At 65.7% G+C, this 46,088-nt stretch carries 44 protein-coding genes and 2 pseudogenes; 30 read left to right on the top strand and 16 right to left on the bottom strand.

Annotated elements, in window-relative coordinates; all coding sequences use genetic code 11:
• Positions 1-49: 49 nt before the first annotated feature.
• From TNMX_RS02375 to TNMX_RS02355, 6 genes and pseudogenes are all read left to right on the top strand, one after another.
• Positions 50-415: a hypothetical protein gene (locus TNMX_RS02375; RefSeq protein WP_038029089.1), complete on the top strand. Its 366-nt coding sequence runs from the start codon at positions 50-52 to the stop codon at positions 413-415.
• Positions 375-2,123, top strand: a complete 1,749-nt coding sequence (locus TNMX_RS02370; protein ID WP_038029087.1) for a DUF294 nucleotidyltransferase-like domain-containing protein — start codon at positions 375-377, stop codon at positions 2,121-2,123. The genes TNMX_RS02375 and TNMX_RS02370 overlap by 41 nt, the downstream gene beginning before the upstream one ends.
• Positions 2,120-2,296, top strand: coding sequence for a hypothetical protein (locus tag TNMX_RS12975; protein ID WP_019549990.1), 177 nt, complete (start codon positions 2,120-2,122; stop codon positions 2,294-2,296). The genes TNMX_RS02370 and TNMX_RS12975 overlap by 4 nt, the downstream gene beginning before the upstream one ends.
• Positions 2,293-4,801, top strand: a pseudogene (locus tag TNMX_RS02365) (ATP-binding protein). Before TNMX_RS12975 ends, TNMX_RS02365 begins: the two are co-directional and overlap by 4 nt.
• Complete coding sequence (locus TNMX_RS02360) at positions 4,776-5,135, top strand: response regulator transcription factor (protein ID WP_015716643.1); 360 nt, start codon at positions 4,776-4,778, stop codon at positions 5,133-5,135. Before TNMX_RS02365 ends, TNMX_RS02360 begins: the two are co-directional and overlap by 26 nt.
• A complete protein-coding gene (locus TNMX_RS02355; RefSeq protein WP_015716642.1) occupies positions 5,132-7,045 on the top strand; it encodes an exonuclease domain-containing protein in 1,914 nt (637 codons plus the stop codon). Before TNMX_RS02360 ends, TNMX_RS02355 begins: the two co-directional genes overlap by 4 nt.
• Before the next feature lie 12 nt (positions 7,046-7,057).
• On the opposite strand, the gene purD is transcribed toward TNMX_RS02355, so the two are convergent.
• The 5 genes and pseudogenes from purD to TNMX_RS02330 form a co-directional block, all read right to left on the bottom strand.
• On the bottom strand, positions 7,058-8,305 hold the full coding sequence (gene purD / locus TNMX_RS02350) for a phosphoribosylamine--glycine ligase (protein ID WP_038029085.1): 1,248 nt from the start codon (positions 8,303-8,305) through the stop codon (positions 7,058-7,060).
• Positions 8,302-9,202, bottom strand: a pseudogene (gene purN / locus TNMX_RS02345) (phosphoribosylglycinamide formyltransferase). Before purN ends, purD begins: the two are co-directional and overlap by 4 nt.
• Before the next feature lie 4 nt (positions 9,203-9,206).
• Complete coding sequence (locus tag TNMX_RS02340) at positions 9,207-10,103, bottom strand: MBL fold metallo-hydrolase (RefSeq protein ID WP_038029083.1); 897 nt, start codon at positions 10,101-10,103, stop codon at positions 9,207-9,209.
• A complete protein-coding gene (locus TNMX_RS02335; protein ID WP_038029080.1) occupies positions 10,097-10,891 on the bottom strand; it encodes a fumarylacetoacetate hydrolase family protein in 795 nt (264 codons plus the stop codon). Before TNMX_RS02335 ends, TNMX_RS02340 begins: the two co-directional genes overlap by 7 nt.
• A 9-nt stretch (positions 10,892-10,900) precedes the next feature.
• Complete coding sequence (locus TNMX_RS02330) at positions 10,901-11,434, bottom strand: glycerol-3-phosphate acyltransferase (RefSeq protein ID WP_038029078.1); 534 nt, start codon at positions 11,432-11,434, stop codon at positions 10,901-10,903.
• 90 nt (positions 11,435-11,524) lie between these two features.
• Here TNMX_RS02330 and TNMX_RS02325 point away from each other — a divergent pair, with 90 nt between their 5' ends.
• The 9 genes from TNMX_RS02325 (at position 11,525) to TNMX_RS02285 (ending at position 19,084) form a co-directional block, all read left to right on the top strand.
• Positions 11,525-12,559, top strand: a complete 1,035-nt coding sequence (locus tag TNMX_RS02325) for a substrate-binding domain-containing protein (RefSeq protein ID WP_038029076.1) — start codon at positions 11,525-11,527, stop codon at positions 12,557-12,559.
• Positions 12,560-12,568: 9 nt separating this feature from the next.
• Positions 12,569-13,012 carry a YqhA family protein gene (locus TNMX_RS02320; protein WP_038029075.1) on the top strand — a complete coding sequence of 148 codons (444 nt, stop codon included), beginning with the start codon at positions 12,569-12,571 and terminating at the stop codon, positions 13,010-13,012.
• A gap of 4 nt (positions 13,013-13,016) precedes the next feature.
• Positions 13,017-13,433: a hypothetical protein gene (locus TNMX_RS02315; RefSeq protein WP_253269356.1), complete on the top strand. Its 417-nt coding sequence runs from the start codon at positions 13,017-13,019 to the stop codon at positions 13,431-13,433.
• Positions 13,434-13,467: 34 nt separating this feature from the next.
• Entirely contained in the window at positions 13,468-14,586 is a 1,119-nt protein-coding gene (gene mqnE / locus TNMX_RS02310; RefSeq protein WP_038029073.1) for an aminofutalosine synthase MqnE, read from the top strand.
• Positions 14,586-15,398: a menaquinone biosynthetic enzyme MqnA/MqnD family protein gene (locus TNMX_RS02305; RefSeq protein ID WP_019549978.1), complete on the top strand. Its 813-nt coding sequence runs from the start codon at positions 14,586-14,588 to the stop codon at positions 15,396-15,398. The genes mqnE and TNMX_RS02305 overlap by 1 nt, the downstream gene beginning before the upstream one ends.
• Before the next feature lie 66 nt (positions 15,399-15,464).
• Entirely contained in the window at positions 15,465-16,001 is a 537-nt protein-coding gene (locus tag TNMX_RS02300) for a YceI family protein (protein WP_038029070.1), read from the top strand.
• A complete protein-coding gene (locus TNMX_RS02295) occupies positions 16,001-16,759 on the top strand; it encodes a VOC family protein (protein ID WP_038029068.1) in 759 nt (252 codons plus the stop codon). Before TNMX_RS02300 ends, TNMX_RS02295 begins: the two co-directional genes overlap by 1 nt.
• A gap of 214 nt (positions 16,760-16,973) precedes the next feature.
• A complete protein-coding gene (aroF, locus tag TNMX_RS02290; protein ID WP_038029066.1) occupies positions 16,974-18,008 on the top strand; it encodes a 3-deoxy-7-phosphoheptulonate synthase in 1,035 nt (344 codons plus the stop codon).
• Positions 18,005-19,084, top strand: a complete 1,080-nt coding sequence (locus TNMX_RS02285) for a prephenate dehydrogenase (RefSeq protein WP_038029064.1) — start codon at positions 18,005-18,007, stop codon at positions 19,082-19,084. The genes aroF and TNMX_RS02285 overlap by 4 nt, the downstream gene beginning before the upstream one ends.
• Here the strand turns inward: TNMX_RS02285 and TNMX_RS02280 are convergent.
• Both TNMX_RS02280 and TNMX_RS02275 read right to left on the bottom strand, forming a co-directional pair.
• On the bottom strand, positions 19,081-20,016 hold the full coding sequence (locus tag TNMX_RS02280) for a diguanylate cyclase (RefSeq protein ID WP_038029062.1): 936 nt from the start codon (positions 20,014-20,016) through the stop codon (positions 19,081-19,083). The genes TNMX_RS02285 and TNMX_RS02280 overlap by 4 nt on opposite strands.
• Before the next feature lie 46 nt (positions 20,017-20,062).
• Positions 20,063-21,403, bottom strand: a complete 1,341-nt coding sequence (locus TNMX_RS02275; RefSeq protein WP_156919394.1) for an FAD-binding oxidoreductase — start codon at positions 21,401-21,403, stop codon at positions 20,063-20,065.
• Between the two features lie 130 nt (positions 21,404-21,533).
• Between TNMX_RS02275 and TNMX_RS02270 the strand changes: the two genes are divergently transcribed.
• Positions 21,534-21,986: an EVE domain-containing protein gene (locus TNMX_RS02270; protein WP_038029061.1), complete on the top strand. Its 453-nt coding sequence runs from the start codon at positions 21,534-21,536 to the stop codon at positions 21,984-21,986.
• On the opposite strand, the gene TNMX_RS02265 is transcribed toward TNMX_RS02270, so the two are convergent.
• A complete protein-coding gene (locus tag TNMX_RS02265) occupies positions 21,961-23,181 on the bottom strand; it encodes a type II secretion system F family protein (protein WP_038029060.1) in 1,221 nt (406 codons plus the stop codon). The genes TNMX_RS02270 and TNMX_RS02265 overlap by 26 nt on opposite strands.
• Here TNMX_RS02265 and TNMX_RS02260 point away from each other — a divergent pair.
• Both TNMX_RS02260 and scpB read left to right on the top strand, forming a co-directional pair.
• Complete coding sequence (locus TNMX_RS02260; RefSeq protein ID WP_038029059.1) at positions 23,180-23,773, top strand: L-threonylcarbamoyladenylate synthase; 594 nt, start codon at positions 23,180-23,182, stop codon at positions 23,771-23,773. The two genes, TNMX_RS02265 and TNMX_RS02260, sit on opposite strands and share 2 nt — an antisense overlap.
• On the top strand, positions 23,766-24,287 hold the full coding sequence (gene scpB / locus TNMX_RS02255; RefSeq protein ID WP_038029057.1) for an SMC-Scp complex subunit ScpB: 522 nt from the start codon (positions 23,766-23,768) through the stop codon (positions 24,285-24,287). The genes TNMX_RS02260 and scpB overlap by 8 nt, the downstream gene beginning before the upstream one ends.
• On the opposite strand, the gene TNMX_RS02250 is transcribed toward scpB, so the two are convergent.
• Complete coding sequence (locus tag TNMX_RS02250) at positions 24,234-25,313, bottom strand: PIG-L deacetylase family protein (protein WP_038029095.1); 1,080 nt, start codon at positions 25,311-25,313, stop codon at positions 24,234-24,236. The genes scpB and TNMX_RS02250 overlap by 54 nt on opposite strands.
• 30 nt (positions 25,314-25,343) lie before the next feature.
• Between TNMX_RS02250 and TNMX_RS02245 the strand changes: the two genes are divergently transcribed.
• The 6 genes from TNMX_RS02245 to TNMX_RS02220 are packed head-to-tail and all read left to right on the top strand — an operon-like array spanning position 25,344 to position 34,068.
• The gene (locus tag TNMX_RS02245; RefSeq protein WP_038029055.1) at positions 25,344-25,964 is read left to right on the top strand and encodes a GNAT family N-acetyltransferase; all 621 of its coding nucleotides are present in this window, start codon (positions 25,344-25,346) and stop codon (positions 25,962-25,964) included.
• A gap of 19 nt (positions 25,965-25,983) precedes the next feature.
• The gene (locus TNMX_RS02240) at positions 25,984-28,221 is read left to right on the top strand and encodes a DEAD/DEAH box helicase (RefSeq protein ID WP_038029053.1); all 2,238 of its coding nucleotides are present in this window, start codon (positions 25,984-25,986) and stop codon (positions 28,219-28,221) included.
• A gap of 9 nt (positions 28,222-28,230) precedes the next feature.
• On the top strand, positions 28,231-28,683 hold the full coding sequence (locus TNMX_RS02235) for a hypothetical protein (RefSeq protein ID WP_038029051.1): 453 nt from the start codon (positions 28,231-28,233) through the stop codon (positions 28,681-28,683).
• A gap of 1 nt (position 28,684) precedes the next feature.
• Positions 28,685-31,336, top strand: a complete 2,652-nt coding sequence (locus TNMX_RS02230) for an AAA family ATPase (protein WP_038029049.1) — start codon at positions 28,685-28,687, stop codon at positions 31,334-31,336.
• A complete protein-coding gene (gene dnaG, locus TNMX_RS02225) occupies positions 31,315-33,045 on the top strand; it encodes a DNA primase (RefSeq protein ID WP_015716616.1) in 1,731 nt (576 codons plus the stop codon). Before TNMX_RS02230 ends, dnaG begins: the two co-directional genes overlap by 22 nt.
• Positions 33,046-33,084: 39 nt before the next feature.
• Complete coding sequence (locus TNMX_RS02220) at positions 33,085-34,068, top strand: malate dehydrogenase (protein WP_015716615.1); 984 nt, start codon at positions 33,085-33,087, stop codon at positions 34,066-34,068.
• 42 nt (positions 34,069-34,110) lie between these two features.
• Here TNMX_RS02220 and TNMX_RS02215 read toward each other — a convergent pair whose 3' ends face one another.
• On the bottom strand, positions 34,111-34,575 hold the full coding sequence (locus tag TNMX_RS02215; protein ID WP_015716614.1) for a phosphoribosyltransferase: 465 nt from the start codon (positions 34,573-34,575) through the stop codon (positions 34,111-34,113).
• Positions 34,575-35,792, bottom strand: coding sequence for an aspartate kinase (locus TNMX_RS02210; RefSeq protein ID WP_038029046.1), 1,218 nt, complete (start codon positions 35,790-35,792; stop codon positions 34,575-34,577). The genes TNMX_RS02215 and TNMX_RS02210 overlap by 1 nt, the downstream gene beginning before the upstream one ends.
• An 88-nt stretch (positions 35,793-35,880) precedes the next feature.
• Between TNMX_RS02210 and TNMX_RS02205 the strand changes: the two genes are divergently transcribed.
• Together TNMX_RS02205 and rpoD are read left to right on the top strand one after the other, a co-directional pair.
• Positions 35,881-37,011, top strand: a complete 1,131-nt coding sequence (locus TNMX_RS02205; RefSeq protein WP_038029044.1) for a class I SAM-dependent methyltransferase — start codon at positions 35,881-35,883, stop codon at positions 37,009-37,011.
• Between the two features lie 219 nt (positions 37,012-37,230).
• The gene (gene rpoD / locus TNMX_RS02200) at positions 37,231-38,520 is read left to right on the top strand and encodes an RNA polymerase sigma factor RpoD (protein ID WP_052037890.1); all 1,290 of its coding nucleotides are present in this window, start codon (positions 37,231-37,233) and stop codon (positions 38,518-38,520) included.
• A gap of 3 nt (positions 38,521-38,523) precedes the next feature.
• Here rpoD and TNMX_RS02195 read toward each other — a convergent pair whose 3' ends face one another.
• Positions 38,524-39,024 carry a 2'-5' RNA ligase family protein gene (locus TNMX_RS02195; protein ID WP_038029042.1) on the bottom strand — a complete coding sequence of 167 codons (501 nt, stop codon included), beginning with the start codon at positions 39,022-39,024 and terminating at the stop codon, positions 38,524-38,526.
• A 143-nt stretch (positions 39,025-39,167) separates the two neighbouring features.
• Here TNMX_RS02195 and TNMX_RS13465 point away from each other — a divergent pair, with 143 nt between their 5' ends.
• The 4 genes from TNMX_RS13465 to ribF are packed head-to-tail and all read left to right on the top strand — an operon-like array spanning position 39,168 to position 41,691.
• Positions 39,168-39,293: a hypothetical protein gene (locus TNMX_RS13465; protein ID WP_256378166.1), complete on the top strand. Its 126-nt coding sequence runs from the start codon at positions 39,168-39,170 to the stop codon at positions 39,291-39,293.
• Positions 39,294-39,304: 11 nt separating this feature from the next.
• Positions 39,305-40,282 (top strand): hypothetical protein, encoded by a 978-nt coding sequence (locus TNMX_RS02190; RefSeq protein ID WP_253269355.1) that lies wholly within the window; start codon positions 39,305-39,307, stop codon positions 40,280-40,282.
• Positions 40,283-40,340: 58 nt separating this feature from the next.
• On the top strand, positions 40,341-40,829 hold the full coding sequence (locus tag TNMX_RS02185; protein WP_038029040.1) for an NUDIX domain-containing protein: 489 nt from the start codon (positions 40,341-40,343) through the stop codon (positions 40,827-40,829).
• Positions 40,807-41,691, top strand: a complete 885-nt coding sequence (gene ribF, locus TNMX_RS02180; RefSeq protein WP_038029038.1) for a riboflavin biosynthesis protein RibF — start codon at positions 40,807-40,809, stop codon at positions 41,689-41,691. Before TNMX_RS02185 ends, ribF begins: the two co-directional genes overlap by 23 nt.
• Positions 41,692-41,763: 72 nt before the next feature.
• Here the strand turns inward: ribF and gcvPB are convergent, their stop codons facing one another.
• From gcvPB to gcvT, 4 genes are all read right to left on the bottom strand, one after another.
• Positions 41,764-43,188: an aminomethyl-transferring glycine dehydrogenase subunit GcvPB gene (gene gcvPB, locus TNMX_RS02175; RefSeq protein ID WP_038029036.1), complete on the bottom strand. Its 1,425-nt coding sequence runs from the start codon at positions 43,186-43,188 to the stop codon at positions 41,764-41,766.
• Complete coding sequence (gene gcvPA, locus TNMX_RS02170) at positions 43,185-44,501, bottom strand: aminomethyl-transferring glycine dehydrogenase subunit GcvPA (RefSeq protein ID WP_038029034.1); 1,317 nt, start codon at positions 44,499-44,501, stop codon at positions 43,185-43,187. Before gcvPA ends, gcvPB begins: the two co-directional genes overlap by 4 nt.
• Before the next feature lie 117 nt (positions 44,502-44,618).
• On the bottom strand, positions 44,619-45,005 hold the full coding sequence (gene gcvH / locus TNMX_RS02165) for a glycine cleavage system protein GcvH (RefSeq protein ID WP_015716597.1): 387 nt from the start codon (positions 45,003-45,005) through the stop codon (positions 44,619-44,621).
• Between the two features lie 18 nt (positions 45,006-45,023).
• The gene (gene gcvT, locus TNMX_RS02160) at positions 45,024-46,073 is read right to left on the bottom strand and encodes a glycine cleavage system aminomethyltransferase GcvT (RefSeq protein ID WP_038029091.1); all 1,050 of its coding nucleotides are present in this window, start codon (positions 46,071-46,073) and stop codon (positions 45,024-45,026) included.
• Positions 46,074-46,088 lie beyond the last annotated feature (15 nt).

The raw sequence follows: 46,088 nt of genomic DNA, 5'->3' as shown, positions 1-46,088 counted from the left end.
GGCACTAAACCCAGCACAAGGGGGGCGAAAGCCCCCCTAAAATATCCTTATGCCCCTTCTTTACCTGAGGTTCTACCTGGGAAGCCTTGCGGTCCTTTTTAGCTTCCACCTCGGTGGCCACTACTTCTTGGGTTTTCCCTTCCCTACTCCCGGTACCCTCCTCCAAATCGCCTTAGGAACCGCTTTTGGAATGGGGCTCGGCATCTTGTACCACCGGCTTTGGCCCCTCCCTCCCCCGGGGATGGGCCGGGTGGTACGGCTCTTCGTCCTCCTACCCCCCGCCTTCATGTTTGGGATAGGCCTTCTGATCCTCTTACAGGCCCAGGTAGCCCTGCCCTACCTCATCCCCTTGATGGCCTGGCTGACCCCCGCCTATGGATCCCAAGAACCTACACCCCCTAAGCACCCTTCCTGAGGCCGAGCTGGAGGTCCTCCTCCGCAAAGCCTTGGAGGAAACCCATCCCCCCGGGACCACGTTTCTGGAACAAGGCGGGCAGCCAGCCAAGGCCTTGTACCTGCTCCTCGAGGGCCAGGTGGCCCTCCTGGATGGGGAGCAGGAGGTGGAAACCCTCGAGGCAGGAGAGTTTTTCGGCTTCCCTTCCCTTCTCTCCGGAGAACCCCCTGCCTTGAGCGTGGTGGCCAAGACCCCCGTGAAGGTCCTCTCCTTTCCGCAAGAGGCCTTCCAAAGGCTACTGATGTATCCGGAGGTCGCCCGCTTTTTCGGGCAAGGCCTGGTCCAAAGGGTACAGCTCAGGAGGGTGCCGGAGCCCTCTTTGTTCGCACCGGTAGGCAGCCTGGTGCGGAGGCCACCCGCCCTCATCCCCGCCTCGGCCACGGTGGAGGAAGCAGCCAGGCGGATGCGCGAGGAAGGGATCTCTAGCCTTCTCGTGGAGGCAAGCCCCTTGGGTATCCTCACGGACCGGGACCTGAGAAACCGGGTGTTGGCCGAGGGCCGCCCACCCACCACGCCGGTGGCGGAAGTGATGACTGCTCCCCTTTTTACCCTCCCGGTGGAAACCCCCATTTACGAGGCCTTGGCCGCCATGGTGGAACGGGGTATTCACCACCTGCCCCTCACCGAGGGGGAAAAGGTGGTGGGCGTGGTCACCCACACGGACATACTCCTAAACCAGGCACAAAGCCCCTTGCTCCTTCTTAGGCGCATAGAAAGGCTGGAGCTGGAGCGGTATAGCCCTGAAGTAGCCTCCCTAGTGGAAAGCCTTTTCCATAGGGGACTAGGGGGCGTAGAGATCGGACGCGTGGTGGCTTCCCTCAACGACGCCCTTATCCGCCGCCTGGTGAAGGAGGCGGAAGCTGCCCTCGGCCCTCCCCCGGTAGTCTACGCCTTCATGGTCTTCGGCTCGGAGGGAAGGCGGGAACAGGCCCTCCTCACCGATCAGGACAACGCCTTGGCGGTAGCAGAGGAAGGGCATGAGGCCTACTTCCAAACCCTGGCGGAGCACGTGGTGGGAGGGTTGATCCGAGCAGGCATCCCCGAGTGCAAGGGGGGGTACATGGCCACCCGTTGGCGGAAAACCCTGAGGGCTTGGCAGGATACCTTCCGCCATTGGATGGAGGCTCCTGAGCCCCAGGCCCTCCTGGATACCCAGATCTTTTTCGATTTCCGCTCCGCCGCAGGAAGCCTTTCCCTGAGGCCCTTGGAGGAAGCGGTTCTGGAAGGAAGCCAAAAAGGTGTGTTCCGCTACCACCTGGCCCAGGCCAGCCTGGCCTTCCGCCCCCCCTTGGGCCTTTTCGGCAGGGTGCGTACCGAGGAGGGCTTTATAGACCTGAAGCGCCACGCCCTCGCCCCCATCGTGGCCCTGGCCCGGCTTTACGCCCTCATGGCGGGGAGCCTGGCCAAGGGCACGGTGGAAAGGCTCAAGGCAGCGGCGGAAGGAGGCACCCTAAGCCAAGAGGGAGCGGAGCGCTTCGAGGAGGCCTTCCGCTTCTTCTTCGCCCTGCGCCTAAAACACCAGCTTGCCGCCCTGCGCCAGGGGAAGGAGGTGGAGAACCGGGTGCTCTGGTCCGCCTTAACCCCCGGGGAGAGGCGGAGGGCCCTCGAGGGCTTCCGTGCCATCGCCGAACTCCAGGAAAGTACCGCAAGAAGCTTCCAGTTGCGATGAAGGAAAGAGCGCTGGCCCTCTTCTTTTTAGCTTGGGTCCTCTTTACCCCTCCCTTCGATCTCCTCCCCCTAGGGGAAAAGGGGCCTTGGGGGCTTCCCCTTTTATACCTTTACCTCTTCCTGGCCTGGGGCTTGGTGATCCTCCTCGCCTACTTTCTTTACCGCAAGCCATGAGCACCCTCTGGGTTCTCCTCATCCTTTTCCTCTACCTGGCCTCCTTGTTCCTGGTGGCCCTATGGGGAGAGGGCCGGGGTAGAACCCTAGCCCAAAGCGCCCACGCCTACGCCTTTTCCCTGGCCGTCTACGCTACAGCTTGGACCTTTTTCGGCAGCGTGGGCCGAGCGGCTACCGAGGGCATGGGCTTCCTCTCCATCTACCTGGGACCGACCCTGGTCCTCCTCCTCTGGCCCCTTCTGCACAGAAGGCTGCTGCAACTGGCCCGCACCCACCGCCTCACCTCCTGGGCCGACTTCCTTTTCCTGCGCTATGGCCCTGGCCCCTTAGGCTCCTTGGTGGCTGGCTTCCTGGTGGTAGGTCTATTGCCCTACCTGGCCCTTCAGCTCAAGGCCATCGCCCAAGGCTTTCTCTTCTTGAGCGGGGGAAGAGCCCCCCTGGTGGACGTGGCCCTCCCCACCGCCTTGCTCTTGGCCCTTTTTGCCATCCTTTTTGGTACCCGGCACCTGGACCCTTCGGAAAAGCACCCAGGGCTAGTGCTGGCGGTGGCCTTTGAATCCTGGGTCAAGCTCCTCGCCTTCCTCCTCGTGGGGGGGGTGGTGCTTTGGCAACTGGGAAACCCCTTCCCTCAAGCCCAGGAGGACCCCAGATTGCGGCCCCTCCTCCTACCCCATGAAGGGCTTTCCGGCCATCTGGCCTGGGTGAGCCTGGTCCTCCTTTCCGGCTTGGCCTTTCTCTTTCTGCCCCGGCAGTTTCACGTGAGCGTAGTGGAAAACGCCAACCCCCATCACCTGCGCCTGGCCGCCTGGCTCTTTCCCCTCTACCTCCTCCTCATCAACCTGCCGGTGGTCCCCCTGGCCCTTTGGGGAAGGCTCCTCCTGCCCCAGGAGAACCCCGACCTTTACGTGCTGGCCTTGCCCTTGGAGTTCGTAAGTCCGGCGCTCGCCCTTTTGGCCTTCCTGGGGGGGGTTTCCGCCGCCACCGCTATGGTCATCGTGGAAAGCCTGGCCCTTTCCATCCTCATCTCCAACCACCTCCTTTCCCCCTTGCTTCTGCGCCGGAAGGCTTTGGGAAGCCTCTTGGTGGGGCGGCGGATTTCCATTTTGCTGGTGATGCTTCTGGCCTACCTTTACTTCCGGCTGGCGGGAGAGGCCTACGCCCTGGTGGCCATGGGCCTCATTTCCTTTGTGGCCGTGGCCCAGCTGGCCCCGGCGGGCCTCCTTGGGCTCTTCTGGAAGGGAGCCACCCCCCAGGGAGCCCTGGCCGGCCTCCTTGGGGGCATGCTGGTTTGGGCCTATACCCTTTTTTTACCCGCCCTGGCCCGTTCCGGTTGGCTTCCCCCCAGTTTTTTGGAAGGTCCCCACCCCCTTCTCCACCCGGAGGGGCTTCTGGGGATCCAGGGGCTGGACCCGGTCACCCACGGCTTTCTGGCAAGCCTGGGGGTCAACCTGGCCCTGGCGGTGGGGGTATCCCTCTTTACCCGTAAAGGGCGCATCCCGGTGGGGCGGACGGGCGAGCTTACGGAGCTTACCGCCTTGGTGGAACGGGTCTTAGGTCCCGAGGTGGGAAAGGCGTTCCGGGAAGAGGCCCTGGGCCTAACAGGCCCCCAGGCGGTGGCTTTGGCGGAGTCTTGGCTCTCCGCTTCCCTAGGACCCGCCACCGCCAGGCTTCTCCTCCTTTCCGCCACCCGGGAGGCCCCCCGAGGCCCCCTCCCCCTTTGAGGCCCTCCTGGAGGAAGCGGCCCGGGAGTCGCGGGAGGTGCGGGCCTACGCCCGGGCCTTGGAGGAGGCCAAAAGGGAGCTTTCCGAAGCCTACGAGCGCCTAAAAGCCCTGGACCAGGCCAAGGACGAGATCCTGGCCACCGTTTCCCACGAGCTCAAAACCCCCCTCACCGCGGTCCGGGCTTTGGCGGAGATCCTCGAGGCCAATCCCGACCTTTCCGAGGAGGAGCGTGGGCGCTTCGTGTCCCTTCTGGCCAAGGAAACCGCCAGGCTCTCCCGCCTGGTGGAGGAGATCCTGGCCTACACCCGGCTCCAGGCGGGGGTGCCCCTTGCCCGCAGCCCCACGGACCTTCGGGCCCTGGCCGAGGAAGCCCTGGCCCTGGTGGAACCCCTGGCCCGGGAAAGGGGCATTACAATGGAGTCCCATCTGGCGGGGGTCCAAGCCCTCACGGACCGGGACCGGGTCCTCCAGGTGCTTTTGAACCTCCTCCACAACGCCCTGCGCCACGCCCGAAGCCGGGTACACCTGGAGCTTACCCTCACCAACCGCGAGGCCCTCTTCCGGGTCTTTGACGATGGTCCCGGAGTACCCCCCCAGGCTAGGGCCCTGGTATTCGAACCCTTCCAGAGCTTCTCCGGAGGCACGGGCCTGGGCCTTTTCCTGGCGCGGAGGCTGGTGGAAAGCCTGGGGGGGCGGATTTGGTTGGAGGAGGGGGAGGGAGCCACCTTCGCCTTCACCCTTCCCCTGGAGGTGGAGCATGAGGATTCTGGTGGTGGACGATGAGGAAAGCATCCTGGTGCCTTTGGAGTTCCTCCTGAAGAAGGCCGGGCACGAGGTGGTTCTGGCCCGCACGGGGGAGGAGGCCCTCGAGGCCCTATCCCGAGGAGCCTTTGACCTCATGGTGCTGGACCTCATGCTTCCGGGCATGGATGGCTTCGCCGTTTTGGAGCGAGCCAAGGCCCTATCCCAAAGGCCCAAGGTCCTGGTCCTCACCGCCCGGGGGCGGGAGGCGGACCGGGCCAAGGCCCTGGCCCTGGGAGCCGAGGCCTTCATGGCCAAGCCCTTTGGCATCCAGGACCTCCTTTCCCAGGTGGAGGAGCTGGCGGGGGGAAGATGAGGGAAACCTTGCGCTTTTTGGGAGCCCTTCTTCTGGGCCTCCTCCTGGTGGGGGGAACCGTGGGCCTGGGCCTTTTCCTCCTCCTTCAAGGCGAGGAGAGCCTTAAAGAGGATCTTCTTCGCCTGGCTCAGGCAAAGCTACCCATACTGCTTTTCGTGGGCTTCCTCTTCACCCTGGTGCTGGCCGCCCTCCTCTACCCGGTCTTCCTGGGCTATCTGGCCGCCACCCGGGCCCTGGGCCAGGAGGCGGAGATCCTCCTGGCCAACCCCGGCCACCGCCTGCGCCTCCGGGGGCCCTTTGAACTCAGGGCCCTGGCGGACCTCATCAACCGCCTGGCCCAGGAAAAGGAGGCCTTGGAAAAGGAGGTGGCGGCGCGCATCGCCGAGGCCAAATCCCTCCTGGAGGAGGAGAGGAAGAAGCTTGCCGCCCTCATCGGCCACCTTCCCCACGGGGTGGTGCTGGCCAACCCCAAGGGCCAGGTCCTCCTCTACAACCAAGGAGCCCGGGAGCTTCTGGGGGAGGGCCTGGGGGTGGGCAAAAGCCTCTTCGGCCTCCTGGACCGCGGGCTCATGGTCCACGCCCTGGGACTGCCGGAGGAGCGGTTTTTAACCCAGGGGCCCAGAGGGCCGCTTTGGCTCCAGGTGGTGCCCCTGGAGGGGGAGGAAGGGTTTTTGGTCCTCCTGGAGGAGGCCCGGGAAAAGGGCGGGTGGGATGCCGCCCTCCTCCACCGCCTGAAGGACAAGCTGGCGGGGCTCAAGGCCCTGGCGGAAGCCTTGGACCAGGAGGCCAGGGGAACCCCCCTCGAGCCCCTCCTCAAGACCGCCAAGGCCACCGCCGAGGAGCTCGGCCAGCTGGTGGCCTCCTGGGAAGCCCCGGCCCAGGCGGCGGAGGTATTGGCGGAAGACCTTTTAGCCCTCCTGGCCCAGGCCCTGGAGCGGGAAACAGGGGTTTCCCCAGGGTTCTCCCTGGAAGAGGAAGCCAGGAACCTCCTGGTCCAGGCGGACACCTACGCCTTGGCTCGAGGCCTGGCCGCCGCCTTAAGGGACGAGGAGGAAGCCTTCCTGGAGGGAAGGCGGGAGGGGAACCTGCTCCACCTCACCCTCACCCTGCCCAAATCCCCTATGAGCCCAGGGGATGCCCACCCCGACCTTCCCCCCCTGCTTAAGGAGGCGGTCGAGAGGTCCGGCGGGAGCGCCTGGTGGACGGGATCCCGCCTTCACCTCCTCCTCCCCGCCCGGGAAGCCCCCCGGCTTCCCGCCAAGGCAGGCCCTCCCCCCCGGGCCGAGGTCTTCGACCTCTCCCTGCTCCACGCCCCCGAGGAACTGGAGGAGGCTCCCCTGGAAGGCCTCCTGTACACTGCCTTCGACCTGGAAACCACGGGCCTGGATCCGGAAAAGGACGCCATCATCGCCCTAGGGGCGGTCCACATCCTGGGGAAAACCGTGCTCCGCCACGAGGTGTTCGAGGCCCTGGTCAACCCTGGACGCCCCATTCCCAAGGCCTCCACCGAGGTCCACGGCCTCACCTGGGAGATGTTGAAGGAAAAGCCCAAGCTGGAGGAGGTGCTCCCTGGGTTTCGCCTGTTCCTGGAGGACACGGTGCTCCTGGCCCACAACGGGGCCTTTGACATGGCCTTCCTCAGGCGGGTGGGGATCGACCAGCCCCCTTTGGTGGATACCCTGCTCCTTTCCTACCTGCTCTTCCCCGACCTCCAGGACCACCGCCTGGAAACCCTGGCGGAGCGCTTCGGCGTGCCCGTGATCGGCCGGCACACCGCCTTGGGGGATGCCCTCATGACCGCAGAGGTCTTCGCCGGGATGGTCCCCCTCCTCAGGGCCAAGGGCTACCGCACCCTGGGGGAGGTGCTCAGGGCCTGCGCCAGGTTGCCCCTGGCCCGGCTCAAGTACTGACCGCCAAGCCCCCTAGCCCAGGCGGAGGGCCTTGTGGCCTATGTCCTTCCGGTACTGGGCCCCGGGGAAGCCCACCTGGGGAATGAAGCCATAGGCCCGGGAAAGGGCCTCCTCCAGGGTTTTTCCTAGCCCCACCACGTTCAGAACCCGCCCCCCGGCGCTCACCAGGCTGTTCCCCTCCCACCGGGTCCCGGCGTGGAAGACCAGAACCCCTTCCGGCGGCTCCGGGACATGGAGGGGAATCCCCTTCCTCGGGCTTTCCGGGTAACCGGGGGCCGCCAGGACCACGCAGGCGGAGGCTCCCTCCCGCCAGGCCAGCTCCGTTCCCCCAAGCCGCCCCTCCGCCACCCTCAGAGCCAGCTCCACCAGATCGCTTTGCAAAAGGGGCAAAAGGGCCTGGGCCTCGGGGTCGCCGAAACGGGCGTTGAACTCCAACACCTTGGGGCCTTCCCGGGTAAGCATCAGCCCCGCATAGACCACCCCCCGGTAGACCACGCCTTCAGCCCTTAGACCCTGGATCAAGGGCTTTAGGATCTCCTCCTCCACCCGCCTGAAGATGGCGGCGTCCATGGGATAAGGGGCCACCGCCCCCATGCCCCCGGTCATGGGCCCCTGGTCCCCATCCAGCAGGCGCTTGTGGTCCTGGGAGGGCAGGAGGGGCAGGACGGTTTCGCCATCGGTCAGGGCCAGCACCGTGGCCTCATCCCCCTCCAGGTACTCCTCCACCACCACCTCCCCCCCCTCGGGGCCGGAGAGAAGGTTGAGGATGGCCTGCTTGGCGGTGTGCAGGTCGAAGGCCACGGTCACCCCCTTGCCCGCCGCCAGCCCGGAGTCCTTGATGACGATGGGCACCCCCACCTCCTCCAGGTACTCCAGGGCCAGGATAGGATCCTGGAAAACCCTATAGCGGGCCGTGGGGATCCCGTACCGCTCCATAAGCCCCTTGGCAAAGGCCTTGGAACCCTCAATCATGGCCGCCTTCTGGGTGGGGCCAAAGATGAGGAGCCCCCTTTTTTGGAAGGCATCGGCAATCCCCTCCACCAGGGGGGCTTCAGGGCCCACCAGGGTAAGGTCTATCCCCTCGCCCAGGGCCCAGTCCGCCAAGACCTCCACATCCCCATTCCAAGGCACCAGTTCCGCCAAAGGGGCCATCCCGGCATTGCCGGGAGCGGCATAGAGCCTATCCACCAAGGGGCTTTGCGCCGCCTTCCAAAGGAGGGCATGCTCCCGCCCCCCAGAACCCACCACCAGCACCTTCATGGGGAAGATTCTACCCGCCTTAAGACCTCCTCGGCCTTTAGGCGAACCTCCTCGGGGAGTTCCGAAAGCTCCTGGCGCAGGGCGGGATGGCCCCCCTCCACCGCCGCCAGGAGGTGGGCGGTAAGGAAGGCCCCCCGGGCCCACTCCCCCCCTTGGCCCATAAAGGCGGCCGGCACCAGGCCCCCCAGGCCCCAGACGGAAAGCAGGACCGCGGCCCGGAGATAAAGGGGCTTCTCCCTGGGACTGAGCCCCTGGAAGCGGGGCCAAGCCTCCCCAAGAAGGGCCTTCAGGCCCTCCCCCGGGGGGAAGGCCATTCCCGAAAGCACCAGGCGCACCGCCCTGGGGTAAAGGCGGTGCTCCAGGAAAAGCACCCGCCTTTCCAGGGTTTCCGGGGTATCCCCGGGCAGAACGGGCACCCGCCCCTGGAGGACGATGGGCCCGGTGTCCATCCCCTGGTCCACGAAGTGCACCGTGGAGCCCGTTTCCTTTTCCCCCGCCTCCAAGACCCTCCGGTGCACGTGTAGCCCCGGGTAGTCCGGGAGGAGGGAAGGGTGGATGTTCAAAAGGCGCCCGTACCAGGGTTCCACAAAACCCGGGGAGAGGAGGCGCATGAAGCCAGCCAGGAGCACCAGGTCCACACCCCTGGCCCGCAACAGGTCCAGGGCCTCCCTTTCAAACGCCTTCCGCCCCCGCCAGGGGATGGCCACCGCCTCCACCCCCCGCCTCGAGGCCCGCTTCAAAGCGTAGGCCTCCGGGTTGTCGGAGAGGACCAGCACCACCTCCCCCCGAGGGGTTTTGGGGGAAAAAAGCCTCCAGGAGGGCCTCCAGGTTGGTACCCCGGCCCGAGGCCATAACCGCCATCCGCGCGGGACGGCCCAAGGGAAACGGGCTCAGCATAGGCCTATCCCAAGGCCTCGGGGTGGTGCTTCTGCCAGTAGCGCACCAGACCTTGCAGGTTCATGGTAGGGGGGTCGGCCAGGGCGTAGAGCTGGGCAAGACCCCCCTCCACCCCCGCCTCCTCCAACCCCCTCCGCCAGTAGGCCTCAAAGCGCTCGGTCATCTCCTCCAGGGAAAGCCCCTCCTTAAGCCGGTGCAGGACCCAGCCCGCCCACTCCTCTAAAACCCCTCGCAAGGCCAGGAGGTGGGCCTCCACGTCCCGGTAAGGACCGAAGTGGGTGAGGTAGAGGACCTCGGGCCTGAGGGCCAGGATGCGGTCCAGGGAAGCGTACCAGCTTTCCAGGTGGATGTCCGGGGGTGGGGTGGGCGGCAGGACCGGGCCCTGGCCAATCCTTACCCCGGCGATGTCCCCGGCGAAGAGCAGGCCATCCACCAGGTAAGCATGGTGGTGGGAGGCGTGGCCCAGGGTTTCCAGGGCTTGGACCCTAAGCCCCCCGAGGTCCACCACCTCCCCGTCCTCCAGGACCCGCACCCGCTCCTGGGGGATCCCCTTAAGCTCCCCCCAGAGGGGTTTCAGCATCGCCCCGTAGATGCGCTCGGCGGAGGCCAGAAGCCTCGATGGATCCACCAGGTGCGGGGCCCCTCGGGGATGCACGTACACCGTGGCCCCAAGCTCCGCAAACCGCCAGGCAGCCCCGGCGTGGTCCAGGTGGATGTGGGTCACGAAGACATGGCGGACCTCCTTTGGGTGCACTCCCTCCTGCTTCAAGGCCGCCTCGAGTCGGGCATAGGTACTCTCCGGCCCCGTTTCGATCAGAACCGGCCCCTCCCGGGACTGGAGGAGGAAGCTGGCGATGACCTTCTCCACCCCCTGAAACTGGAGGTCCAAGACCTTCACCATGGGCGCTCCTCCTTAGGGCCGATCCGGGTGTGCAGGGTGCCGATGCCCTCAATGGCCACCTCCAGCCTGTCCCCCGGCTCTAAGGCCCCCACGCCCTCCGGGGTGCCGGTGAGGACCACATCCAAGGGCTCCAGGGTCATGAAGCTGGAGATGTAGGAGAGGATCTCGGCCACGCTGAAGATCATGGCGGAGGTGTGCCCCTCCTGGCGAAGCTGGTCGTTCACGTAGGTGCGCACCCAGGTGTTCTGCGGGTCCAGATCGGTTTCAATCCAGGGGCCTAGGGGCAGAAACTTGTCGGCGCTCTTGGCCCGCACCCACTGGAGGTCCTGTTTCTGGGCATCCCGGGCGGTGATGTCCACGGCAATGGTATAACCCAGGACGTGGTCTAGGGCCTTCTCAGGAGGCACGTTTCGCATGCGGTCCCCGATCACCACGGCCAGCTCCCCTTCGTAATGGAGCTCCTGGGTGAAGAAGGGGTAGGGCACCGCATCCCCCGTGTTCCAGGGATCCCGCGGGTTGCCGGGGTGGGCTAGGGTGTTGGGGGCCTTCAGGAACAGGCCCGGCTCCTTGGGCAGGTCCTGGCCGAAATCGTGCCCCATCTCCCGGATGTGCTCCCGGTAGTTTCTCCCCACGCACACAATCTTGCTGGGCGTGGCCGGGACCAGAAGGCGGACCGCAGCCAGGTCGTAACGCTTCCCCGTGGGGTTGCCCCCAGGGCCATCGGTCTCCAGGACAAGCTCGCCTTCCAGTATTCCCCAACGCCCCCCGTTAAACCGGAGAATCTTCATGCCCTAAAGCTACCATCTTCCCGAGAGGATTTGCAGACCCCTCAGGGCCACCACCAGGGCCACCAGCAAGGCCGCAAGCCGCCCCTCGGCGGGGGCCAGGAGCAAAAGCGCCAGGTAGCCGAAGATGGCCCCGAAGGGTATGGGATAAATACCCTTACGCTGCTTCCTCCAGTAAAGGAGGTGGTAGACCCCCGCCACCCCCAGGCCCAAAAGCGCCGCCCCCAGGGTTTCCCTGGGAAGCCAGGCCAGGAAGTAGCCCAGGGAGGGAGCAATCCCACCCCCGCCCCGGAAGCGGAAGAACAGGGGCCAGTTGTGCCCCGCCACCACCGCCGCCGCGGCCCACACCCGCCACTCTGAAGGGACGAGGAGAAGGGCCAAGGCTCCCTTGCCCAGGTCCCACAGCACCACCCAGAGGGCAGCCCAAGGACCCTTGCGGCGGAAAACCCCCGAGCCCCCCGGAAGATCTTTGGCCCGCACCTCGGGGAAGAAGAGGAGCCCCCCCACCAGGGAACCCAGGAGGTACGCCAGAAGCACGTAAGCCATGCCCCCATTCTTGCAAAAACCTTTTCCTTGCCCTATGCTGGTTATGGAAGTTTCCATGAAGCGCTTCCACCAGGAACAGGGAACCAGACTATGAGCAAGAAGAAACCCACCATCCTCGAGGTGGCCGCCCGGGCCGGGGTGGGCCTGGGCACGGTGAGCCGGGTCCTCAACAACCACCCCGCGGTGCGCCCGGAAACCCGGGCCCGGGTGCTGAAGGCCATGGAGGAACTGGGCTACACCCCGAACCCCCATGCCCGGCGCATCGCGGGAGGAAGAAGCTACACGGTCTCCGTCCTCCTTCCCTTCGTGGCCACGGAGTTTTACCGAAGGCTGGTGGAGGGGATCGAAGGCGTCCTCCTGGAAAAGCGCTACGACCTGGCCCTCTTCCCCATTCTCTCCCAGGCCCGGCTCAGGCGGTATTTGGAAAGCTCCACTCTGGCCTTCCTCACCGACGGCCTCATCCTCGCCTCCTATGACCTCAGCGAGCACTTCGAAGGAAACCGTCTTCCCACCGACTGCCCCGTGGTATTGGTGGACGCCAAGAACCCCCGGTACGACTCCGTTTACCTGGACAACTTCCTGGGGGGTCACCTGGCCGGGGAGTACCTGGCGCGCTTCCCCGGCCCCATCTTCGCCGTGAAGGTGGAGGAGGAACCCGACCGGGCCTTCCACCACACGGTCTTCGCCGAACGCCTGGCTGGATTCCAGGAGGCCTTAAAGGAGGCGGGGCGTCCCTTCCCCGAAGGCCACCTCTACACCACCCGGCTTTCCCAGGAAGGGGGGAGGTTGGCCCTCCGGCACTTCCTGGAAAGGGCCTCGCCCCCCCTCAACGTCTTCGCCGGTGCCGACCAGGTAGCCCTGGGGATCTTAGAGGAAGCGGAAAGGCTGGGGCTCACCTTGGGCAAGGAGGTAAGGGTCCTGGGCTTTGACGGGCATCCCTTCACCGAGGAGGTGGGGCTTTCCACCATCGCCCAGCCGGTGGAGGCCATGGGCGCCCGGGCGGCGCAACTTCTCCTGGAGAGGATGCAGGGCTATGCGGGCCCTCCCCGGGCCGTGCGCTTTGAACCCCTCCTGATCGAACGGGCCTCCACCCGCACCTCTCCTGCAGTTCCCTACCTGCCTTAGAATCTCCCCATGCGCCCGGAAGCCCTGGTTTACCCTTTGCGCTGGCTCATGCTTCTCCCCGTGGTGGGGATGCTCCTCGGGGCCCTCTACTTCGCCTGGCATGCCCTCGAGGAAACCCTCCTTGCGGTGCAAAAACCCTTGGACGAAGCCCTTCCCGTCCTGGTGGGCGCCGTGGACCTGGCCCTTTTAAGCGCCGTTTTCCTCATCTTCAGCCTGGGCCTTTTTGAGCTTTTCATCCGCAAGCTGGAGCTTCCCTTGGAAAACGCCCTCACGGTGGAAAGCCTGGCGGACCTCAAGGGCAAGCTGGGCCAGGTGATCGTCATGATCCTGGTGGTGAAGTTCTTTGAAAGGGCCTCGGCCTTCAAGCCCCAGACCTCCTTGGACTTCCTCCTCTTCGCCGGCGGGGTGGCCCTTCTGGCCGCTGGTCTGTGGCTAGCCAAGGCCAAAGATTAAGAGCTTGCTGGTCTACCTGGACCAAAACTACGCGAGCCGCATGGCCAAGCACCTTTTGGGCCAGCGGGGGCACGAGGTTTTTGGCAAGCTTCACCTGGCCCTAAGGGGCAAGGCCTTAGCCCCCCCAAGCCCCTTTCACGTGCTGGAAACCCTTTACCCCATCCAGGGTCCCGAGGAAAAGGCAGGCTACCTGCTACCTGCCTTGCAAGACCTCTTCTCCGAGCTTTCCCAGGGGTACTGGGTGCGCCCCTGGCAGGAGGTGGCCGTGCGCCAGGAGCGGGGGCTTTCCCGGGAGGACTTCCTCTGGCGGGGGGGAAGCTGGGAGTCCCCCGCCGACCTCTCCTCCTCACCGATCGCTACCTGCGAGGCCTTTTGCCGGGGAAAAGCGTGGGGGGGAGGCGAAGGGAAGTCATGGCCCTAGTCCAAAGGTTCCGGGAAGGGGTAGACTCCTCCTCGTGAAGGGCATCCGGGACCCCAAGCTCTGGCCCATCGCCGAGAAGGTGGAGGCGGGCGAACGCCTCACCTTTGCGGAAGGGCTCATTCTCTACCAAACCCGGGACCTGCCAGGCCTCATGCGCCTGGCCAACCGGGTGCGGGAACGCAAGCACGGGCACAAGACCTACTTTGTCCACTCCATCCGCGTTTCCCAGACCAACATCTGCTACGTGGGCTGCACCTTCTGCGCCTTCCAGAGAAAGTTCGGGGAGGAGGGGGCCTGGGATTGGGATGTGGAGGAGGTGGTGGCCTGGGTGAGGGAGCGGTACCAGCCCGGCCTCACGGAGATCCACATGACGGCGGGCCACCACCCCAAAAGGCCCTTTTCCTACTACCTGGACCTGGTGCGGGCCCTAAAAGCGAGCTTCCCCGGGGTCCAGGTGAAGGCCTGGACGGCAGCGGAGATCCACCACTTCTCCAAGATCGCCCGCCTCCCCTACAAGGAGGTGCTCCAGGCCCTTAAGGAAGCGGGGCTGGACGCCATGCCGGGGGGCGGGGCGGAGATCTTCGCCGAAAGGGTGCGCAAGGAGATCGCCCGGGCCAAGGTTTCCGCCGAGGGTTGGCTTTTGATCCACCGGACCGCCCACGAACTCGGCATCCCCACCAACGCCACCATGCTCTACGGGCACATAGAAACCCTCGAGGAGCGCCTGGACCACATGGACCGCCTGCGGCAGCTCCAGGACGAAACGGGGGGGTTCATGAGCTTCATCCCCTTGGCCTTCCAACCCGACGGGAACCATCTGGCCCAAAGGCTAGGGAAACGGGAGTTCACCACCGGCCTAGACGACCTCCGCAACCTGGCGGTGGCCCGGCTCTACCTGGACAACATCCCCCACATCAAGGGCTACTGGGCCACCCTGACCCCGGAGCTGGCCCAGGTTTCCCTGGACTGGGGGGTGACGGATATCGACGGCACCTTGATTGAAGAGCGCATCGTGCACATGGCGGGAAGCCCCACCCCCAAGGGGCTATCCAAGAAGGAGCTTGCGGGCATCATCCGCAAGGCGGGCCGCATCCCCGTGGAGCGGGATGCCCTTTACCGGGAGATCCGGATCTGGGACGCCGTGGAGGCCTGATGGCCTACGCCCTGGGGGTTCCCCCCTACGCCAACACCGCCCCCCTCTACCAGTTTCTGGAGCCCGATGGCTGGCGGCTTTGCTATGGGGTTCCCGCAGAGCTCAACCGGATGGTGCTCTCGGGAGAGGTGGGGCTTTCCCTGGTTTCCAGCTACTTTTACCTGGAGCACCAGGAGGAGCTAGGGCTTCTCCCCGACTTTTCCGTGGCCGTCCTGGGACGGGTGTACTCGGTTAACTTGTTTCTTAAGGGGAAGCCCGCGGACCTGAAGCGCATTGCCCTCACCACGGAAAGCGCCACCAGCGTGGAGCTCCTAAAGCTCCTCCTTGGGGAACAGGGGGTTTTTCCCCAGTACGAGGCCAAGGAAGGGGGACTGGAGCTCCTTAAGGAGTACGACGGGGTCCTCCTCATCGGCGACAAAGCCATCCAGGCCTACGCCAGCCTCCTAGACCATCTCCCTGAGACCCCCCATGCCCTTCCCACCCGCTTTGGGGAGGTAGAGGTGGTGGACCTCTCCATGCTCTGGTTTGAACGCACCCGGCTGCCCTTCGTCTTCGCCGTCTGGGCCTACCGCAGGGAAAACCCTCCCCCCTTAAAGTTGGTGCAAGCCCTGAGAAAGGCCCGGCGCCAGGGGCTTAGCCGGCTGGGAGAAGTAGCGGAAGCCGAGGCCAAGCGGCTTGGAATCCACCCTGTGCTCATGGAGCACTACCTTTGGAACTTCCGCTACCACCTGGAGGAGCCCGACCGCCTGGGGCTAAAGGCTTTCGCCGACGCTTTGGGCCTTCCCTTTGCCCCTACATACTATCCCGCATAGTGCTTGACTTTATATAGCACCCTGAGTAGCCTAGTACTGGGTCCTTGGACCCAAGGAGGTCAAAACATGCGTTGGAACCTAGACCCAGCCCACACCAGCATCGAGTTCGCCGTGCGGCATATGATGATCGCCACGGTCAAGGGCACCTTAAACCTCAAAGAGGGTTACGTGGAGACGGACGAAACCGGGAAGCCCCTTAAGGTGGAGGCCCGGCTGGATGCGAAAAGCATCCACACCGGGGTGCCCGACCGGGACAACCATCTCCGCTCCCCGGACTTCCTGGATGTGGAGCGCTACCCCGAGATCGTCTTCCGAAGCGAGAGGATTACCCCCTTGGGCGAGGGGCGGTACAGGGTGGAGGGGGAGGTAACCATCCGCGGGGTCACCCGGCCCCTCTCCTTCGAGGTGGAGACCTATGGCCCTGCCAAGGACCCCTGGGGCAACGAGCGCATCGCCGCCCACTTTGAAGGCCGGCTGAACCGCAAGGACTTCGGCCTCACCTGGAATGTGCCCCTGGAGATGGGCGGGGTACTGGTGGGCGAGGAAGTGCGCTTCAGCGTGGACACCGAAGCGGTCAAGGCGCAGGAGGCGGTGGCCGGGTAATGGCCTTTCCCCCGCGGCTTTTGGCCCTCACCCTAAGGGTGAGGGACCTCGAGGCGGCCCTCTCCTTCTACCAGGGCCTCCTGGGCCTGAGGCTGGAGGCCGACCCACCCCGCTACCGCCTTTACCCGAGAGGCCAGGGGTTTCACCTGGAGCTGGTCCATGCTCCTGAAGCTCCCCTGAGGCCCTATCCCTCGGTGGGCCTTTACCACTTCGCCCTCCTCCTCCCCGACCGCAGGGCCTTGGCCGGGGTCACCCAAAGGCTCCTCCAAGCTGGGGCCTACTTCGAGGGAGCAGCGGATCACGGGGTTTCCGAGGCCCTTTACTTTCGCGATCCTGAGGGGAATGGCCTCGAGCTCTACTGGGACCGGCCCCAAGGGGCCTGGCCCTCCGAACCCCTTATGTTCACCGCCCCCTTGAACCTGGAAGGGCTCCTTTCCCAAGCCCCAAAACCCAGCTCCCTTCCACCCGAAACCCTCCTCGGCCATCTGCACCTACATGTGGAAGACCTCAAGGAGGCCGAGGCCCTTTTTGCCAACCACCTGGGCATGGAGGTCACCCTGCGCACCTACCCCGGGGCCCTCTTTTTCGCCTGGGATGGCTACCACCACCACGTGGGGGCCAACGTCTGGGCAGGAAAGCGAAGGGCTCCGCCAGAGTCCACGGGACTCCTCGGCTACACGCTCCTGGACCCCTGGGGCCGGACGATGGAGCTGCAAGACCCCACGGGAGCACAAATGCGCCTTACGGCCAGCTTCTAAAGGGAATAACCCGCGGGGCAAGGGCCTTTCGGTCCCCGCTCTGCCCCTCTTGACAGGTCTTCCCCCCTCCCCTATGCTTGGAGGCAATATGCGGACCCTAGGGCGCTACTTCGGCTTTTATTATCCCGCCGGGGGCGCCCTGCGGTCCGCATAGGTTTTTCCGCAAGAAGGGCGCCCCCGAAAAGGGGGCGCCCAAGGCTTTTAGGAGGGAAGGATGCTCATCGTGATGAAGCGGGGACACACGGAAGCGGAGTTGGAAGAGGTGGTGCGGGAAATTGAGAAGGTGGGCTACCGGCCCCACGTCTCCCGGGGGGTGGAGACCACCCTGGTGGGGGCCATCGGCCGGGGACCCACCCCGGAGCTCATGGAGCACTTCCGTGCCCTTCCCGGGGTGGCGGAGGTGATCCCCATCTCCAAGCCCTACAAGCTGGCGAGCCTCGAGGTCCAGCCCTTCCCCACGGTCTTGGAGTTCCCCACGGGCAAAACGGGCGGAGGCCATGTGCTGATCGCCGCCGGGCCCTGCGGGGTGGAGTCCCGGGAGCAGACCCTTAAAGCCGCCCGCTACGTGAAGGCCCACGGGGCGGGGATGCTGAGGGGCGGGGCCTTCAAGCCCAGGACCAGCCCCTACGCCTTCCAAGGGCTGGGCCTGGAAGGGCTCAAGATCCTGGCGGAGGCCCGGCGGGAGACGGGGCTTCCCGTGGTCACCGAGGTCCTCTCCCCGGAGCAGGTGGAACTGGTGGCGGAGTATGCCGACGCCCTGCAGATCGGGGCCCGCAACGCCCAGAACTTCGCCCTCCTCCAGGCGGTGGGGGAGGTGAAAAAGCCCGTGCTCCTCAAGCGGGGTATGAGCATGACCCTGGAAGAGTTCTTAATGAGCGCCGAATACATTCTCTCCCGCGGGAACATGCAGGTGATCCTGGTGGAACGGGGGATCCGCACCTTTGAGAAGACCACCCGCTTCACCCTGGATGTCTCGGCGGTGCCCGTGCTCAAAAGCTTCACCCACCTCCCCGTATGGGTGGATCCCTCCCACCCCGCAGGCAAGCGGGAGTGGGTCATCCCCTTGGCCCTGGCGGGGCTTGCGGCAGGGGCGGATGGCCTCATCGTGGAAACCCACCCCGAGCCGGAAAAAGCCCTTTCCGACGCAGCCCAGCAGCTCCACGAGCACGAGTTCGCCGAGCTGATGCAAAAGGCTAAGCGGCTTTTGGAAGCCCTGGACAAGACCCTCTCCGCACCCGTCTTGGGATGAAACCGCTTTTTGGCAAGGTGGGCATCTTCGGGGTGGGGCTCCTCGGGGGAAGCGTGGCCCTGGGCCTAAAGGAGCGCTTCCTGGCCGAGGAGATCCACGCCTACGACCAGGACCCCGAAGCCTTGGAGAAGGCCCTCTTCCTGGGGGTAGCCGACCGGGTGCACCCCCAGCTTGGCCCTTGGGTGGGGGAGCTGGAGCTGGGCATCCTGGCGGCCCCTGTGGGAGCCCTGGTGGACCTGGGCAGGAGGCTGGCTCCCTTAGCCCACCCCGATAGCCTCTGGACCGATGTGGGCAGCGTGAAGGCCCGGGTGGTGGGGGACCTCGAGGACATCCTGCCCCACTTCCTGGGAAGCCACCCCATGGCGGGAAGCGAGCGGGCCGGGGTGGAAAACGCCCACGCGGGCCTCCTGCACAACGCCATCTGGGTTTTAACCCCTACGCCACGGACCAGCCCTAAGGCGCGCGAAGGGATTAAGAAGCTGGTGGAGGCCTTGGGAGCCTACCCCTTGGAAATCCCCCCGGAGCTTCACGACCGCTTGGTGGCCCGCATCTCCCACCTGCCCTATCTTTTGGCCGTGGCCCTAAACCGCCTGGTGGCCCATAGCCCCCACCGGGACCTCCTGATGTTCTTGGCGGCCGGGGGTTTCCGCGACCTCACCCGGGTGGCCTCAGGGTCTCCCCGGATGAGCCGGGACATGGTGGTGGAGAACAGGGAAGCCCTCAAAGAGGCCATCTATGAGCTCAGAGGGGTGCTTGGAGAGTTGGAGGAGCTTCTGGACCAGCCCGAAGCCCTTCTCCGGGCAGCGGAGGAGGCCAAGCGCACCCGGGACAGCCTTCCCATCGTGCGCCGAAGCCTGCTCCCCGAGATGCACGACCTGGTGGTCCAGGTCCCTGACCGCCCCGGGGAGATCGCCCGCATCGCCACCGCCTTGGGGGAGGCCGGGGTGAACATCAAAGACATCGAGGTCCTCACCATCCGGGAAGAAGCCGGGGCCATCCGCTTAGGCTTCGCCAGCCGCGAGGAGCGGGAAAAAGCCCGGGAAGTCCTTTCCCGGGCAGGGTATCGGGTTTCTTAAGGATCCCGCTCCACCCGGTCCTTCCCCTCCTCCTTGGCCCGGTAAAGGGCCTTGTCCGCCCTTTGGAAGAGATCCTGTAGATCTCCCTGGTACAGGGCCACCCCAAAACTCCCCGTGGTCCCCAGGCGCTGAAGCCCAACCCTGAGCCTTTCCGCCACCCGCACCGCCTCCTCTTCCGCGGTCCGGGGAAGGATAACGGCAAACTCCTCCCCACCCCAGCGCCCCACCAGGTCCCCCTGGCGCACGTGGGCCACCAGGTACTGGGCCACCTCCTTAAGGATCCGGTCCCCCACCTGGTGGCCGTGGGTGTCGTTCACCCGTTTAAAGTCGTCCAGGTCCATAAGCACCAGGCTAAAGGGCCTCTCCCCCCGTTCCACCCGGGCGGCTTCCCTTTCCATGGCCATCTCCAAGGCCCTCCTGTTGGGGAGACCGGTGAGGGGATCGGTGAGGGCCTGTTCCTTCCAGAAGCGCATCTGGCCGTGGGCCTCGCGGAAGCGGGCCAGTAAAAAGGTAAGGCTTAAGAGAATAACCTGGCTCACGGCAAAATGGGGCCAGAAATCCAGGTTGCGCCCCAAAACCAGGGGGGCAAGAAACAAAACCCCACCCCAGAAGGCTCCCAAAAGGTGCCCCAAGGACCAGGGGGGATAGGCGAACCCAGCCAGCAGGTAAAGGGCCGGGGTGAAGAATCCCGCCAAGGGCCAGTTCTCCCCCACCCGCCACATCTCAAAAAGCAAATAGGCTCCAAGGGGATGGAGAAGAAGGCGGGGCGCCACCTTAGGACCCCGGCTTAGAGCCCAAAGGGCCCAGAGAACGAAAAAAGCGTAGAGCAAAACTTCCAGGCCCTGGGGCGGGAATCTCTGCGCCTGGAGCAAAAGGCCAAGGGCCATCCCGGCCCAGCTGGCAAAGTAAAAGACCCGGCCCCGGCCATCCATGCTTCCATGGTAGACCGGTTCCCGTTAAAAGCCTGTGAAAACTGGACTAGGGCAGAACTTTACCGGGATTCAAAAGACCTTGGGGATCCAGGGTGGCCTTTACGGCGCGGAAGGCCTCGAGGGTCCCTTCATCCACCGCCTCCTCCATGAAGGCCCGCTTCATGAGGCCGATGCCGTGCTCCCCGGAAAGCACCCCCCCGTGCCTCAAGGCCACCCGGGCGATCTCATGGGCCAGCTCCCAAACCCGCTCCTCGCTTTCCCTCCTGGGGTCAAAGAGGATGTTGGGGTGCAGGTTCCCATCCCCGATATGGCCGAACTGGGCCACCACCAGGCCATAGGCCTCGCCTAAAGCGGCGATCTCCCGCACCACCTTAGAAAGCTCGCTCCTGGGCACGGCGATGTCCTCGTTGACCCGTTTAGGGCGGATGCGGCCCAAGGCAGGGCTCACGCTCCGCCTGGCCCGCCAAAGGGCCTCGGCCTCCTTCTCGTCGTGAGCCCTTTGCACCCTTGCCCCGAGGTCCTTGGCGGTCTCCTCCACCAAAGAGAGCTCCTCCTCTACCACCTCGAGGTTATCCCCATCCGTCTCCACCAGAAGGAGGGCGTGCCCCCGGGGTAGGCCCATACCCAGGTAGTCCTCCACGGCATTCACAGAGACGGGATCCAAAAACTCCAGCCTGGCGGGTACCGCCCCCAGGGCGATGGCCCGGGAAACCGCCTCCGCCAAGGCCCCCACCTCGGGAAAAGCCGCCATCAAGGTGGCCCGGTACCGGGGAAGGGGGAGAAGGCGCACCCTGGCCCCGGTGATCAGGCCCAAGGTCCCCTCCGAACCGATGAGGAGGCCAGGGAAATCGTAGGCCTGGCGGCCCAGGCGGTGCACCTCCCCCCAGGAATCCACAAACTCCAGCTCCAAAACGTAATCCCCCGTGACCCCGTACTTGAAGCAGAGGGGCCCCCCGGCGTTTTCCGCCAGGTTGCCCCCCAGGGTGCTTGTGCGGTAGGAGGCGGGGTCTGGGGGGTAAAAGAGGCCAAAGGGCCTTGCCGCCTCGGAGACCCGGGCCGTGGTCACCCCGGGCTCGGCCCAGGCGGTGCGCCCCACGGGGTCCAGCTCCAGGCGGGCCATGCGGGTAAAGGCCACCACGATAGCCCCCTCACCCGGCACCGCGCCCCCGCTCAAGCCGCTTCCCACCCCCCGGGGAACCAGGGGAAGCCCATACCGGCGGGCCAGGCGCACCAGGGCCTGCACCTCCTCCCGGGTTTCCGGCAGGACCACCGCCAAGGGCTCTGGCCCCACCAGGATGGCGTCATAGCGGTAAACCCCCTTTTCCGCCGGGGAGAGGAGGGCCCTAGGGCCGAAAAGGGCCTTGAGTTCCGCCCGCACCCCCACCATGCCCTAAGGCTACCAGGTGGGGTCGCAATAGGGGGAGGAATCGGAGAACAAGCCCCCGCATGTCCCCATCCTCCCCATAACCCCCACCGCAAGGCTTTGGCCCGCCTAAAGACCCCTTTAGACTCTAGGCATGGCCTACTGGCTTTTGAAATCCGAACCCGAGGTGTACAGCATCCTGGACCTGAAACGGGAGGGCAGGGCCATTTGGGACGGGGTGCGCAACTACCAGGCCCGGAACTATCTGATGCACATGCAACTAGGGGACCTCTGCTTCTTCTACCACTCCAACGCCAACCCCCCGGGGATCGCCGGGCTTTGCCGGGTGGTGGGGACCCTAGTCCCCGACCCCACCCAGTTTGACCCCTCTAGCCCCTACTTTGACCCCAGGGCCACCCGGGAAAACCCCCGGTGGTACACGGTGGAGGTGGAGTTCCTCGAGGCCTGGCCCCTTGTGCCCTTGGTCGAGCTCAAGGCCTGCTTCCCCCAGGACCACCCCCTGGTGAAAAAGGGGAACCGGCTTTCCGTGATGCCGGTTCCCCCGGAGGTGGCCGAAGGACTTATTGCGCGGAAAGGGTGCCGATGATCTTGAAGAGGGGCAGGAACATGCCCGCCACGATCATGCCCACGATCACGCCCAGGAAGATGATCATGAGGGGCTCGATGGCGGCGGTGAGGCTGGCCACCGCCTCGTCCACCTCCCGCTCGTAGAAGTCGGCGATCTTGGCAAGGAGGGTGTCCAGGGCCCCCGTCTCCTCCCCGATGGCCACCATGGAGCTCACCATGGGGGGGAAGACAAAGGGATGCTGGGCCAGGGTGAGGTTTACAGGCTCTCCCTGCTGGACCTTGAGCTTGGCCGTGTCCACGATCTCCTCCACCACGCTGTTGCCCGCCGTCCCCTTGGTGATGTCCAGGGACTCCACGATGTTCACCCCGCTGGAAAGGAGGAGGGCCAGGGTGCGGGAGAAACGGGCCACCGCCGTCTTGCGGCCCAGGTTGCCGAAGACCGGCATCCGCAGCTTGATGCGGTCAATGACCTTTCGCCCTTGGGGCGTCCTGTAGTACCAGCGGTAGGCAAAGAAGAGGACCACCGCCAAGAGGATTAGGGGCAACGTGGCCGCCCGGAGGAAGCCCGAAAGGGCGATGAGGAACCGGGTGAGGAGGGGAAGCTCCGAGCCCAAGTCCGTGAGGATCTGGGCAAACTGGGGCACGATGCCCGTGAGGAGAAAGTAGGCCACGCCCACGGCGAAGACGAAGACGATCACGGGATAGGTCATGGCGCTACGGATCTTGCCCCTGAGCTCCAGGTCCTTCTCCAGGAAGGTGGCCAGGCGGTCCAGGATCACGTCCAGCCCGCCCGAGGTCTCCCCGGCCCGCACCAGGTTCACGTAAAGCCGGGAGAAGAGCTTGTGCTTGGCCAGGGCATCGGAAAAGGCCATGCCCCCTTCGATGTCGGTGCGGACCTTCTTAATGATCTCCCGGAACTTCTTGTTCTCGGTCTGCCTTTCCAGGATGGAAAGGGACTGCAAAAGCGTGAGCCCCGCCCCCAGCATGGTGGCCAGCTGCCGGGAGAAGATGGCCAGGTCCTTAAGGCCAGGACCCCTCTCCAGGGCAGGAAGGCGCACCTCGGCCTGCAGGCCCCTCCCCGGCTCCTTGATCTCGGCCACGAAAAGCCCCCGGTCCCTCAGGAGCCTGGCGGCGGTGCGCAGGTCCTCCGCCTCGATGGTGGCCTCCACCAGGCGGCCCTGGCGGTCGCGGGCCTTATACTGGTAGACTGGCATGGTAGAAGTATACCAGAAGGAGCTACAGGAAGCAGCGGAAACCCTTCGGCGTGGGGGCCTGGTGGCCTTTCCCACGGACACCGTCTGGGGGGTGCTGGCCCGGATGGAGGACGAGGCCGCCTGCCGGCGCATCTACGAGCTTAAGGGACGGGAGGAGGAAAAGCCCCTCCAGGTGCTGGTGGCGGACCTGGAAAGCGCCCTTAAGCTTGCGGACCTCGGGAAGCTACGGGATAAGTTCCTGCGCCTGGCGGAGGCCTTCTGGCCCGGGGGCCTCACCGTGGTGGTACCGGGGCAAAATATCCCCCCCTGGATCAGCCGGGATGGTTCCGTGGGGCTGAGGATGCCGGATCATGCCCTGCTTCGGGAGCTTCTCCGCCGGGTAGGCGGGTATGCCGCGGCCACCAGCCTCAACAGGAGCGGCGAGCCCCCGGTGCGCACGGAAAAGGAGGCCCGGGAATTCGGCGTGGACTATGTCTTCCCGGGGGAAGCCCTGGGCCTGGCTTCCAGCGTGGTGGACCTGCGCACGGGGGAGGTCCTGAGGGAGGGAGCCATTCCCAAGGAGGCCCTGTTGCCCTACCTGCAAGATGTCTAACCTGAAGGCGGAGGTGTTGGCGGTCCTTTTCGCCGCGGGAAGGCCCGTGGCCCTGAGGGAACTCAAGGCCTTGGGCCACCCGGAGGAAACCCTCCTTAGGACGCTTCAGGCCCTGGAGGCGGAGCTTAAGGAGGGAAGCCTGGGGGTGGCCCTGGAACGGGTGGCCGGGGGGTGGCGGCTGGTAGTGCACGAGGGCACCCTGGAAGCGGTGGAACGGGTCCTCAAGCCCAGCCCGCCCCGGCTCTCCAAGGCGGCCCTCGAGGTCCTGGCCCTCATCGCCTACCACCAGCCCATCGCCCGGGCGGAGCTTGAGGCCATGCGGGGGAAAAGCGTGGAAGGAACCCTGGAAAGCCTTTTGGAGCGGGGGCTTATCCAGGTGGTGGGCGAGAAGGAAGCCCCGGGCCGGCCCAAGATCTACGGGACCACGGAGCGCTTCCTGGAAGTCTTTGGCCTGGAAAGCCTAAAGGACCTCCCGCCCCTCGAGGACGGCCCACCCCTCCTCCTCCGGGGCTAGGGCCTCCCGGGCGGGGATGGGAAGGGGGCTATAGAGCTCGTTCTGCCGCACGAAGGCCAAAAGAAACCGGCCGAGAAGGCGCATCTGGCTTCGGTGGGCCCGGATGGCCTTTTCCTTTAGCCTAACCTCCTCCTCGGTGAGGGGAAAGCGCCGCCAGGGAAGCCCCCTACCCCGGGGGGGCGGGTACAGGGGAAGCCGAGGATGGAGGCCTTTGGGCAAGGGGTACTGGTACCCTCCGTGGATGAGGTAGTACTCCAGCCTGTCCTCCATGCCCAAGGAGGCCGCCGCCTGCATGCCGAAATAGCCCGTGGCCTGGTGGTCCCGGTGGGCATCCAGGGGGCTTGGCAGGAGGATGCGGGTGGGCTTGAGGGAGGAGAGAAGCTCCACCAGGGTGGCCTCCAAAGCCTTGCCCGTATAGGGAAGCCCCAGGCGGTAAGACCCACGGTAGGCCACCGCCTTAAGCCCCGTGTAGGGGCTTTCGTAGGGCAGGTAGTAATGGGTGGTGAAGAGGGCGAAAAGCCCCTGGTCGGGGAAACCGAGGAAATAGGCGCTATCCCGGGGAAGGCCCAGAGCCTCGAGGCCCCGCCAAGCCTCCACCATGCGCCTTAAGGCCAAGCGGCGCATGGCCTCTTTGGAGGGCAAAGGGCTTCCCGCCGCCAGGTCAAAGGCATCCCCTGAGGTGAGGTAGACCACGCTCACCCGTCCTCCCCTTAGAAGGGTGCGGCGCATCAGCCCCGCCGCCGCCAGCACCTCGTCATCGGGATGGGGGGCCAGGACCAAAAGGTGTTCCCCTGGCCCCGGCCCCGGGGCCAAGGGTAGCCTTCGCACCCGCAAGGAAGTGGCGAGGGCGTGGTAATAGGCGAAGATGAAGCGCCCGTTGACGAAGGCCCACACCCCCAGGGCCGCAAGGACAAGCCCCACCCGCTCCGCCCAGAGGAGGCCGAGCCAAAGCCTAAGGGCCTCCGCCAGAAGCAGGTAGAGGGCCAGAAGGAGGAGAAGCCACTGCCAGGGAGCCAGGCGGCGCACGAGGGGCATTTTACGGGCTAGAGTGGTCCTGTGGTCCTCCGCCCCGCCGAGGAAAAGGACCTCTCCGCCATCACCCGGCTTTCCCACGGCACCCTCCTTCTGGGCCGGGCAGGGCCCTTGGTCTTTCCCAGCCGGGAGCTTTGGGGGGAACTCTTCGTGGCCCCCTACCTGCGGCGGGGGTGCTGCAACAGGGTGGCCGAGGAGGAAGGAGAGATCCTGGGCTACATCCTGGGTGCCTGCTCGGACCTTCCCCTTACCCTCTACCTCCTTCCTCGAGTGCCCTTCCTCCTCCTGAAACTCCTCCTCGGCCGCTATGGCCCGCCCCTACCCCACCTCCGGTACCTCCTCAGGCTCCTCCTGTACCGGGGCCCCAAGGCCCCGAAGAGGCTTTACCCCGCCCACCTGCACATCGCCGTGGACCCCAAAGCCCAGGGCAGGGGAATCGGCAAGGCCCTGCTGACCGAGTTCCTGGAATGCCTCAAAGAAAAAGGGGTAAGGGGCGTGCAGCTATCCACCACCCGGGCCAACGCCGCCGCCAGGAAGCTTTACCAGAGCCTGGGCTTCCGCCTCTACGCCAAGCGGGCCAGCCCCTTCTGGGCTCCCTACCACGGCCACCCCGTGGTCCACGAGGTCTGGGTCAGGGAACTTTAGAAAAGGCCATAATGAAAGGGTGCTGCCCGAGGCCCTAAGGGGATGGGAAAGCTACCGGGACTGGCTGGAGGCCAACCCGGAGTTCCGGGGGCGGATCGTCTTCGCCCGCCTCCTTCCCCGGATCCCCCCCAAGACCGTCCCCTACCAGGGGGTCTTCGCCGGGGTCCTCGAGGCTTTAGGGCTAAAGCCCTTCGCCCACCAAAGGGAGGCCCTGCTTCTGGTGGAGGAAAGGAAGAACGTGGTCATGGCCTACTCCACCGCCGCCGGAAAAAGCCTGGTCTTCCAGGCGCCGGTGCTCAAGGCTGCCCTGGAAGGGGAAACGAGCCTTCTCCTTTTCCCCACCAAGGCCCTGGCCCATGACCAGCTGAGGCGGCTTAAGGCCATGGCGGAGGCCCTGGGGGTAAAGGGCATCTACCCCTACGACGGGGACACCCGGGGGGAGGTAAGGCGGAAGGCCAAGCAAGAGGGCCTCATCCTCCTCAGCAATCCCGACATGCTCCACTTTGGCCTTCTACCCCGGCACGGGGAGTTCGCCTCCTTCCTTTCCCGGCTCCGCTACCTGGTCCTGGACGAGCTTCACGCCTACCGGGGGGTCTTCGGGACCCACGTGGCCCTGGTCCTCTTCCGCCTATTGCGCCTGGCCCGCCACTATGGGGCGAACCCCCAGGTGATTGCCGCCAGCGCCACCATCGGCAACGCCAAGGAGCACGCAGAAGGCCTCACCGGCCTTCCCTTTGTGGAGCTAAGGGAGGAGGTGGCCCGCTCGGAGCGGGAGCTTCTGGTGCTTCTTCCCAAGCCCTTAGACGCCAAGGGGGAAAGGCGGCGAAGCCCCCTCCTGGAGGCCGCCTACCTGGCCCGGACCTGGGCCGAAGGGGGCATAAGGGGGCTCATCTTCACCAACGCCAGGAAAAGCGCCGAGCTCATCGCCCGCTACGCCGCCCACCCCGCGGTGCGCCCGTATCGGGCGGGCTACACCGCCAAGGAGAGGCGTCGCCTGGAGGAGGCCTTGAAGACGGGGGAGGTCCAGGTCCTGGTCTCCACCAGCGCCCTGGAGCTGGGCGTGGACATCGGGGAACTGGACGCCGTGGTCCTTGTGGGCTACCCCGGGTCCATTTCCGCCTTTTGGCAGCGGGCGGGAAGGGCGGGGAGGGGAAGCCGGAGGGCCCTGGTGGTCTATATCCCCCGGGAGGATCCCTTGGACGAGTACTTCCTCCACCGGCCCGAACTCCTCCTAAGGACGCCACCCGAGGTGGCGGTGGCCGATCCGAAAAACCCCGTGCTCTGCCCCCTTCACCTCCACGCCGCCGCTTGGGAAAAGCCCCTTTCCCGGGAAGAAGTCCACCCTGGCCAAGCGGGATCCCCCGGGCCTTTTATCCCCTGCCCCGAGGCCCTGGCTGAGCTTCGGGAGAAGGAAGGCCGCTACTACACCCCCAAGCGCCACCCCCACCGGGACCTGACCTTAAGGGGCCTGGGCAACACCTTCACCCTGAAGGGGCCAGACGGGGAGGTGCTGGGCTACCTGGACGAACGCCAGGCCTACTGGGAGGCCCATCCCGGGGCTATTTACCTTCACGGGGGGGAGAGCTTTTTGGTGCGCAACATTGACCCGAAGAGGCGGGAGATCTGGCTTTTGCCGGCCCTCGAGGACCACTACACCGAGCCCCGGGCGGAAACCGACCTCGAGGTCCTCTCGGGGGAGGCCATGGGGCATGGGGTCTGGGTGGGCAAGGTGGTGCTGAGGGAAAGGGTGGTGGCCTACGCCAAGAAGCGCTTCTACACCGGCAGCGTCCTGGAGGAAGTCCCCTTAGAGCTTCCCGAGATCTCCTTCCCCACCGAGGCCCTTTGGTTCCACCCTCCCCTGGTGATCCCTTTCCAGCAGATCCCCGGGGGTATCCACGCCCTGGAGCACACCCTGATCGGCCTTCTTCCCCTTTTTGTCCTGGCGGAACGGCAGGACATCGGAGGGATCTCCTACCCCTCCTACCCCCGGCCCCTCCCTTCGGGAGGGGGCCCCACCATCTTCATCTATGACGGCTATCCAGGAGGCGTGGGCTACGTCCGGCAGGCAGCCCGCCGCTTCCCCGAGTGGGTCCGGTCCGCCCTGGAACTCCTCAAGGGTTGCCCCTGCGAGGAGGGTTGCCCCCGTTGCGTCCTCTCCCCCAAGTGCGGGAACGGCAACCAGTACCTGGATAAAGGGGCGGCCCTTATCCTGGCGGCAAACCTCACCCTCTCCCTTCCCCAAAGGACCCTGCATTAAACTCTTCCCATGGTCCCCCAGGACCCCCCGACTCCGGTGTCGCATTCCCTGGGCCAACCGAAAGGCCCCGCCATTGAGGAAAGCCCTGAAAGCTTCTTCGCCCGCTTCCGGACCTATGCCGTGGAGGCCCACCTCTTCCCGGAGCCTTGGGGAAGCCCGGTGCTGGAGGCCATGGTCCAGGGCCAGATCCTCTACGCCTTTGACCGCGGAGCCCCCCCGGCGCCCACAGGGGTGGTACCCGTGTTGCTGCACGGGGTGGTGCGCCGGGCCAAGCCCCTGGAGGGAGCGGCCTTCCTGGAGCGGGAAGGGGCCAGCTACCGCTTAGGAGGCAGAACCACCCCTTTGGGGGAAGGGTTTTACCTGCTCCAAGCCCCCGTGCCCGTGGTGGTCCATGCGGAAGTTCCCTTACCCGAGGAGGCGGAGGTCCTCCTCTGGCCCCCCCTGATGCTCTTCCGGGAGTGAGATGCGCTGCGAGTGCGGGCAGAGAAACCCCCCTGAGGCTCGGTTCTGCATGGCCTGCGGCCGGGCCCTGGGGGCTCTTCTGCCCGAGGAGAAGCGTTACGTGAGCGTCCTCTTCTACGACCTGGTGGACTCCAGCCAGCACTTCCAGGCCGGCCTTCAAGCTGCCTACCACCACCTGCAGGAGGCCCTGGAGGAAGCCGCCCGGGTGGCCCGGGCCAAAGGGGGGTTCGTCCACCGCTTCCTGGGGGATGGGGTCCTGGTCCTCTTCGGAGCCCCCAGGGCTCGAGGCAAAGAGCCCTGGCGGGCCCTGGAGGCGGCCTTGGAGATGGTGCGCACCTCCCGCCTACCCGCCCGGGCAGGGGTGGCCAGCGGGGAGGTGCTCTGGGCTCCTCTGGGAAGCGGCCAGGCGGGGGAGCCCACCGCAGTGGGCCCTGCGGTGGTCCTGGCCGAAAGGCTCAGCAAGCTGGCCTCCCCCGGGGAGGTGCTCACCGAACCCCAGACCCTGGCCCTGGCCCCGGGGGTGGAGGCGGAAGGCCTGGGCCTTCGCGAGGCCAAGGGTCTGGGGGCGGTGGAGGTTTCCCGGGTGAAGGCGGTCCGGGTGGAACTGGACCCGGAAGGCGAGGCCCTCCTTCGCCTTCTCCGGGAAACCTTCCATCATCCACCCGCCCGCCTTAACCTGGTGGGGCCACCGGGAAGCGGGAAGAGCCTTCTCCTGGAGAAGTTTCTGGAAAACCCTCCTTACCCTGCGGTGGTCCTGGAGCGCATGGGGCCGGAAACCCCCTTGCGCACCACCCTGCGCCAGGCGGTGGAACGAACCTTCGGCCAGGTGGAGGCTTTTCTGGCCCTGGCGGAGCTTTCCCCAGAACTTTCCCTGGCCCTTCGGTACAGCCTGGGCCTCGAGGCCCGCCCCCCCTGGGACCGGCCCACCCTGGAGAAGGCCATCCTGGAAGCCTGGAAAGAAGTCCTCCACCGCCTGCCCCACCCCCTGCTCCTGGTAGCCAAAAACCTCCACGCCCCCGACCGCACCCTGCGAGAACTCCTGAAGCATTCCTTCCCCCACCTCATGCTCCTGGTGGAAAGCCGAAAACCCCTCTTTTCTCCCACCCTGGAGGCCAGGGGTTTGAAGGCACCCCCTCTTCTCGCCCTGCAGCCCGCCTTGGACGCCCTCCCCCCGGCGGAACGACAGGCCCTTCTGATCCTGGGGGTCATGGAGGAAGCCCTGGCCAGCCTCCCCGAGGAGGAACAGCGCGAGGAGCACCTTAGGGAACTCCTGGGGGAGCTGGCGGGGACCTTCTCCGCCAAGCGCCTGGAGGAGGAGGGCCTCACGCAAGGGGGTAGGCCCCTATCCGAGGTGGTCCAAGCGGCCCGGGCCCTGGTGCCTGAGGAGCAGGCCAAGGCCTGGCACCGGGCAGCTGCCCGGTTTTACCGGGAAAAGGGAGCCTTCTGGCCCATGGCCCTTCACCTAAGAGAGGCCATGCAGGAGCGGGAAGCTGCCCAGGCCTTCCGGCTTCTCGCCCAGGAAGCCTGGCGGCAAGGCCAGCCGGAACGGGCCGTACCCCTTTACCAAAAGGCCCTCGAGGTTGCCCCCCCACCCTGGCGGGAAGCCCTTGAAAAGGAGCTCCAGGACGCCCAAGCCTCCCTGGGCATGGCCGGGGACGCCCCTGGGGGCCCAAGGTCCCAAGACCCCATCCTGCAAGCCTTCCGGCAAGCCCAAAACCCCCTCGCCCTCCTCCCCCTGCTCCCGGGCCTCAAGCCCTACCCCCTGGAGGAAGCCCAGGCCCGCCTCCAGGTGGCGGGGGCCTTGTGGCGGGCCTTCCAGCCCCTGCAGGCCCTCGAGGTCCTAAGCGAGTTCCATCCCCTGGTGCCCGCCTCCTTGAGGCTCCACGGGCAAAGCCTGAGGGCGGGCCTTCTCATGGACCTGGGCCACTATCTGGAGGCGGAATCCCCCCTCCCGGGAGAACCCCATCCCCCGCCCGCCTACCAGGAAGCGGACCTGGAGGCCAAGACCCGCTACCACGCCACCCGCCTCCGCCTTCTCCTGGAAACCGGCCGCCTCAAGCAGGCCCTGGAGGAAGGGGAGCGGGCCTACCGGGAAACCCCGCACCCCTGGCTCGCAGCCGCCCTTCTTTCCGCCTGGACCCTCAAGGGGCGCTTCCGGGAGGACCTCTTCCAGGAAACCCTCCAGCATCCCGACGGCAAGGGCCTCGGCATCCTGGCCTTGGCCCACCACCGCTGGCAGAGGAACCTGGACCCCACCCCCCTCCTCAAGGAGGCCCTGCGAGAGGCTCGCCGGCTTTCCAACCCTTACGTCTACCATCTCGCCCTCACCTCCCTGGCCCTCTATCTCTGGCCCAAGGCCCCTAGGAAAGCCCAGGCCCTCTCCCAGTACCTCCTCTACCAGACCCACCGCACGGGGTTTGCGGTGCACCTGGAGGTGGCGAGGCTCCTCCGGGCCCAGCTCCTCCTGGAGGAGGGGGAAAGGGTGGACCACCTCCTAAGCTTCACCCCCTCCGTGCCCCTAACCCAGGTCTGGCAGGCCTTTCTGGCGGGGAGCGAGCCGAAAGACCCCCTCCGCGGTTACGGTATCCTGGGAAGGTGGGTCCGCGGGCTTTGGCGTAAGCGGGGGGCAGGATGGATGCGGCACAAGCGGTAGAGGCCATCAAACGCCGCCTCTCCCTAAAGGAGGTGGTTTCTCGGTACGTGGCCTTAAAGCCTGCAGGCCGCGGCCGCTGGAAAGGCCTCTGCCCCTTCCACCAGGAGAAGACCCCCTCCTTTTACGTGGACGAGGAGAAGGGGCTTTTCCACTGCTTCGGTTGCAAGGCGGGAGGCGACCTTTTCGCCTTCGTGGAAAGGATCGAGGGCCTGGACTTCATGGGGGCCCTGGAGCGCCTGGCGGAGGAGGCGGGGGTGGAGATTCCCAAAGCGGGTGCCCCCGCCAAGCGCCGGGAGCTTTTGGATGTCCTCAAGCTCTCCCAGGAGTACTTCCTGGAGGGGCTCAAGGCTTCCCTCGAGGCCCAGGAGTACCTGCAAAGGCGGGGGCTTTCCCCGGAAAGCATCGCCCGCTTCGGCCTGGGCTACGCCCCGGCCAAGGGGGACGGCCTCCTCACCCACCTGAGCCGGCACGGCATCAGCCCGGAGGAAGGCCTTAAAGCGGGGGTCCTGGCGGAAAAGGACGGGCGCTTCTATGACCGCTTCAGGAACCGCATCACCTTCCCCATCAAGGACCACCTGGGCAGGATCGTGGCCTTCACGGGAAGGGCCCTGGGGGAGGAAACCCCCAAGTACCTGAACTCCCCGGAAACCCCCCTCTTCCGCAAGCGGGAGGTGCTCTTCGCCTACCCTGAGGCCAAGGCCAAGCTGCGCCAGGGACGGGCCATCGTGGTGGAGGGGCTTTTTGACGCCATCGCCCTGCACCAGATGGGCTTCGCCGAGGCGGTGGCGGTCTTGGGCTCGGGGCTTTCCGAGGAGCAAGCCCGCCTTCTCGAGATGCAGGAGGTGCGGGAGGTCTACCTGGCCTTTGACGCCGACGAGGCCGGGCAGAGGGCCACCCTGCAAAGCCTGGACCTCTCCTTGGCCCGGAAGTTCCTCTTCTATGCGGTGCGCCTGCCCAGCAAGGACCCGGGCGACCTCCTTCTTCTGCCCGAGGGCCCGGCCCTATTCCAGAAAGCCTTAGAGGAAGCCCTTCCCGAGGTGGAGTTCCGCTTCCAGGAGGCCACCCGGGGCCTGGACCTGACCCGCCCCGAGCACAAACGGAAGGTCCTGGAAGCCCTCACCCCCAGGATGCTCTCCCCTGAGCCCTTCGACCCGGTGGCCGACCGCCTTAAGGCCCTGGTGGTGGAGCGGTTGGGCCTTTCCCTGCGCCAGCTGGAGGACTACCTGGCCAGCCTCAAGCGGGGCCGGCGTCCACCCCCCCAACCCCCCAAGGCCGAGCCCAAAAACCGGGTCCTCCTTCTGGAGCTGGACGTCATGGCCCTCCTCCTCTCCCTGCCGGAGGAACGCTTCGCCGAGTGGGTGCACCACACGGCCCTTCACGTCTGGCCCCCGGAAGGCTCCTTGCTTTCCGAGTTCCTGGAGCTGGCCAGCCGCGAACCCCGCCGGGACTACCTGCGCCAGGTGCTAAGCCGCAAGGAGGCGGGGGGCATCCTTCTGGAAAGGTTGATGCTGGTCCCCTCTGTGGACGAGCCCAGGTTCCCCGAGATCCTGGAGAAAACCCTGGCCCGCCTGCGGGAGGCCTACTACCTGGAGCGCCGGGCCAAACTGAAGGAGGAGCTAAGCCGCAACCCCAGCATGGAGATCTTGCGGGAAATCCAGGAACTGGACCAGGCCATAGAGGCGGAACGGCGCATCTACCGGAAGCTTTAAGGTAAAATCCTTTCGGGCTTAGGCCCAAGGAGGTAAAGGATGAAAAGCCCCGTTCGTGTGGCGGTCACCGGCGCTGCCGGCCAGATCGGTTACAGCCTTCTTTTCCGCATCGCCGCAGGCGAAATGCTGGGGAAGGACCAGCCCGTGATCCTCCAGCTCCTGGAGATTCCCCAGGCCCTGAGAGCCCTGGAGGGCGTCATCATGGAGCTCGAGGACTGCGCCTTCCCCCTTCTGGCGGGGATCGTGGCCACGGACGACCCCAGGGTGGCCTTTAAGGACGCCGACTATGCCCTTCTGGTGGGGGCGGCCCCCAGGAAGGCGGGCATGGAGCGCCGCGACCTCCTGGAGATGAACGGCAAGATCTTCACCGAACAGGGCCGGGCCCTGGCCGAGGTGGCCAAGCGGGACGTCAAGGTCCTGGTGGTGGGCAACCCCGCCAACACCAACGCCCTCATCGCCTACAAAAACGCAGAGGGCCTTGACCCCAAAAACTTCACTGCCATGACCCGGCTGGACCACAACCGGGCCAAGGCCCAGCTTTCCAAGAAGACGGGGGTTCCCGTGGACCGGATCCGCCGCATTGCCGTGTGGGGCAACCACTCCTCCACCATGTTCCCCGACCTCTTCCATGCGGAGGCGGACGGGAAACCCGCCCTGGAGCTGGTGGACATGGAGTGGTACGAGAAGGAGTTCATCCCCACCGTGGCCCAAAGGGGAGCGGCCATCATCCAGGCCCGGGGAGCCTCCAGCGCCGCCAGCGCCGCCAACGCCGCCATCGAGCACATCCGCGACTGGGCCCTGGGCACCCCCGAGGGGGACTGGGTTTCCATGGCCATTCCTTCGGACGGTTCCTACGGGGTTCCCGAGGGCATCGTCTACTCCTTCCCCGTCACCGCCAGGGGCGGGAAGTACGAGATCGTCCAGGGCCTGGAGATCAACGAGTTCGCCAGGAAGCGGATGGAGATCACCGCAAAGGAGCTTCTGGACGAGATGGAACAGGTGAAGGCCCTAGGGCTTATCTAGGGCCTGGCCGGGCCCCCGCCCTCGCCTTTGGCCAGGGCGGGGTCAGGTTTTTAGCCAGACCTCCGGGGCCCAGGGGTAGACCACCCAGGCCTCCGTGGCCTCAGCGTACACGTCGGGTTCGTCCGGCACCTGGTTCCGGCTAGGCTTGAAGTGCAGGGTGGCCACCAGGGGAAACCCTCCCGCCTGGCGAACCCGGGCCTTCACCGCCAGGGCCGTCCGCCCCGAGTCCCACACGTCATCCACCACCAAAACCCGCTTGCCGAAAAGCAGGGGGTCTGGGGGGAACTGTAAGAAGACGGGCTCGGGAAGGGTTTCCTCCCCCTCGTAGAACATCACCGCCGCCGTGAGGATGTCCCGCGCGCCCAGGGCCTGGGCCAGAAGGGCGGTGGGGATAAGCCCACCCCGGGCGATCCCCAGGATGAGGTCAAACTCCTCCCCCTGAAGCCTGCCGGCCAGGTGGCGAACCAGGCGAAGGAGCTCCTCCCAGGATAGGAAGAGCCTTTCCATCAGGGTTTATCCAGCTCAAAGGCCTGGTGCACTGCCCTTAAGGCGGCCTCTGCGTACTGGGCGGGGATGATGACGGAGATGCGCACCTCGCTGGTGGCGATCATCTCGATGTTGGCCCCGGTGGAGGCCACCGCCTGGAACATCCTGGCGGGGATCTCCGGGGCCGAGGCCAGCCCCACCCCCACGATGGATACCTTGGCGATATCGGGGCGGAGAAGGGCCTCTCCCCCGATCTCGGCCAAAACGGGCTCCAGGGCCTCGAGGGCCTCCTGGGCGAAATCCTTCTTCACGGTGAAGGCCATCTGCTGCCGGGAGGGATCGTGCCCGGGAACCCCCTGGATGATCATGTCCACGGCGATGCCCCGCTCGGCCAGGGCCTGGAAGACCTTGGCGGCAATCCCCGGCTGGTCGGGGATCCCGATAAGCCCGATCTGGGCGTGGTCCAGATCCAAGGCCGCACCCGTCACCACCTTGCCCATTTCCATGTTGACCTCCTTCACCAGGGTACCGGGGTTATAGGAAAAGCTGGAGCGCACGTGGAGCACCACCCCGTAACGCTTGGCATAGTACACCGCCCGGGGGTGGAGGACTCTGGCCCCCAGGGCGGCCATCTCCAGCATCTGGTCGTAGCCGATCACCTCAAGCTTCCGGGCCTCGGGAATCAGGTGGGGGTCCGTGGTGTAAACCCCTTCCGTGTCCGTGTAGATCTCGCACTCCTTGGCCCCCAGGGCGGCGGCGATGGCCACGGCGGTGATGTCGGACCCCCCCCGGCCCAAGGTGGTGATCTCCCCCTCGGGGGTGGTGCCCATGAAGCCGGCGATCACCGCCACATACCCCTGGTCCAGGGCCTCCTGGATGCGGTTTGGGTTCACCTCGAGGATCCGGGCATCGCCAAAGCGCCCATCCGTGACGATGCCGATCTGGTGCTGCACAAAGCCCCTGGCCGGGATGCCCATGGCCCAGAGTTGCATGGCGAGGAGGGCCACGGAAACCTGCTCCCCTGTGGTGGTGAGGAGGTCCAGCTCCCGGAAGGGAGGTCTCGGGTTCACCCGCTTGGCCAGGGCGATGAGCTCGTCGGTGGTGTGGCCCATGGCCGAAACCACCACCGCCAGCCTATGCCCCTTCTCCCGGTAGTGGGCGATGCGCTGGGCCACCTTGTGGATGCGCTCCAGGTCGCCCACGGAGGTGCCGCCATATTTTTGCACGACCAGGGACACGCTTGCCTCCTTTCCGCCCAAGGGGCGGCTTGAAAAGGAATATTATCACATTTGCCCCTTCACCCCAAGCCCCGTATCCTAAAGCGATGTGGGCCTGACCCTAGCCGAGTACCACCGCCTCACCCCCCTGCCCCGGCCCGGGGGGGTGCTTTACGTGAAGCCGGGGGCCCGTGGGTACCGGGACCCGGTTTACGAGGCCCTACAGGCTGCCGTGGCCCCCTTCGGCCAGAGGGCCCTGGACCTGAACCCCGGGGTGGGTCTGGCCAGCCTGCCCCTGGAGGGCCGGATGGAGGTGGACAGGCTGGAAACCTCGAGGGCCGCCTTCCGCTGCCTCCAGTCCAGCGGCCTGAAGGCCCGCCTGGCCCCTCCTTGGGAAGCGGAGGAAAACGCCTACGACCTGGTGGTCCTGGCCCTGCCCGCAGGCCGGGGCACCGCTTACGTAGAGGCCACCTTGGTGTCCGCCGCCCGGGCCTTGAGGATGGGGGGCCGGGTCTACCTGGCCGGGGACAAGAACAAGGGCTTTGAGCGCTACTTCAAGGAAGCCCGGGCCCTTCTGGGGTACGGCCTGGTCCTCAAGCGGGAAGGCCCAGTGCGGGTGGCCCTTCTGGAAAAGGAACGGGAAGCCCCACCTCTACCCTCCCTCTGGCACCCGTTCCAGGCAAGGCTTTTGGGGGAGACCTTCACCTTCTTCCACCTGCCGGGGGTCTTTTCCGCGGGGAAGGTGGACAAGGCCTCGGTGCTTCTCCTGGAAGCCCTGGTGGGGGAGGTAGGCCGGGAAGGTATCCGCGGCAGGCGCATCCTGGACCTGGGGGCAGGCTACGGAGCCCTCACCCTGCCCCTGGCCCGCCTGGGGGGGGAGGTGACGGCCCTGGAAGACGATCTGGTTTCGGTCCATTCCCTAGAAAGGAACCTGGCGGAAAACCGCCTTTCCGCCAGGGTGTTCCACTCCGATGTGGACGAGGCCTTGACAGAGGAAGAGGCATTTGACATCATAGTTACGAACCCCCCCTTTCACGTGGGGGGAGCGGTCATCCTGGATGTGGCCCAGGCCTTCGTGGAAGCGGCGGCGGCCCGGCTGAAGCCGGGCGGTGGGTTTTTCCTGGTGGCAAACCCCTTTCTCAAGTACGAGCCCCTACTGGAAGAGCGCTTTGGCGCTTTTAGGACGCTTTTGGTGAGGGAGTACAAGGTGCTTTTCGCTGAGAAGGCCAGACGGGGATAGCAACCCCAAGGAGGGAGGTCCGTGTTGAAGAAGACCAAGAACAAGGTGAAGCAGGTTACTGCCGGGGAAGAGGAAAGGATGGCCCTCCAGACCCAAGAATCCATGACCGCCACGGAAAAAGCGCCCAAGGCGGGCTCCGGGGGAACCACCTCGAAAAACCGGAAGAAGGCCCCACCGGCCCCCCTGGAGGCTAAAGAGGAAATCCCTCACGAGGAGGAAATGGCACCCCTGGCCCAGGATCCCCTCCAGGGAAGCTACCTGGAGGCCCCGGAAGAACCCCCCCTCGGGGTAGAGGAGCCCGACCTCGCCCCCGAGATCTTCCTGGACGAGCCCTTAGATCCCATGGCGGACGAGAGCTACTTGGAAGCCGATGACCTCCTCCTTCCCGAGGAAGGCCCCTCCCCGGACTATCTGGGCGAGGAGCTCTTCGAGGAAGAGGAGGAGCTTGCCCTGCCCAAGGTTTCCACCTCCGATCCCGTGCGCCAGTACCTGCACGAGATCGGACAGGTTCCCCTTCTCACCCTCGAGGAGGAGATCGAGCTGGCCAGGAAGGTGGAAGAGGGGATGGAGGCCATCAAGAAGCTCTCCGAGGCCACCGGTTTGGACCAGGACCTGATCCGCGAGGTGGTGCGGGCCAAGATCCTGGGTTCGGCCCGCATTAGCCAGATCCCGGGCCTGAAGGAGAAGCTGGACCCCAAGACGGTGGAGGAAATCGACCAAAAGCTCAAAAGCCTCCCCAAGGAACTAAAGCGCTACCTCCACATCGCCCGCGAAGGCGAGGCCGCCCGCCAGCACCTTATCGAGGCCAACCTGAGGCTGGTGGTGTCCATCGCCAAGAAGTACACCGGCCGCGGGCTCTCCTTCCTGGATCTGATCCAGGAGGGCAACCAGGGCCTCATCCGGGCCGTGGAGAAGTTTGAGTACAAGCGGCGCTTCAAGTTCTCCACCTACGCCACCTGGTGGATCCGCCAGGCCATCAACCGGGCCATCGCCGACCAGGCCCGCACCATCCGCATCCCGGTGCACATGGTGGAAACCATCAACAAGCTCTCCCGCACCGCCCGCTCCCTCCAGCAGGAACTGGGCCGGGAGCCCACCTACGAGGAGATCGCCGAGGCCATGGGCCCGGGCTGGGACGCCAAGCGGGTGGAGGAAACCTTAAAGATCGCCCAGGAACCGGTTTCCCTGGAAACCCCCATCGGGGACGAAAAGGACAGCTTCTACGGAGACTTCATCCCCGACGAGCACCTCCCCTCCCCCGTGGACGCCGCCGCCCAGAGCCTCCTGGCGGAGGAGCTGGAAAAGGCCCTTTCCAAGCTCTCCGAACGCGAGGCCATGGTGCTGAAACTCCGTAAAGGGCTGATTGATGGACGGGAGCACACCCTCGAGGAGGTGGGAGCCTACTTCGGCGTCACCCGGGAGCGCATCCGCCAGATTGAGAATAAGGCCCTAAGAAAGCTCAAGTACCACGAGTCCCGCACCCGCAAACTGCGGGACTTCCTGGACTAACCCTTAGCGGCTACCGAGGGGAAACCGGGCCACCTCGAGGAGGTGGCCCTCATCTTCGTCTCGCGCCAAGGCCACCTCCCTCACCATAAAGGAACGCCGGGGCGGCTTAGGAAGCTTCTCTACCAGCCCTTTGGCCTCCTCCTCGCTAAGCCCCAGGGCCAAGGTGATGTGGGGCAGGTAGCTGGGTCCTTCGATCTCCTTCAGGGGCGGGGCCAAGGGTTCCAGGGCGTGGTATAGGCGCCGGAAGGGGGTGCCCCCATAGGCCCTCAGGTAGACCACCCCCTGGGGGAAATACCCAAAGCCCCCCAGGCGTAACCGGAAAGGGGCATGCCCCCGGAGAATGCCCGCAAGGGCGATCTTCAAAGCTTCCTCCTCATAGGGCCAGTCAAAGGGTTGGCGCAGGTTAAGGTGCGGGGGGCCAAAGCCTCTTACCCCGTAAAGGGCCTGAAGCTCCTCCAGGAAACGCCTCAGGTCCTCCGGGGGCCACACCAACACCCCATACACGCCGCCAGTATACCCGCTGGGCCTACCCAACCTTCTTCGGGCTGACTCGAGGAAACCCTCCCTCAACCCGCTCCCCGGGGCATATTACCCTTGACTTAGGTGTTAACAGAGGTGTGTACTACCCTAGTAAGGAAGTGGCGTTTATGAAAAGAGCCCTACTGGCCCTGCTGGCCCTTGGCTTGATGGTGGCCCTGTCCAACAAGGAGGCCATCCAAAAGGAGTGGGAACAGAGCGCCCACAACAACGGGGTAAGGGGTTCAAAACCCTGAGCGAGGCCACGGTGGAAGCCTGGGCCGAGGGCGCCGCCCACTGCGCCCGTTGCCACAGCGAGCAGGGCTTCCTGACCTGGCTGGACCAGCTCAAGAAGGGCAATCCCGGGAACCTGGTGGGCCCGGACGGCAAGCCGGCCACCGTGGACTACCTCAAGTCCTTGGGCCTGACCCGGGACCAGGTCAAGCCCATTACCTGCAAGGCCTGCCACGATGAGGACGGGGATCTGCGCCTGGCCAACGACACCCCCATGCTTCCCTCGGGGTTTAAGGCCACGGCCGTGGGCAACGCTGCTTTGTGCATCACCTGCCACAACACCCGAAACGGCCGCATCACCTGGAACGCCGAGGACCCGGGCCGCTACACCTATCCCCACGCCTCGAGCCAAGGGGACGTGATCCTGGGCAAGAACGCCTTCTTCGTGGACGACACCAAGGAGTGGCCCAACCCCCACGCCTTCTTCACGGGGAACGCCTGCTCCACCTGCCACATGAGCCTGGCGGGGACCGGGGAGTACTCCAGCCACACCTTCAAGACCCCGGAGAATCTCTGCGCCTCCTGCCACGGCACCAAGTACACCAAGGAAATGGTCCAGGAAAACACCGCCCACCTCCTCTCCCTGCTGCGCAGCAAGGTGAACGCCCGGGTGCTGGCGGTAAGGGACCGCATCAAGACCGTGCGGGCCTACAACCCCGAAACCGGCCAGTTCACCCCCAACACCCCCGTCAGAGCTCCGGTTTACCGCGTGGACATCACCTCCATCGCCGGGCAGATCGCCTTCAAGATGACGCTCACCGACGGTACCGTGCTCTACAGCCAGCTTGGGGACATCCGGGACGAAAAGGGCCAGCCGGTCTTCCCCACCAAGGACCCCATCGTCCGGGCCAGCTGGAACTACCTACTGCTGGAGAACGACGGCTCCAAGGGCGTGCACAACCCCACCTTCACCCGCGCCGTCCTCCTGGCCACGCTGAACGCCCTTCAGTGATCCCCGCGCGGTGGCCCCGGGGGGTGTTCCCCGGGGCTTTTGGCCTTAACATGGGGACGTGAGCCGCACCTATCTCTACCGGGGCCGCATCCTGAGCCTGGCCCTGGAAGGCCGTTACGAGATCGTGGAGCACAAGCCCGCGGTGGCCATTGTGGCCGTGCGGGATGGAAGGATGCTCTTCGTGCGCCAGCACCGTCCGGCGGTGGGCTTGGCCCCCCTGGAGATCCCCGCGGGGCTCATAGAACCTGGAGAGGATCCCCTGGAGGCTGCCCATCGGGAGCTGGCCGAGGAAACCGGGCTTGCGGGGGATCTTACGCCCCTTTTCAGCTACTACGTCTCTCCAGGCTTCACCGACGAAAAGACCCACGTCTTTTTGGCCAGCAACCTGCGGGAAACCCAGGCCGTACCGGACGAAGAGGAGGAGATCGAGGTGGTCTGGCTAGAGCCGGAAAGGGCCTTAGAGATGCACCAGAAGGGCGAGGTGGAGTTTTCCGCCACCGGCCTGGTGGGCGTGCTTTTCTACCATGCTTTTCTCCGAGGTCGCTGACGTTCCCAAGGGGGCCAAGGTGGTGGCGGTGGGCTCCTTCGACGGGGTACACCTGGGCCACCAGCATCTCCTCCACCAGGCCCTGGCCGAGGCCAAGAGCCTCCACCAGCCCCTTCTGGTCTACACCTTTGACCCCCCCACCAAGGTCTTCACCCGAGGAGAGGGGTTCCTGATGGACCTCACGGAGAAGGTGGAGGCCCTCAGGGCCCTCGGGGTAGAGCTGATCCTGGCGGTGGCCTTTAACGAAGCCTTCGCCCAAAGGGAGGCGGGGGAGTTTTTGGAGGACCTCAGAAGGCTTGGAGCCAGCCGCATCTACGTGGGGGAGGATTTCCGCTTCGGCAGGGGCCGGAGCGGGGGTCCAGAGGACCTGGCCCAGGTGGCCCCTGTGCGTACCGTTCCCCTTTTGACCCTGGGAGGGGAGCCGGTGAAGAGCAGCCTCATCCGCGCCCTTCTGCAAGAGGGCCGGGTGGAGGAGGCCCGCCACCTCCTGGGCCGGCCCTACGGGGCCTACGGGGTGGTGGTGGAAGGGGACAAGCTCGGGAGGAAGCTGGGCTTTCCCACCGCCAACCTGGCTGTTCACCCCCAGAAGATCCTCCCCCCAGGCGTGTTCGCCGTGGAGGCCCAAGGATCCTTTGGCCGCTACAAGGGGGTAGCCAACGTGGGCACGAGGCCCACGGTAGACGGTATGGAAAGAAGGCTCGAGGTGCATCTTCTGGGCTTTGCCGGGGAGCTTTACGGGGAGGAGATGCGCCTGTCCTTCCTCAAGCGCCTGCGGGAGGAGAAACGCTTCGATAGCCTCGAGGAGCTCAAGGCCCAGATCGCCAAGGATGTGGCCTCGGCCCGCGCTTACTTTGGCCTCTAATACCACCCCAGCCTGGCTTCGCCAGGCTGGGAGCCCCGGTAGGCGGCCCAGCGCCCCTCCCTTTCTTCCTTCCTACTCCCGGTCGAAAAAGGTGAGCTTGGGGTACTTGTTGGCCCGCACCTCGTCCAGCCGCCGCACCGGGGTGGTGTAGGGAGCTCCCTCCAACCACTCCTTGGGCTTTTGCAAAAGCTCCCCCATGGCCTCGGCGAAGGCCTCGAGGGTCTCCTTGCTCTCCGTTTCCGTGGGCTCGATCATCAGGGCTTCCTTGACGATCAAGGGGAAGTAGACGGTGGGGGGATGGAAGCCCATCTCCAAAAGCCCCTTGGCCAGGTCCAGGGTGCGGAAGCCCTGGGGGGGCTGGGCCACGAACTCGTGCATGCAAGGGCCGTCGTAGGGCACCTTGTACCCCTTCTCCTTGAGGAGTTCCTTGAGGTAACGGGCGTTGAGAACGGAAAGGGCAGCAGCCTTCTTGAGGCCCTTTAGCCCCAGGGTGCGGATGTAGGCCCAGGCCCGCACCAAGGCCAGGAAATTCCCGTAAAAGCTCCGCACCCGGCCGATGCTCTTGGGAAGGTCAAAGTTCAGGTAGAAGCCCTCCTCGCCCCTCTCCACCGTGGGCACGGGGAGGTAGGGAGCCAGGTGGGCCTTCACCCCCACGGGCCCCGAGCCCGGCCCACCCCCCCCGTGGGGCACGGTGAAGGTCTTGTGCAGGTTCAGGTGGACCACGTCGAAGCCCATGTCCCCCGGCCGGGCCCAGCCCATGATGGCGTTCAGGTTGGCCCCGTCGTAGTAAAGCTGCACCCCGGCCTCCTTGCTGATGCGGGAGATCTCCAGGATGCGCCGCTCAAAAAGGCCCAGGGTGTTGGGGTTGGTGAGCATGATGGCGGCCACGTGGGGACCAAGCTCCCGCTTCAGTGCCTCGAGGTCCACCTCCCCATCCGGCCCCGAGGGTACCTCCTTCACCTGGTACCCCGCCATGCTGGCGGTGGCGGGGTTGGAGCCGTGGGCAGAATCCGGCACCAGAACCACTCGCCTCTCTTTCCCCTCCCCCCGGTCCTCGTGGTAGGCGCGGATGATGAGGATCCCGGTAAGCTCCCCGTGGGCTCCGGCGGCGGGCTCAAGGGTGATGGCGTCCATGCCCGTGAGGGCCTTCAAGTACTCCGAAAGCTGCCACATGAGCTCCAGGGCCCCCTGGACGGTCCTGGGATCCTGGTAGGGGTGGAGGTCGGCGAAAAGCCGCACCGCCTCCTCGTGGAGCTTGGGGTTGTACTTCATGGTGCAGCTACCCAGAGGGTAGAAGGTGGTGTCCACCCCCACCTGGCGGCGGGAAAGCCCCGTGTAATGGCGCACCAGGGTGAGCTCGTCCACCTCGGGAAGCCGGGGTGGGGCCTTGCGCAAGAACTTCTCCGGGATGTAGCGGGTGGCCTCAGGCGTTTCCTCCACCAGCCTCAGGCCCCGCCTTCCCGGGCGGCTTCGCTCAAAGATCAAGGGGTAGCTCATGCCAACACCTCCCGCATGGCCGCTTGTAGGGCCAAAAGGTCCTCCTCCCGGTGCAGCTCCGTGGCGGCGAAGAGGGCGAGGTTCTCCCCGTACTCCTTCGGCACCGGGGTGGCGGCGTGGAAGCCCCTTGCCGCCAAGGCCTCCCGCACCGCCTGGGGTTCCTTGGGAAGCCTGAGAACAAACTCGTTGAAGAAGGGCTTTGGGGTGAAGGGCTCCACCCCCGGGATCTCCAAAAGAATCTCCCAGAGGCGGTGGGCCATGGCCACGCTTTTCAGGGCCACCTCCTTAAGCCCCAAAGGCCCCAAGGCCGCCAGGTACATGGCCCCCATGAGGGCGGTGAGCTGGGCGTTGGTGGTGATGTTGCTCTTGGCCTTGGCCCGGCGGATGTACTGCTCCCGGGCCTGGAGGGTGAGGATGTAGCCCCGCTTCCCCTCGGCGTCCACGGTTTCCGAGACCAACCGTCCGGGCATCTGGCGCACGAAGGCCTTCCGGGTGGCCAGGTACCCGAAGTGGGGCCCACCAAAGCCCATGGGCAGGCCCAGGGTCTGGCCATCCCCCACGGCGATATCCGCCCCATAGGCCCCCGGGGGCTCCAGAACCCCCAGGGAAAGGGGATCGGCCACCGCCACGAAAAGCGCTCCCACCCCATGGGCCCTCTCCGCCAAGGGGGCGAGATCCTCCAGGGCCCCCAGGTAGTTGGGGTTTTGCGCCACCACCGCCCCCGTGCCCTCGGGCACCTCCCCCAAGGGGGTGCGGCCCCCCTCCAGGGGCAGGGTGATGAGCTCCGCCCCCACCGCTTCCAAATAGCTCCTCAGCACCTCCCGGTACTCCGGGTGCACTCCCTGGGAAACCAGGACCCGCATCCTTCCCGTTTCCCTCAAGGCCAGAAGGACCCCCTCCGCCAGGGCAGTGGCCCCGTCGTACATGGAGGCGTTGGCCACCTCGAGGCCCGCAAGCTCCGCCACCATGGTCTGGTACTCAAAGGTAGCCTGCAAAACCCCCTGGCTCACCTCCGGCTGGTAGGGGGTGTAGGCGGTCAAAAACTCCCCCCGGCTCGCCAGGGCCTGGACCACGGGCGGGGTGTGGTGACTACGAACCCCACCCCCCAAAAAGGCCTTAAAGGCCGGTTGGTTTTTCCCTGCAAGCCGCTTGAGCTCCTCCAGCACCGCCCACTCCGGCAAGGGCTCGGGCAGGGCAATCTCGGGGTTTAAAACCTCCTTTGGCAGGTGCCGGTAAAGGTCCTCGAGGCTTCCGGCCCCCACCCGTTCCAGCATGGCCTGGATCTCTTCCTCGGTATGGGGCGTGTAGTCCATAGGATCATCCTTAAACAAAACCCCCGGGCCATTTGACCCGGGGCCACAGAAGGGCTCTGCCGCCCGGCTAAGGACATCCGGGCACCCCAAAGCCCAGAGCTCGCCATACCAGCCGCCTTACCCTTCGCTCTCCAAGACCTCCTGGTAGCCAGCGGCATCCAGCAGGTCATCCAGGTGCCCCATGTCCAAGGGGCGGATGCGGAAGATCCAGCCCTCCCCATAGGGGTCCTGGTTGATGAGCTCCGGGGTCTTCTCCAAAGCGGTGTTCACCTCTACCACCTCGCCCGATACTGGGGCATAGATGTCGGAGGCGGTCTTCACGCTCTCCACCACGGCCACCGCCTCGCCCTTCTCCACCTTGCGCCCCACCTCGGGTAACTCCACGTACACCACGTCCCCTAAGGCATCCTGGGCGTAGTCGGTGATGCCCACCAAAACCGTGTCCCCTTCGGGCAGGGCCCACTCGTGGGTCTTGGTGTAAAAGCGGTCCTTGGGTATGTCCATAGCGCCTCCTAACCCCCGCTATTTTAGCGGCACAAAGGGCAATGGGCTAAGGGAAGCCCCCGCCTTGCGCCCCCGAACCTCCACAAAGAAGGGCTCCTGCGCCTCCTTCTCCACGTAGGCCAGGGCGATGCCCTTTTCCAAGAGGGGAGAATAACCCCCGCTGGTCACCCGGCCCACCGCCCGGTCGCCGGAGTATACCCTATACCCCTCCCGGGGAATCCCCGCCTCCAGCACCAGGCCGACGAGTTTCTCAGCGCACGGCGTGGCCAGCATCGCCTCCTTGCCGTGGAAATCCTTCTCCTTCTTCACCACCCAGGCCCAGGGGGTGCAAAGGGGGTTGGTGTCGTCGGTAAGCTCGTGGCCGTAAAGGGGAAACCCCGCCTCCAGCCTCAGGGTGTCCCGGGCTCCCAGGCCCGCCGGGGTCGCTCCCGCCTCCAAAAGGGCTTCAAAGACCGCCTCGGCATCTTCGGGAGCCAGAAAGAGCTCAAAGCCATCCTCCCCCGTGTACCCGGTGCGGGCCAGGCGGGCGGGCCGGCCCGCCACCCGGGCGCTGAACACGTCGTTCCTTTTCCTTTGGGAAAGGTCGGCGTCGGTCAAGCCCTGGAGGAGGGAAGCCGCCTTGGGACCCTGCAGGGCCAGGAGGGCGGTTTCCTCGGAGAGGTCGGTGAGTTCCACGGCAAAGCCCCGGGAGAGCTCCTTAAGGTGGGCGAAGTCCTTGGCGATGTTGGCGGCGTTCACCACCATGAGGTACTCCTCCTCGCCGAGCCGGTACAGGTAGATGTCGTCCACCACCCCCCCTCGGGCGTTGGGAAGCATGGAGTACTGGGCCCGACCCACTTTTAGCTTGGCGGCATCGTTGGCCGTGGCCCACTGGAGGAAGGCCAGGGCCTCAGGGCCCTGGATGAGGAACTCCCCCATATGGCTCACGTCGAAAAGCCCAGCCCCCCGGCGCACCGCCAGGTGCTCCTCCACAATGGAGGTGTACTGCAGGGGCAAAGCGTAGCCGGCAAACTCCACCATGCGCCCCCCGTGGCGCAGGTGGGCTTGGTAAAGCGGGGTCTTCTTCATGGCAAGCCCCATCCT

This window comes from Thermus sp. NMX2.A1 (genome assembly GCF_000511705.1).
In the GTDB taxonomy this organism is placed as follows: domain Bacteria; phylum Deinococcota; class Deinococci; order Deinococcales; family Thermaceae; genus Thermus; species Thermus scotoductus.
Note: the sequence above shows the minus strand (reverse complement) of the source record. Positions and strands in the feature narration are given on the sequence as shown.

Coding starts and splice junctions, on each gene's coding strand:
- TNMX_RS02335 (WP_038029080.1), bottom strand. CDS start 10,891: ATGAAGATTCTCCGGTTTAACGGGGGGCGTTGGGGAATACTGGAAGGC.
- TNMX_RS02280 (WP_038029062.1), bottom strand. CDS start 20,016: ATGGATGGCCGGGGCCGGGTCTTTTACTTTGCCAGCTGGGCCGGGATG.
- aroF (WP_038029066.1), top strand. CDS start 16,974: ATGCTCATCGTGATGAAGCGGGGACACACGGAAGCGGAGTTGGAAGAG.
- TNMX_RS02235 (WP_038029051.1), top strand. CDS start 28,231: ATGGTCCCCCAGGACCCCCCGACTCCGGTGTCGCATTCCCTGGGCCAA.
- gcvH (WP_015716597.1), bottom strand. CDS start 45,005: ATGGACATACCCAAGGACCGCTTTTACACCAAGACCCACGAGTGGGCC.
- gcvT (WP_038029091.1), bottom strand. CDS start 46,073: ATGAAGAAGACCCCGCTTTACCAAGCCCACCTGCGCCACGGGGGGCGC.
- TNMX_RS02270 (WP_038029061.1), top strand. CDS start 21,534: ATGGCCTACTGGCTTTTGAAATCCGAACCCGAGGTGTACAGCATCCTG.
- TNMX_RS02375 (WP_038029089.1), top strand. CDS start 50: ATGCCCCTTCTTTACCTGAGGTTCTACCTGGGAAGCCTTGCGGTCCTT.
- TNMX_RS02215 (WP_015716614.1), bottom strand. CDS start 34,575: ATGGAAAGGCTCTTCCTATCCTGGGAGGAGCTCCTTCGCCTGGTTCGC.
- TNMX_RS02355 (WP_015716642.1), top strand. CDS start 5,132: ATGAGGGAAACCTTGCGCTTTTTGGGAGCCCTTCTTCTGGGCCTCCTC.
- TNMX_RS02320 (WP_038029075.1), top strand. CDS start 12,569: ATGCGCCCGGAAGCCCTGGTTTACCCTTTGCGCTGGCTCATGCTTCTC.
- TNMX_RS02285 (WP_038029064.1), top strand. CDS start 18,005: ATGAAACCGCTTTTTGGCAAGGTGGGCATCTTCGGGGTGGGGCTCCTC.
- TNMX_RS02325 (WP_038029076.1), top strand. CDS start 11,525: ATGAGCAAGAAGAAACCCACCATCCTCGAGGTGGCCGCCCGGGCCGGG.
- gcvPA (WP_038029034.1), bottom strand. CDS start 44,501: ATGGACTACACGCCCCATACCGAGGAAGAGATCCAGGCCATGCTGGAA.
- TNMX_RS02330 (WP_038029078.1), bottom strand. CDS start 11,434: ATGGCTTACGTGCTTCTGGCGTACCTCCTGGGTTCCCTGGTGGGGGGG.
- TNMX_RS02370 (WP_038029087.1), top strand. CDS start 375: ATGGATCCCAAGAACCTACACCCCCTAAGCACCCTTCCTGAGGCCGAG.
- ribF (WP_038029038.1), top strand. CDS start 40,807: ATGCTTTTCTCCGAGGTCGCTGACGTTCCCAAGGGGGCCAAGGTGGTG.
- TNMX_RS02260 (WP_038029059.1), top strand. CDS start 23,180: ATGGTAGAAGTATACCAGAAGGAGCTACAGGAAGCAGCGGAAACCCTT.
- TNMX_RS02275 (WP_156919394.1), bottom strand. CDS start 21,403: ATGGTGGGGGTGCGGGCGGAACTCAAGGCCCTTTTCGGCCCTAGGGCC.
- TNMX_RS02340 (WP_038029083.1), bottom strand. CDS start 10,103: ATGGTGAAGGTCTTGGACCTCCAGTTTCAGGGGGTGGAGAAGGTCATC.
- TNMX_RS02295 (WP_038029068.1), top strand. CDS start 16,001: ATGGCCTTTCCCCCGCGGCTTTTGGCCCTCACCCTAAGGGTGAGGGAC.
- TNMX_RS02360 (WP_015716643.1), top strand. CDS start 4,776: ATGAGGATTCTGGTGGTGGACGATGAGGAAAGCATCCTGGTGCCTTTG.
- TNMX_RS02230 (WP_038029049.1), top strand. CDS start 28,685: ATGCGCTGCGAGTGCGGGCAGAGAAACCCCCCTGAGGCTCGGTTCTGC.
- TNMX_RS13465 (WP_256378166.1), top strand. CDS start 39,168: ATGAAAAGAGCCCTACTGGCCCTGCTGGCCCTTGGCTTGATGGTGGCC.
- TNMX_RS02220 (WP_015716615.1), top strand. CDS start 33,085: ATGAAAAGCCCCGTTCGTGTGGCGGTCACCGGCGCTGCCGGCCAGATC.
- gcvPB (WP_038029036.1), bottom strand. CDS start 43,188: ATGAGCTACCCCTTGATCTTTGAGCGAAGCCGCCCGGGAAGGCGGGGC.
- TNMX_RS02300 (WP_038029070.1), top strand. CDS start 15,465: ATGCGTTGGAACCTAGACCCAGCCCACACCAGCATCGAGTTCGCCGTG.
- TNMX_RS12975 (WP_019549990.1), top strand. CDS start 2,120: ATGAAGGAAAGAGCGCTGGCCCTCTTCTTTTTAGCTTGGGTCCTCTTT.
- purD (WP_038029085.1), bottom strand. CDS start 8,305: ATGAAGGTGCTGGTGGTGGGTTCTGGGGGGCGGGAGCATGCCCTCCTT.
- dnaG (WP_015716616.1), top strand. CDS start 31,315: ATGGATGCGGCACAAGCGGTAGAGGCCATCAAACGCCGCCTCTCCCTA.
- TNMX_RS02305 (WP_019549978.1), top strand. CDS start 14,586: ATGGCCTACGCCCTGGGGGTTCCCCCCTACGCCAACACCGCCCCCCTC.
- rpoD (WP_052037890.1), top strand. CDS start 37,231: ATGGCACCCCTGGCCCAGGATCCCCTCCAGGGAAGCTACCTGGAGGCC.
- scpB (WP_038029057.1), top strand. CDS start 23,766: ATGTCTAACCTGAAGGCGGAGGTGTTGGCGGTCCTTTTCGCCGCGGGA.
- TNMX_RS02265 (WP_038029060.1), bottom strand. CDS start 23,181: ATGCCAGTCTACCAGTATAAGGCCCGCGACCGCCAGGGCCGCCTGGTG.